The 47,290-nt window shown below is 66.4% G+C and carries 39 protein-coding genes and 2 pseudogenes; 21 read left to right on the top strand and 20 right to left on the bottom strand.

The features are described from left to right. Positions 1 to 284: 284 nt before the first annotated feature. Together DCO49_RS07175 and maiA are read left to right on the top strand one after the other, a co-directional pair. On the top strand, positions 285 to 1,274 hold the full coding sequence (locus DCO49_RS07175) for a fumarylacetoacetate hydrolase family protein (protein ID WP_116863439.1): 990 nt from the start codon (positions 285 to 287) through the stop codon (positions 1,272 to 1,274). A gap of 14 nt (positions 1,275 to 1,288) precedes the next feature. Continuing rightward, entirely contained in the window at positions 1,289 to 1,957 is a 669-nt protein-coding gene (maiA, locus tag DCO49_RS07170) for a maleylacetoacetate isomerase (protein ID WP_116863441.1), read from the top strand. 33 nt (positions 1,958 to 1,990) lie between these two features. Here the strand turns inward: maiA and DCO49_RS07165 are convergent, their stop codons facing one another. The 3 genes from DCO49_RS07165 to DCO49_RS07155 form a co-directional block, all read right to left on the bottom strand. After that, positions 1,991 to 3,487 (bottom strand): UdgX family uracil-DNA binding protein, encoded by a 1,497-nt coding sequence (locus DCO49_RS07165; protein WP_116863438.1) that lies wholly within the window; start codon positions 3,485 to 3,487, stop codon positions 1,991 to 1,993. Beyond that, positions 3,468 to 4,751: a putative DNA modification/repair radical SAM protein gene (locus DCO49_RS07160; protein WP_116863437.1), complete on the bottom strand. Its 1,284-nt coding sequence runs from the start codon at positions 4,749 to 4,751 to the stop codon at positions 3,468 to 3,470. Before DCO49_RS07160 ends, DCO49_RS07165 begins: the two co-directional genes overlap by 20 nt. A 112-nt stretch (positions 4,752 to 4,863) precedes the next feature. After that, the gene (locus DCO49_RS07155) at positions 4,864 to 5,994 is read right to left on the bottom strand and encodes a PilT/PilU family type 4a pilus ATPase (protein ID WP_116863436.1); all 1,131 of its coding nucleotides are present in this window, start codon (positions 5,992 to 5,994) and stop codon (positions 4,864 to 4,866) included. Positions 5,995 to 6,115: 121 nt separating this feature from the next. Here DCO49_RS07155 and DCO49_RS07150 point away from each other — a divergent pair, with 121 nt between their 5' ends. The 11 genes from DCO49_RS07150 (at position 6,116) to DCO49_RS07100 (ending at position 18,581) form a co-directional block, all read left to right on the top strand. Further along, positions 6,116 to 6,481: a DUF4398 domain-containing protein gene (locus DCO49_RS07150; RefSeq protein ID WP_116863435.1), complete on the top strand. Its 366-nt coding sequence runs from the start codon at positions 6,116 to 6,118 to the stop codon at positions 6,479 to 6,481. Beyond that, on the top strand, positions 6,478 to 7,362 hold the full coding sequence (locus DCO49_RS07145; protein ID WP_116863434.1) for an OmpA family protein: 885 nt from the start codon (positions 6,478 to 6,480) through the stop codon (positions 7,360 to 7,362). Before DCO49_RS07150 ends, DCO49_RS07145 begins: the two co-directional genes overlap by 4 nt. 324 nt (positions 7,363 to 7,686) lie before the next feature. Beyond that, entirely contained in the window at positions 7,687 to 7,923 is a 237-nt protein-coding gene (locus tag DCO49_RS07140) for a YdcH family protein (protein ID WP_079220527.1), read from the top strand. Between the two features lie 330 nt (positions 7,924 to 8,253). Beyond that, the gene (locus tag DCO49_RS07135) at positions 8,254 to 9,624 is read left to right on the top strand and encodes a pyridoxal-phosphate dependent enzyme (protein WP_116863433.1); all 1,371 of its coding nucleotides are present in this window, start codon (positions 8,254 to 8,256) and stop codon (positions 9,622 to 9,624) included. 122 nt (positions 9,625 to 9,746) lie between these two features. Continuing rightward, positions 9,747 to 10,931, top strand: coding sequence for a cystathionine gamma-synthase (locus DCO49_RS07130; RefSeq protein WP_116863432.1), 1,185 nt, complete (start codon positions 9,747 to 9,749; stop codon positions 10,929 to 10,931). Continuing rightward, a complete protein-coding gene (locus DCO49_RS07125) occupies positions 10,928 to 11,758 on the top strand; it encodes an ABC transporter permease (RefSeq protein WP_116863431.1) in 831 nt (276 codons plus the stop codon). Before DCO49_RS07130 ends, DCO49_RS07125 begins: the two co-directional genes overlap by 4 nt. Next, a complete protein-coding gene (locus DCO49_RS07120) occupies positions 11,748 to 13,106 on the top strand; it encodes an ABC transporter ATP-binding protein (protein WP_116863430.1) in 1,359 nt (452 codons plus the stop codon). Before DCO49_RS07125 ends, DCO49_RS07120 begins: the two co-directional genes overlap by 11 nt. Continuing rightward, positions 13,103 to 13,684 carry a CatB-related O-acetyltransferase gene (locus tag DCO49_RS20645; protein WP_116863429.1) on the top strand — a complete coding sequence of 194 codons (582 nt, stop codon included), beginning with the start codon at positions 13,103 to 13,105 and terminating at the stop codon, positions 13,682 to 13,684. Before DCO49_RS07120 ends, DCO49_RS20645 begins: the two co-directional genes overlap by 4 nt. Positions 13,685 to 13,695: 11 nt before the next feature. Then, a complete protein-coding gene (locus DCO49_RS07110; protein ID WP_116863428.1) occupies positions 13,696 to 14,754 on the top strand; it encodes a class I SAM-dependent methyltransferase in 1,059 nt (352 codons plus the stop codon). Between the two features lie 27 nt (positions 14,755 to 14,781). After that, a complete protein-coding gene (locus tag DCO49_RS07105; RefSeq protein WP_116863427.1) occupies positions 14,782 to 17,532 on the top strand; it encodes a glycosyltransferase in 2,751 nt (916 codons plus the stop codon). After that, a complete protein-coding gene (locus tag DCO49_RS07100) occupies positions 17,529 to 18,581 on the top strand; it encodes a hypothetical protein (protein WP_116863426.1) in 1,053 nt (350 codons plus the stop codon). Before DCO49_RS07105 ends, DCO49_RS07100 begins: the two co-directional genes overlap by 4 nt. Positions 18,582 to 18,622: 41 nt before the next feature. Here DCO49_RS07100 and DCO49_RS07095 read toward each other — a convergent pair whose 3' ends face one another. The 7 genes from DCO49_RS07095 to DCO49_RS07065 are packed head-to-tail and all read right to left on the bottom strand — an operon-like array spanning position 18,623 to position 25,696. Further along, a complete protein-coding gene (locus DCO49_RS07095) occupies positions 18,623 to 20,704 on the bottom strand; it encodes a hypothetical protein (RefSeq protein ID WP_116863425.1) in 2,082 nt (693 codons plus the stop codon). Beyond that, positions 20,701 to 21,834 (bottom strand): dTDP-4-amino-4,6-dideoxygalactose transaminase, encoded by a 1,134-nt coding sequence (gene rffA / locus DCO49_RS07090; protein WP_116863424.1) that lies wholly within the window; start codon positions 21,832 to 21,834, stop codon positions 20,701 to 20,703. The genes DCO49_RS07095 and rffA overlap by 4 nt, the downstream gene beginning before the upstream one ends. 32 nt (positions 21,835 to 21,866) lie before the next feature. Then, the gene (locus DCO49_RS07085) at positions 21,867 to 22,232 is read right to left on the bottom strand and encodes an EamA family transporter (RefSeq protein ID WP_116863423.1); all 366 of its coding nucleotides are present in this window, start codon (positions 22,230 to 22,232) and stop codon (positions 21,867 to 21,869) included. Beyond that, positions 22,229 to 22,996 carry a GNAT family N-acetyltransferase gene (locus DCO49_RS07080; RefSeq protein WP_116863422.1) on the bottom strand — a complete coding sequence of 256 codons (768 nt, stop codon included), beginning with the start codon at positions 22,994 to 22,996 and terminating at the stop codon, positions 22,229 to 22,231. Before DCO49_RS07080 ends, DCO49_RS07085 begins: the two co-directional genes overlap by 4 nt. Continuing rightward, entirely contained in the window at positions 22,980 to 23,990 is a 1,011-nt protein-coding gene (locus DCO49_RS07075; RefSeq protein WP_243402686.1) for a glycosyltransferase family 2 protein, read from the bottom strand. The genes DCO49_RS07080 and DCO49_RS07075 overlap by 17 nt, the downstream gene beginning before the upstream one ends. Positions 23,991 to 24,011: 21 nt before the next feature. Next, positions 24,012 to 24,950, bottom strand: a complete 939-nt coding sequence (locus DCO49_RS07070; RefSeq protein WP_116863420.1) for an electron transfer flavoprotein subunit alpha/FixB family protein — start codon at positions 24,948 to 24,950, stop codon at positions 24,012 to 24,014. Next, on the bottom strand, positions 24,950 to 25,696 hold the full coding sequence (locus DCO49_RS07065) for an electron transfer flavoprotein subunit beta/FixA family protein (protein ID WP_116863419.1): 747 nt from the start codon (positions 25,694 to 25,696) through the stop codon (positions 24,950 to 24,952). The genes DCO49_RS07070 and DCO49_RS07065 overlap by 1 nt, the downstream gene beginning before the upstream one ends. 289 nt (positions 25,697 to 25,985) lie before the next feature. On the opposite strand from DCO49_RS07065, the gene rfbB reads away from it, so the two are divergent. The 4 genes from rfbB to rfbD are packed head-to-tail and all read left to right on the top strand — an operon-like array spanning position 25,986 to position 29,387. After that, positions 25,986 to 27,041, top strand: a complete 1,056-nt coding sequence (rfbB, locus tag DCO49_RS07060; protein WP_116863418.1) for a dTDP-glucose 4,6-dehydratase — start codon at positions 25,986 to 25,988, stop codon at positions 27,039 to 27,041. A gap of 14 nt (positions 27,042 to 27,055) precedes the next feature. Then, on the top strand, positions 27,056 to 27,943 hold the full coding sequence (rfbA, locus tag DCO49_RS07055) for a glucose-1-phosphate thymidylyltransferase RfbA (protein WP_116863417.1): 888 nt from the start codon (positions 27,056 to 27,058) through the stop codon (positions 27,941 to 27,943). Next, complete coding sequence (gene rfbC, locus DCO49_RS07050) at positions 27,940 to 28,497, top strand: dTDP-4-dehydrorhamnose 3,5-epimerase (RefSeq protein WP_049434959.1); 558 nt, start codon at positions 27,940 to 27,942, stop codon at positions 28,495 to 28,497. The genes rfbA and rfbC overlap by 4 nt, the downstream gene beginning before the upstream one ends. After that, a complete protein-coding gene (rfbD, locus tag DCO49_RS07045; protein ID WP_116863416.1) occupies positions 28,494 to 29,387 on the top strand; it encodes a dTDP-4-dehydrorhamnose reductase in 894 nt (297 codons plus the stop codon). The genes rfbC and rfbD overlap by 4 nt, the downstream gene beginning before the upstream one ends. A gap of 95 nt (positions 29,388 to 29,482) precedes the next feature. On the opposite strand, the gene DCO49_RS07040 is transcribed toward rfbD, so the two are convergent. The 3 genes from DCO49_RS07040 to DCO49_RS07030 form a co-directional block, all read right to left on the bottom strand. Further along, a complete protein-coding gene (locus tag DCO49_RS07040; protein WP_116863415.1) occupies positions 29,483 to 30,886 on the bottom strand; it encodes a mannose-1-phosphate guanylyltransferase/mannose-6-phosphate isomerase in 1,404 nt (467 codons plus the stop codon). Positions 30,887 to 30,898: 12 nt separating this feature from the next. Next, on the bottom strand, positions 30,899 to 32,245 hold the full coding sequence (locus DCO49_RS07035; RefSeq protein ID WP_116863414.1) for a phosphomannomutase: 1,347 nt from the start codon (positions 32,243 to 32,245) through the stop codon (positions 30,899 to 30,901). 95 nt (positions 32,246 to 32,340) lie between these two features. Further along, a complete protein-coding gene (locus tag DCO49_RS07030; protein WP_116863413.1) occupies positions 32,341 to 35,658 on the bottom strand; it encodes a DEAD/DEAH box helicase in 3,318 nt (1,105 codons plus the stop codon). A 145-nt stretch (positions 35,659 to 35,803) separates the two neighbouring features. Here DCO49_RS07030 and DCO49_RS07025 point away from each other — a divergent pair, with 145 nt between their 5' ends. Next, positions 35,804 to 36,535 (top strand): CoA transferase subunit A, encoded by a 732-nt coding sequence (locus DCO49_RS07025; protein WP_116863412.1) that lies wholly within the window; start codon positions 35,804 to 35,806, stop codon positions 36,533 to 36,535. Between the two features lies 1 nt (position 36,536). Beyond that, positions 36,537 to 37,169 carry a CoA transferase subunit B gene (locus DCO49_RS07020; protein WP_116863411.1) on the top strand — a complete coding sequence of 211 codons (633 nt, stop codon included), beginning with the start codon at positions 36,537 to 36,539 and terminating at the stop codon, positions 37,167 to 37,169. A 38-nt stretch (positions 37,170 to 37,207) separates the two neighbouring features. Here the strand turns inward: DCO49_RS07020 and DCO49_RS07015 are convergent, their stop codons facing one another. Beyond that, positions 37,208 to 39,271, bottom strand: a complete 2,064-nt coding sequence (locus tag DCO49_RS07015) for a glycoside hydrolase family 99-like domain-containing protein (RefSeq protein WP_116863410.1) — start codon at positions 39,269 to 39,271, stop codon at positions 37,208 to 37,210. A gap of 130 nt (positions 39,272 to 39,401) precedes the next feature. On the opposite strand from DCO49_RS07015, the pseudogene DCO49_RS07010 reads away from it, so the two are divergent. Beyond that, a pseudogene (locus DCO49_RS07010) lies at positions 39,402 to 39,953 on the top strand (alpha-ketoglutarate-dependent dioxygenase AlkB); the annotation flags it as partial. Between the two features lie 12 nt (positions 39,954 to 39,965). Here DCO49_RS07010 and DCO49_RS07005 read toward each other — a convergent pair. Genes DCO49_RS07005 through DCO49_RS06990 form a run of 4 tightly spaced genes read right to left on the bottom strand, consistent with a single transcriptional unit; the run spans position 39,966 to position 43,484 of the window. Beyond that, positions 39,966 to 40,607, bottom strand: coding sequence for an ABC-type transport auxiliary lipoprotein family protein (locus DCO49_RS07005; protein ID WP_116863409.1), 642 nt, complete (start codon positions 40,605 to 40,607; stop codon positions 39,966 to 39,968). Continuing rightward, complete coding sequence (locus DCO49_RS07000) at positions 40,604 to 41,530, bottom strand: MlaD family protein (protein WP_116863408.1); 927 nt, start codon at positions 41,528 to 41,530, stop codon at positions 40,604 to 40,606. The genes DCO49_RS07005 and DCO49_RS07000 overlap by 4 nt, the downstream gene beginning before the upstream one ends. A 3-nt stretch (positions 41,531 to 41,533) precedes the next feature. Further along, a complete protein-coding gene (locus DCO49_RS06995) occupies positions 41,534 to 42,361 on the bottom strand; it encodes an ABC transporter ATP-binding protein (protein ID WP_207776471.1) in 828 nt (275 codons plus the stop codon). 1 nt (position 42,362) lies between these two features. Further along, positions 42,363 to 43,484, bottom strand: a complete 1,122-nt coding sequence (locus DCO49_RS06990; RefSeq protein ID WP_207776470.1) for an ABC transporter permease — start codon at positions 43,482 to 43,484, stop codon at positions 42,363 to 42,365. A 92-nt stretch (positions 43,485 to 43,576) separates the two neighbouring features. Here DCO49_RS06990 and DCO49_RS06985 point away from each other — a divergent pair, with 92 nt between their 5' ends. Continuing rightward, positions 43,577 to 44,836 (top strand): threonine/serine exporter family protein, encoded by a 1,260-nt coding sequence (locus DCO49_RS06985; protein ID WP_116863406.1) that lies wholly within the window; start codon positions 43,577 to 43,579, stop codon positions 44,834 to 44,836. A 64-nt stretch (positions 44,837 to 44,900) separates the two neighbouring features. Here DCO49_RS06985 and DCO49_RS06980 read toward each other — a convergent pair. Next, positions 44,901 to 45,281: pseudogene (locus DCO49_RS06980) on the bottom strand (H-NS histone family protein); the annotation flags it as partial. Positions 45,282 to 45,501: 220 nt separating this feature from the next. After that, on the bottom strand, positions 45,502 to 47,193 hold the full coding sequence (locus tag DCO49_RS06975) for a proline--tRNA ligase (protein ID WP_116863405.1): 1,692 nt from the start codon (positions 47,191 to 47,193) through the stop codon (positions 45,502 to 45,504). Between the last annotated feature and the right edge of the window lie 97 nt (positions 47,194 to 47,290).

The following is a 47,290-nucleotide window of genomic DNA, read 5'->3' as shown; positions in this document are numbered from 1 at the left end:
GCACTGCTTCGCAAACGCCCGAACGCACAGCCGCCAGCGGCTGGGCCGGACCCCGGAGGGGGGTTTACGGCGTGTCCTGCAAGCCCACACCGCCCCGCCCAACCAGCAAAAAACCAGAGCCGCTATGGCTTTTGACGTAGACGTGGCTTGAAGCAGGTGCAGGGCTGCAAGCCCTGCCGAACCCCCACTACGGTAGGGTGGGTCGATGCCGCGCTGCAGCTTGGCTACACCGCGCATTTGATTACACTTGAAACTTGTTTGCCCACGACTCCGGACACCCACCCATGAAGCTTGGTTCTTTGAAGGAAGGCGGCCGCGACGGCACCCTGATCGTCGTCTCGCGTGACCTGCGCCACGGCGTGCGCGCCACCGGCATTGCCGCCACCCTGCAGCAGGCCCTGGAGGACTGGAGCCACATCGCCCCGCGCCTGAACGCCCTGTACGAATCGCTGAACGCCGGCGACGCCGATGGCGTCTTCGACCTCGACCCGCAGGCGCTGGCCGCGCCGATGCCGCGTGCCTACGAATTCGTTGATGGCAGCGCCTACCTGCCGCACGTCGAGCGGGTGCGCCGCGCCCGTGGCGCCGAGGTGCCGGAAAGCTTCTACACCGATCCGCTGATGTACCAGGCCACCAGCGCCGGCTTCCATGGCCCGCGCGATGCGGTCAAGGTGGTCAGCGAGGAGTACGGCATCGACCTGGAAGCCGAGATCGTGGTCATCACCGACGACGTGCCGATGGCCGCCACCCCGGAACAGGCCGCTGGCCACATCCAGCTGGTCGGCCTGGTCAACGACGTCTCGCTGCGCAACCTGATCCCCGGCGAACTGGCCAAGGGCTTCGGTTTCCTGCAGTCCAAGCCGCGCTCGGCCTTGTCGCCGGTGTTCGTCACCCCCGATGAGCTGGGCACCGCCTGGGAGGACAGCAAGGTGCACCTGCCGCTGCTGACTCACATCAATGGCCAGTGGTTCGGTGCGCCGGAAGCCGGCGTGGACATGCAGTTCAACTTCGCCCAGCTGGTCGCGCATGCGGCCAAGACCCGTCCGCTGGGCGCCGGCACCATCGTCGGCTCGGGCACCATCGCCAACGAGGACACCAGCAAGGGCGCCTCCTGCTTCGCCGAGCAGCGCGTGGTGGAAACCCTGCGCGACGGCAAGCCGAGCACGCCGTTCATGTCCTTCGGTGACGTGGTGCGCATCGAGATGCTCGACGCCGCCGGCAACAGCATCTTCGGTGCGATCGAACAGCGCATCGAGCAGGCGGCCAGGCCCTGAGCATGGAGGCGGCGATGGACATCCTGGTTGACGACGGCCTCGTGCTGTACACCTACTGGCGATCCAGCGCCGCCTACCGCGTGCGCATCGGTCTGTTCCTGAAGGGCCTGGCCTGGGAGGGCCGGCCGGTGCACCTGGTGCGTGACGGTGGCGAGCAGCATGCCGACGCCTATGCCGCGCTCAACCCGCAGCAGCTGGTGCCGGCGCTGCTGCATGAGGGACACACGTTCACCCAGTCGCTGGCGATCCTCGAGTACCTCGACGAGCGCTTCCCGCAGGTGCCGCTGCTGCCGGCCGATGCGGTCGGCCGCGCGCGGGTGCGGGCACTGGCCCAGCTGGTGGCCTGCGACATCCATCCGATCAACAACCTGCGGGTGATGCAGTACCTCGAACGCAGCCTGCAAGCACCGGCCGACGCACGCACGCAGTGGACCCTGCACTGGATGGCCGATGGCTTTGCGGCGATGGAGTCGATGCTCGCGGGCAGTGCCGATACCGGCATCTTCTGCCACGGCGACCGCCCCGGCCTGGCCGACATCTGCCTGCTGCCGCAGCTGTACAACGCGCACCGCTTCGGTCTGGACCTGGCCCTGTACCCGACCCTGCGCCGCATCGAGGCCGCCTGCCTGGCACTGGACGCCTTCGACCGCGCCCGCCCGGAAAACCAGCCCGACGCAGGCTGACATGCCGCATCGCTCGCCGGGCGTGGCCCGGCGCTACCGGTCGGACGTCGGTGGCAGCGCCGGGCCATTCCCGGCGGATTCCGCGTCGTCCTCCCGCACACGGCGCAGGTCATCGCGGAACAGCCGGTAGGCCTCTTCGCGCCGTACGTCATCGCCCTGCCGCAGTACCCACGCCGGGTGCACGGTGGCGTAGCCGCGTGTGCCGTCTTCCAGCGTGTGCCAGCGCCCACGGTCGCGCGACAGCTGGAAACCCGCGCCGAACACCGACGCGGCGGCGGTGGCGCCCAGGCAGACGATGAGCTGCGGCCGCACCCGCGCGATCTCGCCCAGCAGCCACGGTTGGCAGGCGCGCACATGGCGGCTTTCCGGCCGCTTGTGCAGGCGGACCTTGCCGCGCCGTTCGTGGTGGAAATGCTTGACCGCATTGGTCAGGTACAGCGTGGCGCGGTCGATGCCGAGTTCGGCCAGGGCACGGTCCAGCAGCTGGCCGGCCGGCCCGGCAAAGGGCCGGCCACACAGGTCCTCGGTATCGCCGGGTTGCTCGCCGATCACCATCACCCGCGCATCGGCCGGGCCCTGGCCAAACACCACTTGGGTGGCCGGCTCCCACAGCGGGCACTGCCGGCAGCCAGCGGCCTGTGCGCGCAGCGCCTCCAGGCTGTCGGCGGCGGAGGCGGACGGTGCCAGCGACGGCCGCTGCGGAATCTTCCGCTGCGGTGCCTGCGCGGGCCGGTCGTGCATTTCCTGCACGCGATCGGCCGCATCGCGCACCAGCCCCGGCAGCAGCTGCGCTTCGGGCAGGTGGCGCCAGTACCGCGCCGGCATCTCCTGCAGCATCATCCGGGTGTTCAAGCGGGCGGGATTGAAGATGCTGGCGTAGTAGGTCTGCCACAGCGATTCGCGCGCATCCTCGGCCGGGGCATCTTCGCGATGGGCGCCGGGCCCGAAGGCCAGCGCCTCGCCATCCCAGTACGCGCTGCGGCCGGGGGTGAGGATGGCCCAGCGCATGCCGGCGAAGCGGCGCGCGAAGAACGGCGCGACGCGCTCGACGATGTGGTGGTCCGGCTCGAACCACGCAATGAAGGCATCGGTCTGCCCGGGCACTTCGCGGAAGCGCACGAAGGCCTTCATTTTGTGGGTGTCGCGGCGCACCGCCTGGGCCAGTGCCATTGCCCGCAGCACGTCCGCATCGGCCGGGTTGGACAGCACGCTGCGCTCGCCGTGGGCGATGCGCCACAGCAGCCGGTACAGCAGGGCCAGGCGCTGCGGCTCGCGATGGCACAGGCAGGTCGCGGCCAGCCCCATGAAATCGCGCGGCACGCTGGGCGCGCTGGCGTCGGCGGGCAGGGGAGCCCCCTGCACCGATGGCGCATCCAGCAGCGAGGCGTCGCTGCCTTCCAGCCAGTCAAGCTGCGCCGGTGCCACGCCACGCAGCAGCGCCTCGCGCGCGGCATCGCGCCAGGCCTCCAGCGACCACGGTGGGTCCACCCGCAGCGACCAGCGCTGCGCGTCAGGCGGCGGGCGGTGCATCAAACAGCGAGCCCTGTCGCGGCGGCGGCGCCAGCTGCGCGCGCAGCGCCGCCGGATCATCCAGCGCCTTGCGCGGATGGTGGTCGGCCAGCAGCACGAACGGCAGCAGCTTGCTCATCGGGGCCTTCAACCGGGCCACGTCGGCCACCCGCAGGCGGCCGTGCCGGCGCGCCATCATCACCCGCTTCACGTTACGCACGCCGAGCCCGGGCACACGCAGCAGCAGCTCCTTCGGCGCGCGGTTCAGATCCACCGGGAAGCGCTCGGGATGGCGGATCGCCCAGGCCATCTTCGGGTCGATGTCCAGGTCCAGCATGCCGTCCTGGGCGGTACCGGTGATCTCCTCCACACCGTAACCGTAGAAGCGCAGCAGCCAGTCGGCCTGGTACAGGCGATGCTCGCGCTGCAGCGGGGGCGGCTGCAGCGGCAGCTGGCGGCTGGCATCGGGAATGGGGCTGAAGGCCGAGTAATACACCCGGCGCATGCGGTAGTTGCCGTACAGCGCGTCGGCACTGGCCAGGATCTGCTGGTCATTGGCCCCGTCGGCGCCGACGATCATCTGCGTGCTCTGCCCGGCCGGGGCGAAGCGCGGCGGGCGAGGGCGCGCGCTACGGGTGGCCGTTGGCGCGACCGCGGCCGGCGCCTTGCGTGCTTCCTTGGCTTCCTCGATGCGCCAGCGCAGTTCGCCCATCGCGCCGCGGATCGAGTGCACGGTCTTTTCCGGCGCCAGCGCACTCAGCCCGGCCTCGGTCGGCAGTTCGACGTTGATCGACAGGCGGTCGGCGTAGCGACCGGCGCTGGCCAGCAGCTCGGGCGACGCCTCAGGAATGGTCTTGAGGTGGATGTAGCCGGCATAGCGGTGTTCCTCGCGCAGCTGCCGCGCCACTTCCACCATCTGTTCCATGGTGTAGTCGGCATTGCGGATGATGCCGCTGGAAAGGAACAGGCCCTCGATGTAGTTGCGCTTGTAGAAATCCAGGGTCAACGCAACCACTTCGTCCACGCTGAAACGCGCGCGCGGCACGTTGCTGGAGACGCGGTTCACGCAGTAGGCGCAGTCGTAGACGCAGAAGTTGGTCAGCAGGATCTTCAGCAGGGACACGCAGCGGCCATCCGGCGTGTAGCTGTGGCAGATGCCCATGCCTTCGGTACTGCCGATGCCGCCGCTGGCGCGCGAGTCGCGCTTGCCCGCGCCGCTGGAGGCGCAGGAGGCGTCGTACTTCGCGGCGTCGGCGAGGATGGCCAGCTTACGGATCGTTTCCATTGAGGAAACCTACGTACAGACGGTCTCATTGGATGAGACGGCCCCTGAATTCTTCAGGATTCCGCCGGGCATGGCCCGGCGCTACCGGTAGCTCCGTCCCTTTTTTTGCAGCTCAGAAGCCGTGGGTGATGCTGGCCTGGGTGGGCGAGGAGAAATCCGCGTACGGATCGTGCTCGCCGCTGCCACCTTCGGACAGGCGGAACTTCAGGGCCAGGCCGTCGCGCGAGTCGGCCGCGCGCAGCGCTTCCTCCTGCTCGATCACCCCGGCCTTGGCCAGGCGGAACAGGCACTGGTCGAAGCTTTCCATGCCTTCTTCCAGCGACGACTCCATCGCCGCCTTGATCTCGTGCACCTGGCCGCGGCGCAGCAGGTCGCGGATCATCGGCGTGTTGATCAGCACTTCGGTGGCCGGCAGGCGGCGGCCCTCCTTGTTCTTCACCAGGCGCTGGCTGATCACCGCACGCAGGTTCAGCGCCAGGTTCATCAGCACGTTCTTGTGCGCGCTTTCCGGAAAGAAGTTGAGGATGCGTTCGATGGTCTGGTCGGCGTTGTTGGAGTGCAGGGTGGCCAGGCACAGGTGGCCGGTCTCGGCGAAGGCAATGGCCGCCTCCATCGTCTCGGCATCCAGGATCTCGCCGATCAGGATCACGTCCGGTGCTTCACGCATCGCGTTCTTCAACGCGTTGTGGAAGGCATGGGTGTCCAGGCCGACCTCACGCTGGTTGACGATCGACATCTTGTGCTTGTGCAGGTACTCGATCGGGTCCTCGATGGTGAGGATGTGCCCGGTGGTCGTACTGTTGCGGTGGTCGATCATCGACGCCAGCGAGGTGGACTTGCCCGAGCCGGTGGACCCCACCACCAGCACCAGCCCACGCGGGGTCATGATGACGTCCTTCAGCACCTGCGGCAGGTTGAGCTCTTCGATGCTCGGAATCCGGCTGCGGATGGCGCGGATGACCATGCCGACCTCGCCCCGCTGCTTGAACACATTGACACGGAAGCGCCCGGCATCGGCCAGGGCGATGGCCATGTTGAGTTCCAGCTCGCGCTCGAACTGGGGCACCTGGCCCTCGTCCATCAGCGAATAGGCGATTTTCTTGACCATGCCCGGCGGCAGCCCGGTGTTGCCGAGCGGGTACAGCTTGCCCTCGATCTTGATGTAGACCGGCGCACCGGTGGTCAAGAACATGTCCGAAGCGTTCTTTTCGGTCATCAGCTTCAGGAAGTAGCCGATATCCATTGCGAATTTTCCCCAACGAAACTGCCGGCGCCCGTTGCAAGCACGGTGTCGGCTTGACGACAATGGCCGTGAACCGACAACCGGTACGGCCTCCCCAATGAAACGACTTAGCTTCGCACGAATGCGCCACAGCCTGTATGTGATGGCGTTTGCATTCGCACTCTCTGCTCCCGTCTGGGCGCAGGATGGCGCACAGGAACTGGCCCAAGCCCGGCAGGCGGTGGACAAGGCCACCCAGGCCGACGCCGACCAGTACGCCCCGGACCTGATCGGCCTGGCCCGCCAGGGCCTGGAGCAGGCCCAGCGCTCCGCCGGCGACCGCCGTGAGCGCAAGAATGCCCCGGCACTGGCCCTGCGCGCCGCTGCCGACGCTGACCTGGCCCGTGCCCGCAGCGAGGAAGCCACCGCCACGGCCCAGCTGCAGCTGCGCCGCAACGAGGTCAACCAGCTGCAGCGCCAGCTGTCGACCGGGGAGGACCGCCGATGAAGTCGATCTCCGCCCTGGCCCTGGCCTCCGCGCTGGCCCTGCCGGCCCTGGCTGTCGCCGCCGACAACCCGATGGTCGGCCAGCTGAGCCAGCGCCTGATGAACATCCAGGCCAATCCCGACACTGCTGAGCTGGCCGCCTTCGAGCGCATGCAGGCCCAGCAGGCCATCGCCACCCTGGACAAGGCCAAGCGCCGCGACCAGGAACTGGCCACCTACCTGGCCGAGCGCCGGGTCGAGATTGCCGAGACCAGCGTGCGCGCCGCCCTGGCCGCCCGCGAGGTCGACCGCCTGGACCGCACCCGCAGCGACCTGCTGATCGAAGCCAGCCGCCGCGACGCCGCCCGCGCGCGCCAGGAAGCCGAACAGCTGCGCATGCAGGCGCAGATGCAGGCCGAGGAGGCCGAACGCCTGCGCCAGGCCGCCGAAGCCGAGACCTTGGCCCGCCAGGACGCCGAGAACGCCCTGACCAGCGTGGCTGGCAAGCAGCAGCAGCGCCTCAGCTCGGCCCAGCAGAACGCCGCCAAGCTGGCGCGCGAGGAAGCCGAGCTGGTGTCCGGGCAGAAGCTGCCGGGCTCGAAGTTCGATGCTCGCGGCGAGGTGTTCACCCTCGGCGGCGACGCCTTCGGTGCCGGTGCGGCCAGCCTGTCCGGCGGTGCGAAGAACCAAGCCAAGGCCCTGGCCGAGTACCTGAACATCGGCAAGAAGGGCCGGGTCCGCATCGAGGCCTACGACAGCGCCAATGGCGTCGGCCAGAAGCGTGCCGAAGCCCTGCGTGATGCGCTGGTCTCAGCCGGTGTCGCCAGCAGCCGGATCCAGGTCAGCGGCAAGAAGGCAGCCTCTACCAAGGCGCGCTCGGCCGAGGTCATCGTCGCCCCGTAATTGCTTGAATTTGTTTGTTTTTCGTTGCATTGAGCATTCAGCCTGAACCCCGCCCCGGCGGGGTTCGGTCTTTTTGTCGCGGGGGTCTTGTACCCGGCCCGGAGCAGGCGTAGGGTCAATCGTCCGGGACGCAATGCCGCGGACCGGTTGATGGGAGGGCCGGGCCGATGAAAGCAGGGCGCGAACCGCAGCAGACCGACGTGCGCAGGCCAGTGCCGCAGGTCGTTGTGGGCACCCATGTGGCAATCGACCGGCGCTCCTCCATGAACAACGCCCCGTGCCTTGCGGCCGGGGCGTTCGTGTATCTGTCGAAGGAGGTCCATCATGTTTGAAGATCAGCCCCAGAGCGAGATCGACGCCCGTCGCGCGCGTGATCCGGAGTTCCGGGCACTCCATGACCAGCACCGCAAGCTGAACAAGAAGTGCATGGACGCGGAGTTGGGTGTGCTCCCGATCGATGATGTCACCCTGGGTCGCATGAAGCGCGAGAAGCTGCTGGCCAAGCAACGCCTTCTGCGTATGTACGAAACACCGCTCGCAACGACGTCCCCCACGCACTGACGCTCCGGTCGCGCCGGGAACGGCGTGACCCGGCCAACGATGGCCCCGCGGTTGCCGGCAACGGCGGCCGCGCCAAGGCACCACAGGCGGTGGTGCCTTGGCGCGCAGGCAACGGCCTGCACCCGTGCATACCCTCAGTCCACCGATGCGGGCGGTACTGGTCTCCTCGTCGATCCGGGGCCGTCCGCATCCCCTTGGGCAGCCCGCCGAGCGCTCATTGCCCCGGTAGGTGCCGACCATTGGTCGGCACGCTCACGGCTCCTGACATTCGCAGCCATCCGGCGGATAATCATCTGTCCGGCCCAGCGTGGCGCGAAGCGAAGTTTCCGAATGCCCATTCATTCCTCCGTCCTCGAACTCATCGGCCAGACCCCCATCGTCAAGGCCCAGCGCCTGGATACCGGTGTCTGCGAGCTCTACCTGAAGCTCGAGAACGCCAACCCGGGCGGATCGATCAAGGACCGCATCGGTCTGTCGATGATCGAAGCAGCGGAACAGCGCGGCGACCTCAAGCCCGGCGCGACCCTGGTCGAAGGCACCGCCGGCAACACTGGCCTGGGCCTGGCACTGGTGGCGCAGCAGAAGGGCTACAAGCTGATCCTGGTCGTGCCCGACAAGATGAGCCGCGAAAAGATCTTCAACCTGAAGGCGATGGGCGCCGAAGTGCGCCTGACCCGTTCGGATGTGGCCAAGGGCCATCCGGAGTACTACCAGGACCTGGCCAAGACCATCGCCGACCAGACCCCGGGCGCGTACTTCATCAACCAGTTCGGCAACCCGGACAACCCGGCGGCGCACGAATTCGGCACCGGCCCGGAAATCCTCGAGCAGATGGGCGGTGACCTCGACGCCATCGTGTTCGGCTGTGGCAGCTCGGGCACCATGACCGGCCTGTCGCGCGCCTTCGCCACGCTGTCGCCGAAGACCGAGCTGGTGCTGGCCGATCCGGTCGGCTCGATCCTGGCCGAGTACATCAACGACGGCAACCTGAACGACAAGTCGGGCAGCTGGCTGGTGGAAGGCATCGGCGAGGACTTCCTGCCGTCGATCTCCGACTTCAGCCGCGTCAAGAAGGCATATGCCATCACCGATGCCGAGAGCTTCCACACCGCCCGCGAGCTGCTGGCGAAGGAAGGCATACTTGGCGGTTCGTCCACCGGCACCCTGCTGGCAGCGGCCCTGAAGTACTGCAAGGAACAGATCACGCCGAAGAAGGTGCTGGTGCTGGTGTGCGACACCGGCAACAAGTACCTGTCGAAGATGTACAACGACTACTGGATGCTGGACAACGGCTTCCTGGAACGCCCGCAGCACGGCGACCTGCGCGACCTGATTCTGCGCCCCTACGGCCAGCGCGACACTGTCGTGATCGGCCCGAACGACCTGCTGACCACCGCCTACCAGCGCATGAAGCTGTATGACGTGTCGCAGCTGCCGGTGATGGACGGCGACCAGCTGGTCGGCATCGTCGATGAAAGCGACGTGCTGCTGCATGTCTATGGTGACGAGGCCCGCTTCCGCGATCCGGTCGCCACGGCCATGGTCAGCAAGCTGGACCGCTTGGACGTGAAGTCGCCGATCGAGGCCCTGCTGCCGGTGTTCGACCGCGGCCAAGTGGCCATCGTGATGGATGGCGGCACCTTCCTCGGCCTGATCACCCGCATCGATTTGCTTAACTATCTGCGCCGCCGCGTGCAGTAACGCGACGATCCGCGGAATTCGCGCATTCATATTGGTCTATCCGCGTCAAAATCCGTTAAGGCGGCGCTGATAGACTCCCGATCCTTTGACGGCGCCGTCACCGGCGCCCTGCAGGAAACGACATGTCCAACCCTTCTTCGCCCGACCGCGCGCTGGCCCTGGCCACGTTGGCCATCCATGGCGGCCAGTCGCCGGATCCGAGCACCGGCGCGGTGATGCCGCCGATCTACGCGACTTCGACCTATGCGCAGTCCAGTCCGGGCGAGCACCAGGGCTTCGAGTACTCGCGTACGCATAACCCGACCCGCTTCGCCTATGAGCGCTGCGTGGCCTCACTGGAAGGCGGTACCCGTGGCTTCGCCTTTGCTTCGGGCATGGCGGCGACCTCCACCGTGATCGAGCTGCTGGACGCCGGCAGCCACGTGGTGGCGATGGACGACATCTACGGTGGCAGCTTCCGCCTGTTCGAGCGCGTGCGCCGCCGCACCGCCGGCCTGGATTTCAGCTTTGTCGACTTGACCGACCTGTCGGCCTTCGAAGCGGCGATCACGCCAAACACGAAGATGGTCTGGATCGAGACCCCGACCAACCCGATGCTGAAGATCGTGGACATCGCCGCGGTGGCCGCCATCGCCAAGCGGCATGGCCTGATCGTGGTGGTCGACAACACCTTCGCCTCGCCGATGCTGCAGCGGCCGCTGGAGCTGGGCGCGGACCTGGTGCTGCACTCGGCCACCAAGTACCTCAATGGTCACTCGGACATGGTCGGCGGCATGGTCGTGGCCGGCGACAACGCCGAACTGGTCGAGCAGATGGCCTTCCTGCAGAACTCGGTGGGTGGCGTGCAGGGCCCGTTCGACAGCTTCCTCGCCCTGCGCGGTCTGAAGACCCTGCCGCTGCGCATGAAGGCGCACTGCGCCAACGCGCTGGCCCTGGCCCAGTGGCTGGACAAGCACCCGGCGGTGGAGAAGGTGATCTACCCGGGCCTGCCTTCGCACCCGCAGCATGAGCTGGCTACCCGCCAGATGAACGGCTACGGCGGCATCGTCTCGATCGTGCTCAAGGGCGGTTTTGAAGCGGCCAAGCGCTTCTGCGAGAAGACCGAACTGTTCACCCTGGCCGAATCGCTGGGCGGCGTGGAAAGCCTGGTCAACCATCCGGCGGTGATGACCCATGCCTCGATCCCGGTGGAGCGTCGAGAGCAGCTGGGCATCAGTGATGCGCTGGTGCGGCTGAGCGTGGGTGTGGAAGACTTGGGTGACCTGCAGCTCGATCTGGAAAAGGCGCTGGCGGGCGCTGCCGAATGAGCGGCATCCACGCCGAGTTCGGCAGTTCGCCGGGTGCGCTTGTCCGCAGCCTGGTCTCCAATCGCATGCTGATCTGGCAGCTGACCCAGCGTGAGGTCATCAGCCGGTATCGAGGGTCGGTCTTCGGGCTGGCGTGGTCCTTCTTCAATCCGCTGTTGATGCTGGCGGTCTACACCTTCGTTTTTTCGGTGGTGTTCAAGGCGCGCTGGGGCCTGGAAACCAGCAGCCATGGTGATTTCGCCGTCATCCTGTTCGTCGGCATCATCGTCCACGGCGTGTTCGCCGAGTGCATCAACCGTGCACCGGGCCTGATACTCAACAGTGCCAGCTACGTGAAGCGCGTCGTGTTCCCGCTGGAGACCCTGCCGTGGGTCGCGATGGGCGCCACCCTGTTCCATTCGATGGTTTCGGTGCTGGTACTGCTGATCGCCCAGCTGCTCCTGCGCGGCTCGATCCCGCTGACCGCAGTGTGGTTGCCGGTGGTGATCTTCCCTCTGGTGGTCGGCACCATGGGCGTGTCCTGGCTGCTGGCGGCACTGGGTGTCTACCTGCGTGACATCGGCCAAGTCACCGGCATCGTCACCACGGTGATGCTGTTCATGGCACCGGTACTGTATCCGGTGCAGGCCCTGCCGGAGAAGCTGCGGCCGTACATCTATCTCAACCCGCTCACGTTCATCATCGAACAGGCGCGTGAGGTCCTGCTGTGGGGTCATGCCCCGGACTTCATCGGGCTGGGCAAGTACGCAGTGGGGGCCGCGCTTGTCGCGTGGTTCGGTTTCGCGACGTTCCAGAAAATGCGCCGGGGGTTTGCCGATGTCCTCTGATCCCTCCAGCGATGTCGCCATCCGGGTCAGCGGCGTCACCAAGTGCTTCCAGATCTATGACCAGCCGCACCAGCGGCTGAAGCAGGCCGTGCTGCCGCGCCTGCGTCGTGCCGCGGGCCTGGCGCCGCGGCGCTACTACGACGAGTTCTGGGCGCTGAAGGGCGTCGACTTCGAAGTGAGGCGCGGCGACACGGTCGGCATCATCGGCCGCAACGGGTCGGGCAAGTCGACGCTGCTGCAGATCATCTGCGGCACCCTGCAGGCCACCTCCGGAACGGTCGAGGTCAAGGGGCGCGTGGCGGCCCTGCTGGAACTCGGCGCGGGGTTCAACCCGGAATTCAGCGGGCGCGAGAATGTCTACCTGAGCGCCTCGATCCTCGGCCTGACCCGCGAGCAGATCGACGCCCGTTTCGACGACATCATCGCCTTCGCCGACATCGGCAACTTCGTCGACCGGCCGGTGAAGACCTACTCCAGCGGCATGTACGTGCGACTGGCGTTCGCGGTCATCGCGCACGTCGATGCGGACATCCTGGTGATCGACGAAGCGTTGGCCGTGGGCGATGCGATCTTCGTGCAGAAGTGCATGCGCTTCCTGCGCAAGTTCCGCGAAACCGGCACGCTGCTGTTCGTCAGCCATGACACCTCCTCGGTGCTCAACTTCTGCCAGAGCGCGGTGTGGCTCAACCGTGGCGACATGGTCATGCACGGCACTGCCGAGGACACCTGCAACGCCTACATCGAGTACTGCTCGCAGGAGGTATACGGCGACACGGTGAAGCTGACCTCGCGCCAGGCATCGCGTGAGGCGGCGCCGGCCAAGCCGCGGTCCAAGGCCCAGGTGGAGCAGGACACGCGCCTGGAAATGTTCGACAACGTCGCCAATTCGGCTGGCTGGCAGTCCGGTGTCGCCAGCATCGATTCGGTGCTGCTCAGCGATCCGCAGGGCGAAACCCTCAGCTCGTTCGCCGGTGGCGAGGATGTGCTGCTGCGTGTGCGCGCCACTGCACACCAGGCGCTGTCCAGTCCGTTGATCGGTTTCTTCGTGAAGGACCGGCTGGGCCAGTCGCTGTTCGGCGAGCACACCTTCACCTACATCCAACCGCCGATGCAGGTCGAGGCCGGTACGACGCTTGAGGCCAGTTTCCGCTTCACGTTGCCGATGCTGCCCAACGGCGATTACTCGATGACCGTTTCCATTGCCGACGGTGATCCGTTCGCCAACACCCAGCATGCGTGGCTGCATGACGCGGTGCTGATCAAGGTCGCCTCGCCCAAGCTGCGTTATGGCCTGGTGGGCATCCCCTTCGATGAGGTCACCATGAAGCGGGTGGGAGGAGCGGAATGAACCATGGCTTCATTCCGCCGCTGACCACCGACGACCCGCGTGTCAGCATCGGTCGCTTCACCTACGGCGGTGCCACCTTCAAGCTGTGGAGCGCCGGCGAGCGCATCGAAGTGGGCGCGTTCTGTTCCTTCGCCGAAGACGTGCTGATCTTCGGTGGCGGCGAGCATCGCATGGATTGGGTCACCACCCATCCGTTGCGCATTGCGTTCAATTCGCCGGGTGCGGGCCAGGACGGGCATCCGCACAGCAAGGGCGTGACCCGCATCGGCAACGATGTGTGGATCGGCCATGGCGCGTTGGTTCTCTCCGGAGTGACCGTGGGCCACGGCGCCTGCATCGGCGCCGGTGCCGTGGTCAGCAGGGACGTCCCGCCCTACGCCATCGTCGCGGGCAACCCTGGCCGTGTCGTGCGCATGCGCTTCAGCGAAGCGCAGATCGAGCAGCTGCTGCACATCGCCTGGTGGAACTGGCCGGTGGAGCGGATAAAGCAGTTTGAATCGCTGCTGTGCAGCCCCAGCATCGATGCATTCATTACGGCCGCGCTGGCCGACCCGGACGCTGCGGCGTCGTTCACGTGATAGAGACTGAGATGATCGATTTCCCGTTGTCGCCGAACATGCTGATGATGCCCCGCAAGCTGCCGCACAGCGCTTGGCTTGGGCACATTCCGTTCGCCAGCTGGCTGGTGGAAGTGGTGCGGCCGAAGAGCATCGTGGAGCTGGGTACGCACAACGGTGCCTCGTTCCTGGCGTTCTGCCAGGCGGTGGAAGCCCAGCAGGTCAGTGCGCGCGTGTTCGCTGTGGATACCTGGGAAGGCGACGAGCATGCCGGTTTCTACAGCAATGAAATCTACGCCGAGCTTCGCGACTACCAGCAGCGCCATTACGCCGGCATTTCCGAAATGATGCGGATGCGCTTCGACCAGGCGCTGGAGTACTTCGCGGATGGATCGGTCGACATCCTGCACGTTGATGGCCTGCACACTTACGAAGCCGTCCGCGAAGACTTCGAGACGTGGCGCAGCAAGCTGTCGGCGCGCGCGGTCGTGTTGTTCCACGACAGCTGCGTGCGCGAGCGCGGGTTTGGCGTGTGGCAGTACTGGAGCGAGATTTCCTCGCAGTTCCCGTCCTTCGAATTCACCCACACCCATGGGCTGGGCGTGCTGCTGGTGGGCGAGGATCAGCCGCAGGCACTGCTGCAGTTTGCAGAGGCTGCGCGTGATGGCCAGTTCGCGACCATCAACCAGTTCTTCGATGCACTGGGTCGCAACATCAAGAACGTGGAAGAGATCGAGCGGGTGAACCAGGGGCTGACCGCCGCCCATGGCGAGATCGGGCGTCTCAACGGGGAGGTCGGGCGGCTCAACGCCGAGGAAGCGCGCCTGCGCGCACTGCTGGAGAAGAACAGTGACGTCACCGAGGAGCACTATGCGGTGGTCGAGTCGCAGCTGCCGAACCTGGCCCAAGGCCTGTCACTGCTGGAGCGTCGCGTCATCGAAGGGATGAGCGACACGCGCCAGGCACTGGATCATTCCCGTGAAGTCTCGGTGGCCAATGTGGTGGCGTCGGTGATCCCGCGCCTGGACGAGCAGGACCGGAAGCTGAATCTCCTCGTGCGCCCGTGGTGGCGCCGTGCCCTTGGCCGCTGAGCAAACAGGAACCCGCAAGGCACCTACATGTCCATCGACAAGACTCTACTCAAGCGTGGCCTCAAGCGGGTGGCGGCCAAGGTGCTGTCCATCAACTGGTTCGCACCGGTTCCCGATCGCCTGAAGCTGCTGGTTGCCCGCCGGGCGGGGGTCTGTGACTGGCACTGGTACGCGCGCTTCATCCTGCGTTCGCCCGGGGCGGCTGCCGAAGGCCCCAGCCACTTCCTGTCCTTTGGCAGTGCCGAAGGCAAGTCACCGAGCCCGCTGTTCGACCCGGCCTGGTACTGCGCGCGTTTCGGCCTCAAAGCGTCCCCGCTTGATGCCCTGATGCAGTACCTGTGCATCGGCGAGCGCCTCGGCCTGGCGCCCAGCCCGTGGTTCGATCCGCGCTACTGCCGGCGCACCGCACCGTCGTCCAGCGGCGTGCGGCCGGTGCTCGGCCAGTACCTGGTGGATTACCGCAACTCGGGAACGCCACACCCGTTGTTCGACCAGGAGTGGTACCTCAACCAGTATCCGGACGTGCGCGACAGCGGTGCCAATCCGCTGCTGCATTTCCTCTACGACGGCATTCCCGAAGGGCGCCTGCCCAATCCGTACTTCGCGCCGGCGTGGTATCTGGAAACCTATCCGGACGTGGCAGGCAACGACCCGTTCGCACATTTCTTCGCGCATGGCGCGGCGGAAGGACGCAGCCCGGGGCCCGAATTCAACGCGCGGCAGTATCTGGACCAGAATCCGGATGTTGCGCTGACCGGCATGAACGCGCTGGCGCACTACCTGGCGGTGGGCCGCCGTGGTGGTCGCGAGCTGGGCAAGCGCCCCTTCTCGCTTGCCGATCTTGCCGCGCCCGTGGCGCCTGCCGACGCGCCGCGCCAGGTCGGCGTGGTCGACATCGTCCTGCCGGTCTACCGCGGCCTGGAAGAGACGCGGAACTGCATCGATTCGGTGCTGCGCTCGCACAACCGCAGCCGTACCCGGCTGCACATCTACAACGACTGCTCGCCCGAGCCGGAAGTGACCGCCTACCTGCGTGAGCTGGCCAGCCGCGAGCCGTCGGTACGCCTGGCCGAGAACCCGCAGAACCTGGGCTTCGTGCTGACCGTCAATGCCGGCATGGCGCACGCCCTGCAGCAGGCTGACAGCATCGGTGCCCTGCTGCTCAACAGTGACACGATCGTGACCGGTGACTGGGTCGACCGCATGGTTGCCCACCTGGGGCCCAATGTCGGCTCGGTCACGGCGCTGTCCAACAACGCCACGATCTGCAGCTATCCCCAGCTGGGCGCGAACGCCCTGCCCGAGGGGATGGATGCGTCGGCACTGGACCACCTGACCCGCCGCATCAATGCCGGTGTGGCCGTGGACGTTCCCACCGGCGTCGGCTTCTGCATGCTGATCTCCCGCGCCGCGCTGGAAAAGGCCGGCCTGTTCGATGCCGAGGCCTTCGGCAAGGGCTACGGCGAGGAGAACGACTTCTGCATGCGCTCGGGGCGCCTCGGTTTCCGCCATCGCCTGGCCATGGACGTGTTCGTCGAACACGTGGGTGAAGTGAGCTTCGCCGACGACAGCAAGCCCGGCAAGATCATCGCGCAGAAGATCATCGACGAGCGCTACCCGGACTACGGTTCGCAGGTTGCCCGGTTCTGTTCGATGGATCCGGGCTTCTCGGCGCGCGTGCGGCTGACCCTGGAGGTCTGGAAGGCGAGGGCGCGTCCGGTCTCCGTGCTGTTGACCCACACCTGGGGCGGAGGCACCGAGCGTGCCGTGCAGGCCATGCGTGCCTCGCTGGCCGAGGCCGGCGAAGTGGTGATCGTACGGCCGATGGAGGACAACAACGGGGCGGGGCTGGTCAACGTCAGCCATGCATCGGACTTCGATGGCTTCGAGTTCCTGTTCCGCTACCGCACGCCCGATGAGCTGGCCGCGATGCTGCAGGCACTGGGCACCGGGACGCTGCAGATCCACCATCTGGTCGGGTTCGGCCCGTCGGTGCGTCGTGCGGTGGCGCTGACCGGGCTTCCCTACAGCTTCCACGTGCATGACAACTATGCGATCTGCCCGCAGATCACCCTGACCGACGCGACCGGCAACTACTGCGGCGAGCCCGGTGAGAGCGGCTGTGACAGCTGCATCGCCCAGCGCCCGTCCAACGGCGCGGCGGACATCCGCAACTGGCGCGCCAACAACCAGTGGCCGCTGCTGGGCGCGCAGGCCGTGTTCGCACCGAGCCAGGATGCGGCGCAGCGCATGCAGCGCTACACCGGCATTCCCGTGCAGACCGTCTACCACGAGTCCAGCATCGACACGAATCCGGGGCGGCTTGGGCGTGGCGCGCGACCCTACCGCGTGCTGCTGCTGGGGGTGATGGCCGCGCACAAGGGCCTGAACCACCTGCTGGCCATTGCCGAGGAAGCGCGACGTGTGCGTGCACCGCTGGCGTTCCACCTGATCGGCTATCCGCAGACGGACATGTCCAGGAACCCTGGATTCAGCTGGAGCGGTCCCTATGCGGAGCAGGACCTGGATGAGCTGATCGAGGCGCATGATCCCGATGCGTTCCTGTTTCTTTCCCAGGCCCCGGAAACCTATTCCTACACCCTGTCGCACGCCCTGCGCGATGGCCGGCCGATTGCCGCCAACCGCCTCGGTGCCTTCACCGAGCGGCTGGAAGGTGTTCCCAATGCATTGATGCTGGCCCATGACGCGACTGCGGCCGACGCGGTGCAGGCGCTGGTGACATGGCTGGAAGGTCTGTACGAAAAGGAAACCGCATGAAACAGCGATTCGGCACGGATCTGCGTCCTGCGCTGCGCTCGCAGTACGCCCAGCGGATTGCGGTGATCCCCGAGCGCTACGGCACGGTGATGTCGCCGTGCGCGAGCATCCGCCTGCACGCGTTCACCGAGCGCTTCGCTGCCGATGTCCGCTACCTGATGCCCGAGGAGATCGCTGCGTTCAAACCGCACGCCATCCTGTGGAACCGGGGCGCGATCCAGGACGCCGAACGGATCGAGCAGATGGCCGTACTGGCCAGAAGGATCGGCGCGCGGCTGATCTATGACATCGACGACAACCTGTTGGCGATGGATGAGCACCCGGAGCGCGATGCATACGCAAAGCTGATCAGCGCCGTGCGTGCGTCGATCGACGTGGCTGATGAGGTCTGGTGCTCGACGGAGATTCTGGCATCGGAAATCCGGTCTGCCGGGGGTAACGCCGTTTTCATGCCAAACATTCTGGACCCGGACCTGTGGGGTGCCCCGCGCACGCCACTACAACCAACCCCGAAGTTGAAACTGGTGTACATGGGTACGAGGACCCACGACGAGGACTACGCATTCCTGCAACGGGTGCTGGGTCGTCTGCAGGCATCGCGCCCTGGAAGTTTTTCGTTGACCCTGATCGGGGTGAATGCAGCGTCGGTAGCACTGCCTGACTGGGTCGATGTGCATTCGCCGCCAGCGCATGTAGGAGCATCCTATCCTGCGTTCGTGCGCTGGTTCGTCGGCCAGGGCCCCTTTGACCTTGGCCTGGCACCGCTGATGGCCACTACGTTCAACCGGGCAAAGAGCGGCATCAAGGTGCTTGATTACGCGGCGATCGGCGTGCCTACGCTTGCGTCAAACGTCCCTGCCTACAGTGCCGGGGCAGCCAATGACTGCTTGCTGGTCGAGAACGACGAAGCGGCATGGCTGGATGTCCTGCAGCAGGTGGTCGACAGCAGGGCCATCCTGGAGCCGATCCGGCAACGTATCCAGCATTGCGTTGGTGAAGGGCCTTTTGCCAAGGCCGTTGAACAGCGCTGGTTGCGCATCACTGCCTGACGTGACGCCACCTGCGGGATATCCGCAGGTAGCGCCTTGGATCAAGGCGTCAGGTTCGGCAATGCGATCCACAGGAACGAACAGGCGCCCAGTACCACGGCTGCAGCCACGGCATGATGTGCCAGCCGCTCGAGCTGCGAGCCTGGTCGCAGGTGTGAGAGTTGGGCGCCGAGCAGTACACAGATGCCGAGCACGTACCTGCCTTGGGCCTGGAAATCATAGGTCCAGCTGTGCAGCAGGGACGCGCCCAGCAGGCTGACCGCCGCGCCGACAGCCAGCACGAGCTGGCTGCGTCCCAGCTGCAGCGGCTGCGACGTTGCCGCAGTGCATAGCGCCAGAAGCACCAGCAGCGTAGTCAGACCCCAGATCGCCTGGTAATAGGCCAGTGGAGCGTAGTACTGCATGTAGCCGTAGACGCCGAACAGGCTCTTGGCCGTGCCCACCTGCCATAGCAGGGGGGGCCGGAGCATCTGCGGGAGCGAATAGCCCTGTTCATACAAGCGAAGGCCGGGGGACGGTGCCGCGTCGCCGGGTTTGAATCCGGGAGCTGCATGGACTTCACGTAGATGATCGACCAGCTCCGCCTTCTGCGAGCCACTTCCATTGCGCAGGACATCCACCGCGATCCATGGAGCTGCCAACGCCAGGGCCAGCGCAAACAGCGCGCCGAGGCGGCAGGCAGGCGCCAGCATCCGGCTGCGGACAAGTCTCCAGCCGTCGTAAGCCAGGATCATCATTGAAGCGGCGGACAGGAGGGCCAGGAGCCAGCCGAGTGCGTAAGCCTGATGAAGTGCGTGTCCTGCGGCCGCCCACAGGATTCCCGACGTGCAGACGATCGCGATGGCAAGCGACGAGCGGACCGGTAGGCGCAATCCAGCTGATGCCAGCGCGGTGGCGATGAAGACCGCGATTGGCCAATAGTTCCGCTTGGAGATGATAAGCAGGCCCAGGCACAGCGCGAACAGCAGGGCGTGCACGATCACCACCCGCTCGGCGTGGCGCTCACCCAGCAGGTAGCTGCGCAGCGGACTCTCGCGTGTCAACGCAATGCCTGCAGCAAGGCTTGCGGCGGCCAGAGGCAGCGCATCGCCGTTCATGTACGAAAAGACATACCACGCCTGCGGCGTGACCAGGACCGGTACAAGGGTGAACGGAGAGAGACGCAGCAGGAAAACGGCTGCGATCAGCAACAGCAATATCGATGCCTGGTAGAGCCTGAAGCCCTGACGTTCGGTCAGGCCAGCCTTCGCTGCGACGTTGCTCGCTTTGCCTGCGAACAAGTACGTTACGTTCCATTCGGCAAGATAGCTGACGCCGTAGGGACTCGCCTGGTACGAGGGCAGCATCTCCGGCGAATCAAGCGCCGGCGGCAGCCAATGAGTGCTGAAATATCGTGCCCCCGCCTCATGCAGGTCCTCGTCAGGGCTGACCGAGGGGGAGAGGGTGGCAAACCCTGCCAGCGCGAGCACCAGCGATGCGCAGATCAGTGACGGCCATGCATAGCCACCGGTATGAGCCATCTGCAGGCCCATCGCGATCGCAAGACAGAGGCCGAGGCCGACCCAGGCCAGCCGCGCAAGTCGATGCTGCAGGCGGGATGCATTCTCCGCAGGCGTGGGAAGTGCCACCACCAGTTGCGGGTCGCCAGCACCTGGCAGCAACTGGTAGCGCCCATCCTGGCCTGACGCTTCGATGGGAACGAGCTCGTTCAGATGGGTGGGGACAAGCGAAGTCGCAGCCGAGGGCATTGAGCCCTCGATCCGCACATCGCGTACAGCGACGGTCGACGCGCTGGTGGGGGGATCCAGGCGAAGCGTGAAGGTACGTCCCGGGGGGAGCTGCAGCTGCAGATGCGAGCTGCCTGCGGGCAGCTCCCGCGTCACTGACCCGGCCTCGGAGAAACCATTGCCCTGGTCGAAGAACACCTGCAATGACCCGGCAGCCGGCAATTCCACGTTCAGCGTGAGCTCGGCACTGCTGTACTGGCGGGAGCCCGCCAGCACGACCAGCAACGCGGCGACGACCAGAACGATCAGTTGGCCTCTACGGAACCGCGCCAACCCCTGCCACCAGCTGGAACACTGATGGAGCAATCCGGCGGCAGGCTGGGCGGCGCCCGTCATTCCGCCATGCCCAGGACCTCGTCGGCGGCCGCGAAGATCGCATCGAGATGATCCTCGACGCCGATCCACAACGGCATGCGGACCAGCCGCTCACTGAGCTCGTTGGTGTTGCGCAGATCGCCGTGTGTACGCCCTGCCTGCAGTCCAGCCGGGGCGGAATGCAGCGGGATGTAATGGAACACGGTCTGCACGCCGCGGGCCTTCATTTCGGTTATGAATCGCGTGCGGGCATCGAGGTCCGGGAGCAGCATGTAGAACATGTGCGCATTGTGCTGGCAGTCGTCCGGCACAATCGGCCGACGCAGGCGGCCGGCGGCCTCATGCGGTGCCGCCCACTGCTGATACCGCTCCCAGATTGCCAGTCGACGCGCGGTGATCTGGTCTGCTTCCTCTATCTGCGCGCAGAGGAACGCTGCGGTGATCTCACCGGGAAGGAACGATGAGCCAACATCGACCCAGGTGTACTTATCAACCTGCCCGCGGAAGAAGCGGCTGCGATTTGTACCCTTCTCGCGCAGGATCTCGGCGCGCTCGCCAAACTCGGCGTCACGGCAGAGAAGGGCGCCGCCTTCCCCCGAGATGATGTTCTTGGTCTCATGGAAGCTGAAGGCACCCAGCTCTCCGATGGTGCCCAGCGGGCGCCCCTTGTAGCTGGACATGATGGCCTGGGCAGCATCTTCGACAAGCGCCAGCCCATGACGTGCAGCGATGTCGACCAGGGTATCCATCTCACATGCGACGCCCGCGTAGTGGACTGCGCAGATGGCCCGGGTGCGTGGGGTGATCGCTGCTTCGACCAGGCGTTCATCCAGGTTCAACGTGTCTTTACGGATGTCGACGAACACCGGGACCGCGCCACGCAGAACAAACGCGTTGGCGGTGGAAACGAAGGTGTAGGACGGCATGATCACTTCGTCGCCGGGCTGCAGGTCGAGCAGCAATGCCGACATCTCCAGGGCTGCCGTGCAGCTGTGGGTTAGAAGGGCACGCTGGGCACCCGTGCGCCGCTCCAGCCAGACGTGGCTGCGTTTGGTGAATTGACCATCGCCGGACAGATGACCGTTGGCGTGTGCTTGCGCGATGTGCCAGAGCTCGCGCCCCGTCATGAAGGGCTTGTTAAAGGGAATCAAAAGAGTGCCTCGCAGCGGGCGTTGGAGTGGTTTCAGGCGACCGATCGTGACAGCACGACCACGCCCAGCATGATGATCAGCGTTCCGGCGATCTTGTATCCATCCAGCTGCTCCCGGAAGATCACGCTGGCAAACAGCGCGACCAGGAAGAAGTTGATCGCCATGTACGGGTAGGCCCGGCTGATCGGCATCTTGCTGATGGCGGCCATCCAGCACAGGGACGCGCCGAAGGCCGCCGCAAAAGCGGAAATGACCCAAGGCTTGAGCAGCAGCTGCACCAGGTTCAAGGGCTGCAGTGGTGCTGCGAGCAGATGGCCGTGGATGCCAACCTGCCATTTCAGGATCAGCTGGCCGTAGACGGTGAGTACGATCGTGAGGGCAATGAAGAGGTAGCTCATCGTGTGCCCTCACCGAGGGAATGCATCGGGTCGCGTTGCATGCGGCGATCTATGTGGTAGGTATCGAATGCGCAGTCGATCAACAGACCCGCGCGGGCCCATTGGCGCTGCACGGTGTAGTTCCATATCTGCGTGGAAATGACCAGGCGATGGTTGCCCAGGCCGGCATGATGACGCATGACGTGGCGGAGCAGGCGGCCGTAATGTCCACGGCGTTCAAACCGCGGATGAACCGAGTTGAGCAGGATATCGGCGACGCCGTCCTTGATGTCGCAGGTTGCGAATCCGGCAATGGCCTGTGCATCGGACACGACCCAAGTGGATTGGAGCTCATCCTGCGGTTGCAGACGGCTGTGGGCCCACTCGACGTAGCCTTCCAGGACCAGCGCGGGAGGTATCAGCGGGTTGGCGGAATAATGCGACCGGTAGCCCTGGAAGCCTGCCGTGGCGATGTCGATGATGGCCGGACGATCCGCCGGGGTCGCACGTCGCACCGAGGTAGACAACTCGCCCGATTCCGGGGTGAGGTCAATGCCGTGGTAAACCAGTGTATCGGCGGGAATGACCGTCTCGCCCGCCCGCTGCAGCGCCAGGGCGATATCGGTCCGCCCTGCAGGTACGCGGATGATCAGCAGATCGGCCGATGACGCGGCGATGCAGTCAACCACCTCGGCAAGAGGGGATTGCGCATTGAAACTGCCGCGCTCGACACGGATGCCGAAACGCGCACTGTCGGCCGGGGAAAAATCAATCTTCAGAGACATTCGAATGCGTGCCCTGCCACGTGTCTTGCCAGATGATGAACTGGGGACGCCGCTTCGATTCGCTGTGGATGCGGCCGATGTAGAGGCCGACCACGCCCAGGCTGCCCATGATGAAGCTGCCCACCAGCCAGATTGAAGCGAGGATGCTGGTGAAGCCCGCCACCCTGATGTCACCGGTCCAGTAACGGTAGACCGCGAGAAGCGCGATGCCCGCACCAATGGCGGCCAGTGCAAATGCCGCCGTCATCACCAGCCGCAGGGGCTTGTCCGAGAACGACAGCGCGATCCGGGTCGCCATCTGCAGGAGCTTGCGCAGCGTGTAGCCGCTCTTGCCCTCCGTACGACGACCATGCGATACCGGTACGCGCAGGGTTTTAAAACCGGTCCAGCGGGCCATCAGCGGGAGGAAGCGATCCGTCTCGGGCATCGCATTCATGGCATCGACAGCCTTGCGGCTGTAGGCACCGAAATTGGCCGTCGAAGGATCGTAGTCGGTGTCCGTCAGCCACCCCAGTGTCTTGTAGAAAGCACTGGAACCGCTTCGCTTCAGCCAGGTGTCCTGGCGTTCCACCCGCTGGCCCAGCACGATCTCGTTGTCACCTTCCAGGCCTGCCAGCAGCGAGGGAATTTCCTCGGGGACATCCTGCAGGTCGCAATCCATGACGATGACACGGCGGCCCTGAGCGTACTGCAGCCCCGCACTGATTGCCGCATGCTGTCCGAAGTTGCGGGACAGGCGCAGGCCGCGAACCCGGGAAGACAGCTTCCCGAGTTCGCAGATCCGCTGCCAGGACTGATCGGGACTCTGGTCGTCCACCAGGATGAGTTCGTGCGTCAGGCCCATGCCCGAGATCGCAGCGGCAACACGTTCGGAAAGCTGTTCAAGGCAACCTTCACAACCGTACACGGGCGCCACCACTGAAACGTCGGGGGTGGGGCCACTGTCCGGACGATTCTGATTGCCTGCCTCAGCGCGCATAGCGTACTCACCCATGATGGAAGCCGGAGTCCAGATTCAAAGTGCTGCTTCCAGTTCCGGCAGGATGGTGAACAGATCCCCGACCAGCCCAATATCCGCGATCTCGAAGATCGGCGAATCCGCATCCTTGTTGATGGCGACAATGGTGCCGGCATCCTTGATGCCGGTCAGGTGCTGGATGGCACCGCTGATGCCGACGGCCACGTACAGTTCCGGCGCGATGATCTTGCCGGTCTGGCCGACCTGCAGGTCGCTGGGCACGTAGCCGGCATCGACCGCGGCGCGCGAGGCACCGACGGCGGCACCGAGCTTGTCGGCCAGCTGGAAGATGACCTTGAAGTTCTCTTCCGAACCGACGCCACGGCCACCGGAGACCACGCGCTTGGCGCTCTGCAGGTCAGGGCGGTCGCTGGCACCGGCGGCCAGGCCGACGAAGCGGGTGTGCGTCGGCAGGGCCGCATCGACGCTGGCGGCTTCAACGGCGGCGCTGCCACCCTGGGCCGCTTCCGGCCACGATGCGGCGCGCACGGTGGCGACGACGATCTGGTCGGCCGGTGCTTCAACGGTGATGATGGCGTTGCCCGCGTAGATCGGGCGCTTGAAGGTGTGGCTGCCTTCCACGGCCATCAGGTCGGACACCTGGTTGACGCCCAGCAGGGCGGCCACGCAGGGCATCAGGTCCTTGCCGAAGGTGGTCGACGGGCCGAAGACGTGGGTGTAACCCTTGGCCAGCTGCGCGATCTGCGGGGCCAGCACCTGGGCGATGGCCTGCGCGTTGGCAGCGTTGGCCACGGTCAGGACCTTGGCGACGCCGGCGATCTTCGCGGCTTCAGCAGCCACGGCGGCCGGGTCGGCGGCCAGCACCAGCACGTCGATGCTGGCACCGCTGATGGCGGCGGCGGCGCTGACGGTCTTGGCGGTGGCGGCGTTGAGCTTGCCGTCCTGGTGCTCGGCGATGACGAGAATCTTGCTCATTACAGTAGCCCCTTCTGCTTGAGTGCGGCAACCAGTTCGGCCGCGTCCTTGACCATTACACCCTTGCTGCGCTTGGACGGCGCGGCGTACTGGGTGGTCTTGAAGGTATCGGCGGCTTCAACGCCGAGGTCGGCCAGCTGCAGGCTCTCCAGCGGCTTGGCCTTGGCCTTCATGATGTCCGGCAGCTTGATGAAGCGCGGTTCGTTCAGGCGCAGGTCGGTGGTGACAACGGCCGGCAGGTCCACTTCAAGCGTTTCCAGGCCGGCATCGACTTCGCGGGTCACCGTGGCCTTGCCGTCGGCAATCTCCAGCTTGCTGGCGAAGGTCGCCTGCGGGCGGCCCCACAGCGTGGCCAGCATCTGGCCGGTCTGGTTGGCATCGTCGTCGATGGCCTGCTTGCCGAGGATCACCAGGTCCGGCTGTTCCTTCTCGACCAGCTTGAGCAGGGTGCGGGCGGCGGTCAGCGGCTGGATGGCCTGATCGGTAACGACGTGAATGGCACGGTTTGCACCCATGGCCAGGCCATTGCGCAGGTGCGCCTGGGCGTCGGCCGGGGCGATGGTGGCGACCACGACTTCGGTGGCGATGCCCTTGTCGCGCAGGCGCAGGGCTTCTTCCAGGGCGATTTCATCGAAGGGGTTGGGCGACAGCTTGACGCCGTCGGTGACCACGCCGGAGCCGTCCGGCTTGACCTGAATGCGGACGTTGTAGTCCACCACGCGCTTGTACGCGACGAGGATTTTCATCTGGTACTCGATCCTTGTAGTGCCGACCACTGGCCGGCTCACAGTAACGGGAAACGTCCGGTCCTCGCACAGCAACCGGTTCGGGGGTGGGATCCTGATTCTAGCTGGCTTGAGGTGACCATGCGAATGCGTATGGTTTTGCTGCGATGCCGCAAAAAGGGGCGCTTCTGTCCCGTCATTCACGTTCTGCACGCAGTCGTGAAGTTCGGCGCCATGTATGCTGTGCCGCTGTATCGAAGCGTGCTGAGCGCTTCCTTTGGAAGAAATCAAAATAACAGGAGATCAGGTAGTGTCCACTTGGCTTGTCACCGGCGGCGCCGGTTTCATTGGCGGCAACTTCGTTCTCGAAGCAGTCGCCCGCGGCATCAAGGTCGTCAATCTCGACGCGCTGACCTACGCCGGCAACCTGAAGACCCTGTCCAGCCTGGACGGCAACCCGAACCATGTGTTCGTGCAGGGTGACATCGGCGACAGCGCCCTGGTGGCCCGCCTGCTGGCCGAACACCAGCCCGACGCGGTGCTGAACTTCGCTGCCGAAAGCCACGTTGACCGCTCCATTGACGGTCCGGGTGCCTTTATCCAGACCAACGTGGTCGGCACCCTGGGTCTGCTGGAGGCGGTGCGCGACCATTGGAAGGGCCTGCCGGCCGAGCAGGGCGCGGCCTTCCGCTTCCTGCACGTGTCCACCGACGAGGTGTACGGCACCCTGGGCGAGACCGGCAAGTTCAGCGAGACCACCCCGTACGCGCCCAATTCGCCGTACTCGGCGTCCAAGGCTGCTTCGGACCACCTGGTGCGCGCGTTCCATCACACCTACGGGCTGCCGGTGCTGACCACCAACTGTTCCAACAACTATGGCCCGTACCACTTCCCTGAAAAGCTCATCCCGCTGGTGATCGCCAAGGCACTGGCCGGCGAACCGCTGCCGGTGTACGGCGACGGCAAGCAGGTGCGTGACTGGCTGTTCGTCACCGACCACTGTGAAGCAATCCGTACCGTGCTGGCCAAGGGCCAGGTCGGCGAGACCTACAACGTCGGCGGCAATTCGGAAAAGCAGAACATCGAAGTCGTGCAGGCGATCTGCGCGCTGCTCGATGCCCGCCGCCCGCGTGAGGATGGCCAGCCGCGCAGCAGCCAGATCACCTACGTGGCCGATCGCCCCGGTCATGACCGCCGCTACGCGATCGATGCCTCGAAGCTGAAGAACGACCTGGGCTGGGAACCGGCCTACACCTTCGAGCAGGGCATTGCCTTCACCGTTGACTGGTATCTGGACAACCAGGAGTGGGTGAACGGCGTGCTGGATGGCAGCTACCGCCTGCAGCGCATCGGCACCAGCGCCTGATACCGGGAGAGAACATGACGCAGCGTAAAGGCATCATCCTGGCCGGCGGCTCCGGCACCCGGCTGTATCCGATCACCAAGGGCGTCAGCAAGCAGCTGCTGCCGGTGTACGACAAGCCGATGATCTATTACCCGCTCAGCGTGCTGATGCTGGCGGGCATCCGTGAAGTGCTGATCATCAACACCCCGCACGAACAGGCGTTGTTCCAGCAGCTGCTGGGCGACGGTTCGCAGTGGGGCATGGACATCCAGTACGCCGTGCAGCCCAGCCCCGACGGCCTGGCGCAGGCCTACCTGATCGGCCGCGACTTCGTGGCCGGCAAGCCGAGCTGCCTGGTACTGGGTGACAACATCTTCCACGGCCACGGCCTGCGCGAGGTGCTCAAGCGCGCTGACCAGCGCGTGGACGGCTCGACCGTGTTCGGCTACTGGGTGAACGACCCGGAGCGCTACGGCGTGGCCGAGTTCGACACGAGCGGCAAGGTGGTGGACCTGGTGGAAAAGCCGGAAAACCCGCGCTCGAACTATGCGGTCACCGGTCTGTACTTCTACGACGGCAACGCCAGCGCCCATGCCGCCGAACTGAAGCCGTCGCCGCGTGGCGAGCTGGAGATCACCGATCTCAACAAGCGCTACCTTACCGAGGGCAACCTGCATCTGGAAGCGCTGGGCCGCGGTTATGCCTGGCTTGATACCGGCACCCACCAGTCCCTGCTGGAAGCCTCCAACTTCATCGAGACCATCCAGACCCGGCAGGGCCTGCAGGTCTGCTGCCCGGAAGAAATCGCCTTCGGCCAGGGTTGGATTAATGCCGAGCAGCTGGAGGCGCTGGCCGCCCCGCTGATCAAGAATGGCTACGGCCAGTACCTGCACAAGCTCGCCCTGCGTGGAGTCGTTCCGTGAAAGTGATTGAAACCAAGCTGCCCGGCTGCGTGGTGATCGAGCCGGCGGTGTTCGGCGATGCCCGTGGGTACTTCTTCGAGACCTGGAACGCCGAGCGCTTCGCCGCGCTGGGCCTACCGGACCGGTTCGTCCAGAGCAACGTCTCGACCTCGGCGCAGGGCGTGCTGCGCGGCCTGCATTACCAGTGGCCGCGCCCGCAGGGCAAGCTGGTCAGCGTGCTGGAAGGCGAGGTCTATGACGTCGCCGTCGACATCCGTCGCGGCTCGCCGACCTTCGGCCAGTGGGAAGCGGTGGTGCTGAGCGCGGAGAACAAGAAGCAGTTCTGGATTCCGGAAGGCTTCGCCCACGGCTTCGCCGTGCTGTCCGAGCGTGCGGTGTTCAGCTACCTGTGCACCGAGGTCTATCTGAAGGACTTCGATGCCGGCGTGCGCTGGAACGATGCCGACATCGCGGTGGACTGGCCGGTGAGCGCACCGACCCTGTCGGCCAAGGATGAGAGCGCACCGTTCCTGAAGGACATCGCCGAAGACCGCCTGCCGGTCTACGTTCCATGACCGTGCTGGTATTTGGCGGCAACGGCCAGGTCGGGCAGGAACTGCTGCGCGCGCTGGTCCCGTTGGGGCCGGTGCTGGCGACCACGCGCAGTGGCCAGCTCCCCGACGGCAGTGCGTGCGAGGTGGCCGATTTCGGCCAGCCCGACAGCCTGCCGGCGCTGCTGGACCGCCTGCAGCCGTCGGTGGTGGTCAATGCTGCCGCGTACACGGCAGTCGATCGTGCCGAGCAGGACGTGGAGGCCGCGTTCGCGGCCAACGCACAGGCGCCGGGCGTGATTGCGCGCTGGTGTGCGGCCCATGGCGTGCCGTTCGTGCATTACTCCACGGACTACGTGTTCGATGGCCAGGGCAGCGCGCCCTACCGCGAAGACGAAGCGACCGCGCCGCTGGGCGTCTATGGCACCAGCAAGCGGGATGGCGAAGAGGCTGTTCGCGGCGCCGGTGGCCGCCACCTGATCTTCCGCACGGCGTGGGTGTACGCCTCGCACGGCGCCAATTTCCTGCGCACGATGCTGCGGGTGGGCGCCGAGCGCGACCAGCTGCGGGTGGTGGCCGACCAGATCGGTACGCCGACCCCGGCCGCGCTGATCGCCGATGTCACCGCACAGGCGCTGCAGCACCCCGGGCAGCTGTCGGGCACCTGGCACCTGACCGCCAGCGGCCAGACCAGCTGGCATGGATTCGCCGAGGCGATCTTTGCCGAAGCGTTGTCCAGCGGCGTGCTGGCCAAGGTGCCGGCCGTCGAAGCGATTCCCAGTTCCGAGTATCCGACCCCGGCCAAGCGTCCGGCGTGGTCGGTGCTGGACAACCGCCGGCTGCAGCAGGATTTCGACATCGTGCTGCCGTCCTGGCAGGACGGCCTGAAGCGCGTGATGGCGGAGATTGCCTGATAGCGGTAGCGCCGGGCCATGCCGGGCGGGTGATTGCAAGCCGCTGCACTCGCCGGCCATGGGCCGGCGCTACCGTCAAGCCCGCAGGCGCCTGATCAACTGCGCCCGTAGGTATCCTCGAAGCGCACGATGTCATCCTCGCCCAGGTAACTGCCAGACTGCACTTCGATCAGCTCGAGCGGCAGCTTGCCCGGATTGCGCAGGCGATGGGTCACGCCCAGCGGGATGTAGGTGCTCTGGTTCTCGCTCAGCAGGATCACTTCGTCGCCGCGGGTCACCTCGGCGGTGCCGCTGACCACGATCCAGTGTTCGGCGCGATGGTGGTGCATCTGCAGGCTCAGCGTGCCGCCCGGCTTGACCGTGATGCGCTTGACCTGGAAACGCTCGCCGTTGTCGATCGAATCGTAGGCGCCCCACGGGCGGTAGACCTTGCGGTGCCAGGTGGCTTCGTTGCGGCCGTCGGCCTTCAGCTGCGCCACCACCGTCTTGACCTCCTGCATGCGGTCAGCCTTGCCGACCAGCACCGCATCGTCGGTCTCCACCACGATCACGTCGTCCAGTCCGACCATCGCCACCAGGCGCTGGCCGTAGGCGTAGGTGTTGCGGCAGTCGATGGCGATCACATCGCCCTGGTGGGCATTGCCTTCGCCATCCTGCTGCGAGACATCGCGCAGCGCGGTCCACGAGCCGACATCGTTCCAGCCTGCGTCGAGCGGAATCACCACCGCATCGGCGGTCTTTTCCATCACCGCGTAATCGATGGAATCAGACGGCACAGCGGTGAACGCGTCCTTGTCCAAGCGGGTGAAGTCGGCATCGCGGCGCGACTGCTGCCACGCCGTGCGGCTGCCGGCCAGCATCGCCGGCTGGAAGCGTTCCAGCTCCTGCAGGTAGCGCGACGCCTTGAACAGGAACATGCCGCTGTTCCAGTAGTACTGGCCGCTGGCCACGTAGCCACTGGCGGTCTCCAGGTCGGGTTTCTCGACGAAACGCTCGACGGCGCGCAGTCCCTGGCCATCGGCCGCCTTGATGTAGCCATAGCCGGTTTCCGGGCCCGTGGGCACGATGCCGAAGGTCACCAACTTGCCGGCTTCGGCCGCGCTGGCAGCCGCCTGCACGGCGCTGCGGAATGCTGCCTCATCGGTGATTACGTGGTCCGAGGGCAGCACCAGCAGCAGCGCATCGGCACCGTCACGGGTGGCTTCCAGGGCAGCCACCGCGATCGCTGGCGCGGTGTTGCGGCCAACCGGCTCGAGGATGATCGCGGCAGGCTCCGCGCCGACCTGCTGCAGCTGTTCGGCGGCAACGAAGCGGTGTTCCTCGTTGGCGATCACCAGCGGCCCGCGGCTGGCGATGGGGGCTACCCGCTTCCATGTGGCCTGCAGCATGGTCAGCTGGCCGGCCAACGGCAGGAACTGCTTCGGGTAGGCTTCGCGCGACAGCGGCCACAGGCGGGTGCCGGAGCCACCGGACAGGATGACAGGCTGGATGTTGCTCATGATCTTCCTTGGTTACTGCTGGATAAGGCGGGAGAGCTCGTCGGTGCGTGCCTGCAACAGCGCGGCGTCACCGCGGGCTTCCACATTCAGTCGCAACAGCGGTTCAGTATTGGAGCTGCGCAGGTTGAAGCGCCAGTCGCCGAAATCGGCGCTGATGCCGTCGGTGTGGTCCAGCGCCGGCGCCTGTGCGGCGAAGTGCTCCATCACGCGCGCGACGGCCGCCTTGGCGTCAGCCACCTTGAAGTTGATCTCGCCGCTGCAGGGGAAGGCCGCCATGCGGTCTTCCACCCAGTCGGCCAGCGAGCGGCCGCTCTCGGACACCAGCTGCGCGATCAGCAGCCACGGGATCATGCCGGAGTCCGCATAGGCGAATTCGCGGAAGTAGTGGTGGGCGCTCATCTCACCGCCGTACACCGCGTCCTCGGCGCGCATTTTTTCCTTGATGAAGGCGTGGCCGCTCTTGCACAGCACCGGCACGCCGCCGGCCGCTTCGACCATTTCCACCGTGTTCCAGACCAGGCGCGGATCGTGCACGACCTTGCCGCCCGGCTGGCGGGCGAGGATGGCCTTGGCCAGCAGACCGACCAGGTAGTAGCCCTCGATGAAGCGGCCGGTGTGGTCGAAGAAGAAGCAGCGGTCGAAATCGCCGTCCCAGGCGATGCCGAAGTCGGCACCGTGTTCGCGCACGGCCTCGGCGGTGGCGGCGCGGTTTTCCGGCAGCAGCGGGTTGGGGATGCCATTGGGGAAGTTGCCATCGGGTTCATGGCAGATGCGGATGAATTCCAGCGGCAGGTGCGGCGCGAGCAGGTCGACGATGGCGCCGGCACCGCCGTTACCGGCGTTGACCACCAGCTTCAGCGGCTTGAGCTTGCTGGCGTCTACGTAGCTGAGCAGGTGGTCGATGTAGGCGCTCTTGTCGTGGCGCGCGGTCTGCGCTGCGCTCGCCGGCTGCGCGCTGCCGGTATCGGCGGCCACGGCGTCGGAGATCGCGAACAGGCCGGTGTCGGAGCTGATCGGCCGTGCGTTTTCCTTGACCAGCTTCATCCCGTTGTAGTCCATCGGGTTGTGGCTGGCGGTCACCATCACGCCACCGGCGGCGCCCAGGTGGTCGGTCTGGAAATAGACTTCCTCGGTGCCACACAGGCCGATGTCGATCACTTCGCGGCCGACACCACGCAGGCCGGCGGCGAGCGCGTCCTGCAGGGCCGGGCTGGTCAGGCGGACGTCATGTCCCAGGACCACCGGGCCCGGCGCGAGCTGAGCGGCCAGGGCCACGCCGATGCGACGGGCGAGGTCTTCGTTCAGTTCTTCCGGCACGCGGCCGCGGATGTCATAGGCCTTGAAGGCGGGCAGGGGCATCGGTCAATTCCATTGTGGGCACAGCCCGCGATTGTAGCGCCAGCCCTGTATGGGAATCGTTTTCATGCCGCAATGGGACCTGACCGGCCGACGCTTCAGGCCCGCGCCAGCCGCCCCCGCTTGCCCTTCGGCACCACCCCCGGCAGTGGCGCCAGCAGTGCTTCCAGATCCTCATCGTTGAAGCGCGGACCGCTGGCGTTACCACCTTCGAGAATGGAATCGGCCAGCGCCGCCTTGCGCTGCTGCAGCTCGGCAATGCGTTCTTCGATGCTGCCGGCGGCGATCAGCCGGTAGACGAACACCGGTTGCTCCTGGCCGATACGGTGGGCGCGATCGGTCGCCTGCCGTTCGGCAGCCGGGTTCCACCAAGGGTCAAAGTGGATGACCGTATCGGCAGCGGTCAGGTTCAGGCCGACACCACCGGCCTTCAGGCTGATGAGGAAAATCGGCACCTCACCCGCCATGAAGCGCTGCACCGGCGTGGCCCGGTCCTGGGTATCGCCGGTCAGCTGCACATGAGCCAGGCCCATCTCATCCAGTGCCTGTGCGATCAGCGCCAGCATGCTGGTGAACTGCGAGAACAGCAGGATGCGCCGGCCTTCTTCCACCATCTCCGGCAGCATCTCGCGCAGCAGGTCCAGCTTGGCCGACGGCGCACTGCGCTTGCCGGTCTCACCGGGCAGCAGCCGCGGGTCGCAGCAGACCTGGCGCAGCTTCAGCAGGGCGTCCAGCACCAGGATATGACTGCGTCCCAGGCCCTGCGCGGCCACGGCTTCACGAACCTTGGCTTCCATTGATGCGCGCACGGTTTCGTACAGATCGCGCTGTGCGCCTTCCAGCGCCACCGTGCGGGTGATCTCGGTCTTCGGTGGCAGCTCGGCAGCGACCTCGTCCTTGCGCCGGCGCAGCATGAACGGGCGCAGGCGCTGGGCGAGCAGGTGCGCGCGCTGCGGGTCGTGGCCGCGCTCGATGGGATGGCGCCAATGCTGGTTGAACTGCTTCTCGTTGCCCAGCAGGCCGGGCAGCAGGAAATCGAACTGCGCCCACAGCTCGCCCAGGTGGTTTTCCAGCGGCGTACCGGTCAGGCATAGGCGATGGCGCGCGTGCAGCGTGCGCATGGCGATGGCCGCCTTCGATTTTGCGTTCTTGACCTGCTGTGCCTCGTCGAGGATCAGCAGGTGATAGTCGTGGGCCAGCAGGGCCTCTTCATCGCGCCACACCAGCGGGTAGGTGGTCAGTACCAGATCGTGTTCGCCGATGCGATCGAAGTGGGCGGCCCGGTCGGCGCCATGCAGCGCCAGCACACGCAGGTCGGGGGCGAAGCGGGCCGCTTCACTGGTCCAGTTATGCAGCAGCGAGGTGGGCACCACCACCAGCGCCGGCTGCTGCAGCCGGCCCTGTTCCTTTTCCAGCAGGATATGGGCCAGGGTCTGCAGTGTCTTGCCCAGGCCCATGTCGTCGGCCAGCACGCCGCCGAGGTCCTGCTGCCGCAGGTACTGCAGCCAGGCCAGGCCCTGCAGCTGGTAAGGACGCAGGGAGGCGGCCAGCCCGGCCGGGGGAGTGACCTCGGTTGGCGCCGGAGTCTGGATCAGCCGCTGCACCAGCGCACGGGTGTCCTGGTGGCCCTTGAACTGCAGGCGCGCATCGTCCTGCAGGGCGCGCAGGCGGCCACGGTCACGCGCCGATACCCGCAAGGGGGCATCGCGCTGGGTGAACAGATCGGCGAGCAAGGCAATGACCGGCTTCAGGCGCGCGGCGCGAATCGCCAGATGAGTGTTGTCGTCGGCCGACAGCATCACGTGCTCGTCGTCATCGATGGCATCGATCTGCCCGCGCAGCCAGCGCGGATCGGTCTGCAGCACCGTGTGCAGCAGCGGAGCCAGCGGCACGGTGCGGCCATCGACCTGGATGTCCAGGCCGAGATCGAACCAGCCGTCTTCCGTCTGGCTGGGCTGGATGTCCAGATCGATATCGTCGATCAGGGTGATGCGGTGGCGGAAATCGTCATCCACCTCCACTTTCCAGCCGAGCGCTTCCAGCTGCGGCACGTCCTGCAGCATGAGCCGGGTCCAGTCCTGGCTGCGCAGGACGAACTGCGGTCCTGCGCCCTCCAGCGAGGCGCGGGGCGCCGTATCGCGGTGCAGGTGGAAGCCGCGCAGTTCGCGCTCGCGGCGCGCCTCTTCGGCAGGGTCGCGCGGCAGCAGGGCCAGCTCGCCGTTGGCGTCGTGAACGAACACGTTGGGGTCATCCAGGAAGCGCACGTGTTCGTCGTATTCGAAGGCAACGGTCGCAAAGTCCGCCCACCGCGAGGGCCCGCGACGGCTCATCCATGCCGGGCGGTACTCGAAACTGTGCAGGCGCAGTACGGGCGTCATCGCGCTGATCTGCAGCGTACGCATCGCATCAACCGAACCGGGGCGCGGCAGTGCCGGGTCCATCTGCTTCAGCACCTGCGCCACCACCGGCGCTTCGGTGGGCAGCAGGGGCGGCAGGGAGAGAAAGAAATCCGCATCCTGGATGCTCACATCGAGCAGCAGCGGCCCCACCTCGCCGGTAACGGGGTCGAGGTAGCCGGCGGCATTGCCCAGTACCAGGCCCTCGGCATCGCCGTCCAGGTGCAAGGAAGGAAACGACAGAAGCTCGCCATCCACCTCGTCCACCTCCCAGTGCAGCATGCCCTGGCGCGGCGCGCCGGCGCGTGCGGGCACGCGATCCCGCCCGCAGAAGACCCAGCCGTGGCCGCTGGCAACGATCAGTGCCAGCGTGGCGCCGATGTCGATGCGCGGCTCAGGCGTAGTGGCACGGCGCTCAGCCCAGAGCTGGGCGATGACCGATATGTCCGCCGGAGTCAGGTAATTGGGCGGGGTGAGCAGCATCTCGGCGGTGATTTCGGTCCACTTGCCGAACTCGATGCCGCCGTCGCCACGGTACTTCACCTTGCGCATCAGCACCGACGGGCGATGATTGACCGTGGACAGCTCAAAGACCACGCCATTGCGGACCGGCTTGGCCGGCTGGCTGCGCATGGCCTGCCAGCGCGACAGTTCCGCAAGCAGCTGCGGGCGCACGGGCTGCTCCAGTCCGCCGTCGGTCCCGACACCTACCGGGAACCATTCATCATCTTCGATGGCCCCATCCAGCAGGTAGACCATCAGCGTGGCGGCCATGTGTTTGCAGTTCTGGCCGACCGGGCAGGAGCAGTCTCCCTGCAGGCGGCTGCGGGGCGTGCGCATGCTTGCCGCCAAGTCGATCTTTACGCGGTAAGGCCGCGCGGCGGTGCCCTGCACCTCGGCGATGAGCACATCGCCGTGGCGTTCCAGCTGGCTTACTCCGCCCATGCACCGCTCGCCGCGGGTCAGCGTGGCGTCATCGAACCAGCGGGCCAGATCCTCATCGGTGTAGTGCAGAGACATCGTTTCCAGTGCCGGCGGCAAGCTCCCGTCGATTCGCCATTCTAGCGGGAGCCCGGCAGCAGGCCCATAAATGCTGCGGCGCATCCCAGCCATAGGGCGGGCCCCGGCTAGAATGCGCTGATTCTTCCCCCGTAGGGCTGTAGAAATGGAACACGCAACTTCCAGCGGCAAGCGCAGCAAGCGCTTCGCCTCGGCGGCGGAGGCCCTGCAGGGCGTCATCGCCGATGGCCAGACCCTGGCCGTGGGCGGCTTCGGCCTGTGCGGCATTCCCGAGGCGCTGATCGCCGCGCTGCGCGACAGCGGTGCCAAGGGCCTGACCGTGATCTCCAACAATGCCGGCGTCGATGGCTTCGGCCTCGGCCAGCTGCTGGAAACGCGGCAGATCAAGAAGATGATTTCGTCCTACGTGGGCGAGAACAAGGAATTCGAACGGCAGTTCCTGGCCGGTGAGCTGGAGCTGGAGTTCAACCCGCAGGGCACGCTGGCCGAGCGCCTGCGCGCCGGCGGCGCGGGCATCCCGGCGTTCTTCACCGCCACCGGATACGGCACCGTGGTGGCCGAAGGCAAGGAAACCCGCGAGTTCGACGGCAAGCACTACGTGATGGAAACCGCGCTGCGCGCCGACATCGCCCTGGTCAAGGCCTGGAAGGCCGACGAGGCGGGCAACCTGGTGTTCCGCAAGACCGCGCGCAACTTCAACCCGGCCTGCGCGATGGCCGGCAAGGTCTGCATCGTGGAAGTGGAAGAGGTGGTGCCGGTGGGTGCCATCGACCCGGACCAGGTTCACGTGCCGGGCATCTACGTGCATCGCATCGTGCACAACGCGCATCCTGAAAAACGCATCGAACAGCGCACCATCCGCGCGGAGGGCAACTGACATGGCGTGGACCCGTGACGAGATGGCGGCACGTGCCGCCCGCGAACTGACCGATGGCGCCTACGTGAACCTCGGCATCGGCCTGCCGACCCTGGTCGCCAACCACATCCCCGAAGGCGTGGACGTGTGGCTGCAGTCGGAGAACGGCCTGCTCGGCATCGGCCCGTTCCCGGCCGATGCCGAAGTGGACGCCGACCTGATCAATGCCGGCAAGCAGACCGTCACCGCGCGTGCCGGTGCCAGCTATTTCGGCAGCCATGACAGCTTCGCGATGATCCGCGGCGGCCACGTCAACCTGGCCATCCTCGGCGCCATGCAGGTGACCGACAAGGGCGACCTGGCCAACTGGATGGTGCCCGGCAAGATGGTCAAGGGCATGGGCGGCGCGATGGACCTGGTGGCCGGCGTGCAGCGCGTGGTGGTGCTCATGGAGCACACCGCGAAGAACGGCGAGCACAAGATCCTGGCCGAATGCTCGCTGCCGCTGACCGGCGTCGGCGTGGTCGACCGCATCATCACCGACCTGGCGGTGTTCGACGTGACCGACGACGGTCTGGTGCTGGTGGATGCGGCGCCGGGCGTGGCCGATGACGAACTGAAGGAAAAGACCGGCGTGCCGTTCCGGCAGGCCTGATAGAGGTGGACCGCAGGAGGCCGGCTGGCCTCCTGCACTCAGCCGCGCCGGGCGTAGGCGTAAGGGGTGTCCTGCGGCGGTGGAAGCCCGAGCAGGGCGGCAGCATCCTGCTGGTGGAAACCGGCATGGCGCGCGACCAGCGTGAACGTGCGCTCGATGGCATGCGCCAGCGTGCCATCCACCTGCCCAGCTTCGGTATCGAACAGCGACGGTTGCAGGTGGGTGTCCAGCATCGGCCGCAGCGCACCCAAGCGGACCCAGAACATGCTGCCGGCGATGAAGGTATCGGTGCCGGTGTCCGCCTGCGGTACACCGAAGCGGCTCAGGAGCCCCTGTACATTGCGCTCGTTGGCACCCCAGAAGTAGTCCAGGCGCTGCACGTGGCCCTCGGGAGGCACCAGGCCCAGGCCCGGCTGTTCGCGGAAGGCCTGGACGATGCGGGCGGCGCGCTCGGGCGCCACCAGGCGGTCGATCAGTTCATTGCGCCATTGCTCGCCATCATTGCGGTGGGTGGAGCGCTTGGTGTGCAGCTTCAGCACGATGTCTTCGCCTTCCTCCAGCAGCCTCTCGGCCATATGCAGGAAGGGCAGGATGTCGCGGCCATGGTTGGCAAACGCGTGGATCTCGCCGGCCAGGTCGCTGGCGGCGAGGATCTGACCCATCTCCTCCTCGCGCGCCGTGGTGGTGGTAACGACGATTCGCCAGTCGATACCGGTTGCCCGTACGGTCTCCAGCAGCTCCGCGAACACGTCCGGGTACCAGGCATGGATGACGACGCAGGGGCGGCGCACGGGAACGGCCGGTGGTGCCGGCGACAGCGCTTCGCGCGTGGCCTGCAGCCACGCATGGCCCAGTCGTGCATCCGGTTCCAGCACGGCGCCTTCGGCCCACTCGTTCCATGCATTGATGAAGACCAGCCGCTGGTCCTGCGGCGCCGCCGCCAGGCGCTCGTGCACCGTCCGGCGCAGCCAGTCGCGATAACCGCGCGGTGAGGCGTGCAGGTACACCCGGCCACGGCCGGAGCGCCGTGCCTCGTTGTCCCAGCCGGGATTCACGCCGGGGTAGAGCGGGTAGTCCGGCAGCGGCCGCGCGCCGATCTCGGCAGCCAGTTCGCGCCAGTCACGCACGTCGCCGTTGAACTCAGGATTGAGCAGCCACTGCTGCGCGGACAGCGAGGCAGGGTTGCTCATGTTAGGCGGGAATTCGACGGCGGCATCGAAGCCGATGTCGCGCGGATCGGGCCGCTCGAAGCCCTGCACATAGGCCAGGTGGATCTCGCCGACACCGTGGTCGCGGCACCAACTTCGCCAGCGCTCCGCGGTCGCCCGTGCATCGGGCATCAGGTGCGGGCGGTAGACCAGCAGTATCGGCCTGCCATCGACCTTCAGTGCGCGCCGGTCACGCAGGTACGGTGCTACGTGGGCGATGAAGGCCAGGTCATCCTCGGCGCTGTGCTGCTGGCCGATCAGGATGTCCTCGTCGCGGCCATCCCAGCGCCGCGCCCAGTTCTCGTTGGCCCAGCACAAGCAGAACGGCAGATCGATGCTGTCATCGGCCAGCCACTGCTGCAGCGGGTCCTCCATCAGGGTGCGGCCACTGAACCAGTAGTAGTAGAAGCAGAACGCGCCGATGCCATGTTCGGCGGCGAGCTTCGCCTGGTCGCGCATCACCTGCGGGTTGCGCAGGTCGTAGAAGCCGAGATCGGCAGGCAGGCGCGGTTGGATGTGGCCTTCAAACTGCGGCAACGCGCGGGTGACGTTGCGCCACTCGGTGAAGCCCTTGCCCCACCACGCGTCGTTCTCGGCGAAGGTGTGGAACTGCGGCAGGTAGAAAGCGACAAGGGTGGCCGGCAGCGGGGTAGGCAGGGCGTCCTGCCGATAGCTGCGGTGGCCGATCGCGGCCTCGTCGGCACGCCAGCGCAGCTGCGCGCCCGAACGGGGGCCGTCGGTGTCCTGCTGACCCTTGGGCGGCGGCGGCACCCAGTCACCATGGCGGGCCAGCAGGCGGGTCCGCAGCCGGTCGCGCTGCCCCTCGGACAGGGGCAGCAGCCGGAAGGCCGCACGCAGCAGCGGGAACAGGGCCTGGCGCAGGCTGCCGCTCATTGCGGCACGCGCCGGGAAGGGCGGGCGAGGGCGGGCATGGAGGTCGTGGAAAGGGTCATGGACGCATTTTCGACGCTGGCGGCCATCACGGCAAACCGGATCGCGGCGGCTGCCGTGCTAGCGTGGCGAGATGCTGTTTCCCCCCGACCTGCCCGATGCCGACGTCCAGCACCTGCCGGGCTGGCTGCCCGCCGACGCTGCCGATGCGCTGCTGCCGGCGCTGCAGGCGGAACTGCCGTGGGAGGTGCACCGCATCCGCATGTTCGGCAACTGGGTGGATTCGCCGCGGCTGAGCTGCTGGATCGGTGATCCGCAGGCGCGCTATCGCTATTCCGGCGCTGAATTCGTGCCGCACCCCTGGCCGCCGCGGCTGCAGGCCTTGCGCGAGCGCCTGCAGGCGCAGGGCATCGGCGCGTTCAACAGCGTGCTGGTCAACCGCTACCGCAACGGCGGCGATTACATGGGCTGGCACAGCGATGACGAGCCGGAGCTGGGGGCGTCGCCGCTCATCGCCTCGCTCAGCCTGGGCTCGGCGCGCCGGTTCCTGCTGCGGCGGCGCGACGATCCCGCGCGCAAGGCCGAATTCCTGCTCGGTCACGGCGACCTGCTGCTGATGGGCGGCAGCACCCAGCGCTTCTACCAGCACGCGCTGCCTAAGATGGCGCGGGTGCAGGGCGAGCGCAGCGGATACGGTTCAGCGCTTCTGCGCGGCCGTGTCGTTCTGCCCGTTCACCAGCGTCCAGCCCACCACGTCCTGCGCCAGCTGCTGCAGGCCACGCTCGAAGGCGGCGGCCACGGCCGCTACGTCGGTGCTGCCTACCGGCTGCGCCTGGCGGAACGTGCGGTCGGCCACCACGCGCTGGTCGGTGGTGTGGATCAGCTTGGCGTTCACTTCGATCACCACGGTCGGCGTAGCCTGGCCCTGGTAGTCCGATTCGAAGCGGCGGATATCAGTGGCCAGCTTGTAATCGGCGCGGATGCCGGCGGCGGTGCGGGCCACGCCGCGCAGGCGGCCGGAATCCTCGAAGCCGCGCAGCAGGGTGTCTTCGATGATGTCGGTGGCAGGCTGTGCCCAGCTGGCACCCTTGTAGATCTCCAGCTCGGACGGCGTCGGCCGCACGTTGATGCGCGGGCTGTCGACCATGCGCGCGGCGCTGGGCTTGGACACCACCAGCTGCCAGTCGGCCTGCGGCCAGGCCGGGTCGACCTTCACCTGCACGGCGGGCGAATACAGGGTGACCGGGATCTTGTCGCCGCTGCCGAGGATCGAGCAGCCACCCAGCAGGGCGACGGCCGAGGCGGCCAGCAGCAGGCGCGGAAGGGTCATCGGGCTCATTTGGGTTCGAACTCCTTCGGTGCGTCGCGGCCCAGCAGGTAGCGCGCGGGGTTGTTCTCGAGGCGGTCGCTGACCCGGCGCAGGTCGCGGATCAGGCCACGCAGTTCGTTCAGCGTCGGGCCCAGCTGGCCCAGGCCATCGTTGGCGAAGCTGTTGATGGCCGCACGGTTCTCGCCGAGGATCGAATCGGCATTGCCGGCCGCCGAATCAAGCTTGCCGAGGGTGGCGTCGAGCTTGTCGATGATGCCCGGCAACTGCTGCACCAGGTTCTTGTCCAGGCGCTCGATGGTGCCGTTGGTGGTCTTCAGCGTGGTATCCAGGCTGCGTGCGGCATCGCGTGCGCTGAGCAGCAGCGCCTGGGTGCCCTGGTCACGGTCGGCCAGGCCGCCGCTGATCGTCTCCAGGTTGGCCAGGGTGGCGTTGATCGAGGCCACGTTGCGATCACTGAGGACCTGGTCCATGCGTTCGACGATGCGGTTGGCCACGTCGGTGATGTTCTGCAGCGCCGACGGCGTGGTCGGGATGATCGGCGCCGGATCCTTGTTGACCGTGGTCAGCGTCGGCGCCTGCGGCGTACCACCGCTGAGCTGGATGATCGACGGGCCGGTCAGGCTGGTGATCGCCAGCTTGGCGCGGGTATCGGTCTTGACCGGGGTGTTGGAGTTCAGGCGGATGCGCGCCACGACCTGGCGCGGGTCGTCCGGCACCAGGTTCAGTTCGGTGATCGAGCCCACCGCGATGCCGTTGTACTGCACCGGGCTGCCCACCGACAGGCCGGTCACCGCCTCGCGGAACACCACGCGATACTCCTGCCAGGTGCGGTCGGAAGAATACTTGGCTGCCCACAGGCCGAAGGCCAGCAGGGCCAGGCCGGTGATCAGGGTGAACGCACCGATCAGCACGTAGTTGGCTTTGGTTTCCATGGCTCAGGCACTCTTGATCTGTTCGCCGCGTGCGGCACGCGCGCGGGGTCCGTGGAAATATTCCTGGATCCACGGATGGTCCAGTTGCTCAAGTTCGGACAGCGGCGCGTTGGCCACCACCCTGCGGTCAGCGATCACCGCCACCCGGTCGCAGATCGCATACAGCGTGTCCAGGTCGTGGGTGATCAGGAACACGGTCAGGCCCAGCGCTTCCTGCAGGGTCTTGATCAGGCGGTCGAAGGCGGCCGCGCCGATCGGGTCCAGGCCGGCGGTGGGTTCGTCCAGGAACAGCAGTGGCGGGTCCAGCGCCAGCGCCCGCGCCAGGCCGGCGCGCTTGCGCATGCCGCCGGACAGCTGCGAAGGCAGTTTGTTGATTGCATCGGCGGGCAGGCCGGCCAGCTTCACCTTCAGCAGGGCCAGTTCGTAGTGCCAGCGCTCGGGCAGCTCGCGGTGGTGTTCCTTCAGCGGCACCTGCACGTTCTCGCCCACGGTCAGCGAGGAGAACAGGGCGCCATCCTGGAACAGCACGCCGGTGTTGCGCTCGATGTGAAGGCGGCTTTCGGCATCGTCGGCGCGCGCGTCGCGGCCGAGCACCTCGATCTGCCCCTCGTCTGGCACGCGCAGGCCGAGGATCGAGCGCATCAGCACCGATTTGCCGGTGCCCGAACCGCCGACCACGCCGAGGATCTCGCCGCGGCGCACGTCCAGGTCCAGGCCTTCGTGCACGGTCTGGCTGCCGAAGCGGTTGACCAGCCCGCGCACGCGGATGGCCAGGTCGTGGCCCTGGTCGTCCTGCATGGCGGTGTCGGTGGGGGTGTCGTGTGCGTTCATGTCACCAGTCCATGTGCATGAACCACAACGCCGCGAAGGCGTCGATGATGATGACCAGCGAGATGGTCTGCACCACGCTGGAGGTGGTGCGTTCGCCCACCGACTGCGCCGTGCCTTCCACCTTCAGTCCTTCGAGGCAACCTATCAGGCCGATCACCAAGGCAAAAACCGGCGCCTTCGACAGGCCAACCAGCAGGTGCCGCACTTCCATGGTTTCGTGCATGCGCGCGATATACATCTGCGGTGGAATATCCAGATCGAACGCGCCGACGGTGATGCCGCCAGCCAGGCCGGCGATCATCGCGATGAAGGTCAGCAACGGCAGGGTCACCAGCAGGGCGAGCAGGCGCGGCAGCACCAGCAGGTCGACCGGGTCCAGGCCCAGCGTGCGCATCGCATCGATTTCCTCGCGCGCCTTCATCGCACCGATCTGCGCGGTGAACGCACTGGCGGTGCGGCCAGCCAGCACGATGGCGGTGAGCAGTACGGCGAACTCGCGCAGGAAGGCGATGTTGACCAGTTCGACCACGTAGATCTCCGCGCCGAAGTCGCGCAGGATGGTCGAGCCGAGGAAGGCGATGACCGCACCAACCAGATAGGACAGCAGCGCCACCAGCGGCACCGCATCCAGGCCCACCTGCTCCATCTGGTGCACGGTGGCGGTCAGGCGGAAGCGCCGTGGTTCCTTCACCAGCCGCGCGGCCTTCACCAGGTTCTCGCCGAGGAAGCTGCACAGCGCCTTGATGTTGTGGGCAGTGGCATGGACGCTGACGCCGAGGCGTTCAAGCGCGGCCAGTACGCCGAAATCGCGCTTGGGCTTGGGGCGGTCGTCGGCCACTTCCTCGATGGTGCACACCAGCGCCTGGTGGTCAGCGCGGAACTGCAGGGCGTGCTCGCCGAGATCGGCACGATGGGCCACGCGCAGCAGCTGCAGTACGCCGGCCGAGTCCAGCTGTTCGATGCCGGTGGCATCGATGCCGGTCAACGTGTCGGGAATGTCACGCAGCACCTCGGCCGCGTCCAGCGCGGTCTTCAGGGTCCAATGCCCGGACAGGCGGATCAGCCCGGGATCGTGGGCGTCCTGTTCAAGCCGGGGGGCGTGGTTCGGGGTCATGGGGGCCATTCGGCTCGCAGCATAACCGTTTCGCCCTGCGCGTCGCGTCGAACCGGGATGAATTTATCCGGCCGGGCTCTGCGTGGGTGATACTACGGCGCATGTCCGCCGATGCTCACGCCATTCCCACGCCCCAGGCCACCTATGCACAGCGCGTGGCCTTCGTTTCCGAGATCGCCGGACGCCTGCACAGCTATGGCACCACGGCCCAGCGGCTGGAGGCGGCCGTGGTCGCGCTGGCACTGCAGCTGGACCTGGACTGCGAGCCGTGGTCCAACCCCACCGGCATCATCCTCAGCTTCAGCGACCCGGCACGCGCCATCGGTTCCAGCGACATCACCCGGGTGATCCGCCTGGCGCCGGGCGAGAACGACCTGCACAAGCTGAGCGTGGCCGACCGCATCGCCGAAGAAGTGGCCAATGGGCGCATGAGCCTCGCACAGGGCCATACCGCGCTGCGGCAGCTGGACAAGGATCCCGGCCGCCGCGGCAAGCTGCGCACCATCCTGTCCTTCAGCCTGGGCGCGGCCGGCGTGGCCGGCATGTGGAAGCTGCCGTGGCTGGACATCGCCACCGCCGGCGTCATCGGCCTGATGATCGGCCTGCTGGGCATGATCACCGATCGTCGACCGGCCACCCGCGAAGCGGGCGAAGCGCTGGCCGCGCTGCTGGCCGGCATGGTCGCCACGCTGGTGGCCGCCTTCATCGGTGCGCTCAATCTCAATACCGTCATCATCGCTTCGCTGGTGGTGCTGCTGCCCGGCATGTCGCTGACCAATGCGGTCAATGAACTGGCCAGCCAGCACTGGGTATCGGGTACCGCGCGTTTCGCCGGTGCGCTGACCACCATCATGAAACTCAGCGTCGGCGCGATGATCGCGGTGACCCTGGCCGATGTGCTGGGCCTGGAGCCGGTGATCCGTGCCGCGCGGCCGCAGGGACCATGGGTGGAATGGGGCTCGTTGCTGACCGCGGCATTCGCCTTTGCGATGCTGTTCAAGGCCAACCGTCGCGATTATCCGTGGGTGATGGCGGCTTCGGTGGCCGGTTATGCCATTTCCAAATTCGGTGGCCACGCCTGGGGCGCACCGGCCGGTATTTTCCTGTCCGCGATGCTGCTGACCGCCGGCGGTAATCTGTTCGGCCGCCTGGTCGGGCGCCCGGGCGCGATCATCCGTCTGCCGGGCATCATCATGATGGTGCCGGGCAGCACCAGCCTGCGCGGCGTGCTGACCCTGGTGCAGCAGCAGGACGTGGGCGCCGGGCAGAGCGTGTTCCTCACCGTGCTCAACGTGGTGATGGCGCTGGTGGCCGGCCTGCTGTTCGGCAACCTGCTGATGCCGGCCCGCAAAACCCTGTGACGGTGCAAAAAAACGCCGGCTTTCGCCGGCGTCTTTCATTCCAACCTGATATTCGGCCTTACGCCTTCTTGATCAGGAAATCTTCCGGCTTCTTGCCGCCCTTGGCGGTCAGTTCGGCCATCCAGCGCGGCTGCTTGCCACGGCCGGTCCAGGTTTCCTTCGGGTTGGCCGGATTACGGTACTTCGGGGCAACCTTGCCCAGCTTGCGGCCGGCGGTCTTCGCCGGTGCCTTGGTGGCCTTCGTCGCCTTGCGGGCGCGCGGGGCGGCCGGGGCATCACCGAACAGTTCCTCGATGGTGTAACCCTCGGCCTTGGCCAGCTTGCTCAGCTGGGCACGCACCTTGGTGATCGGGCGACGCTTGGCCACGATGGTCTGCTGCTTCTTGGCGGTACGGATCAGGGCCCCCAGCTCGCGTGCCGACAGGCCGCTCAGGTCGATGCTCATTAACGATTACTCCGGAAACTGAATTAGGGACAGGGACGAGCCGGTCCGTGGCGTCGCGGGACAGAATAATGACGAATTAATCCCAGCACAAACATCGGCAGTCGCGACATGGCGGCCGGATGGCCCCAATGCGTCTATTTTGACCGGATTATGTCCGGCGCAGCTGCTGGTGCGCACAAAACAGGCAAAAAAAGACCGGGGCAGGCCCCGGTCTCTCTGGTCAGCCCTGCAGTCGCTGCAGCAGGGTGGTCTTGTCCAGGCTTTCCGCCTCGCTGGCACGGCGCGAACGGTATTCGAAGGTGCCGGCGGCCAGGCCGCGTTCGCTGACCACGACCCGGTGCGGGACGCCGATCAGTTCCATGTCGGCGAACATGGCGCCCGGGCGCAGGCCACGGTCATCCAGTGCCGCATCCAGGCCCGAATCGCGCAGCTCCTGCAGCAGGCCAGCGGCAGCATCAGCCACGCCGGCGTCGCCCTTCGGGTTGATCACGCACACCACCACCTGCCACGGCGCCATCGCCTCGGGCCAGATGATGCCGGCGTCATCGTGGTTCTGTTCGATCGCCGCAGCGACCACGCGGGAGATGCCGATGCCGTAGCAGCCCATCGCCATCACGGCGGCCTTGCCGTTCTCGTCCAGCACGGTGGCGTCGAGCGCGGCGGCGTACTTGCGGCCCAGCTGGAAGACGTGGCCGACCTCGATGCCGCGGGCGATCTTCAGCTCGCCGCCATCGACGGCGCGGTCACCAGCCTGCACGTTGCGGATGTCGGCCACTTCCGGCTCGGCCAGGTCGCGGCCCCAGTTGACGCCGGCCAGGTGGAAACCGGCCTCGTTGGCGCCGACGACGAAGTCAGCCATGGCCGCCACTTCACGGTCGGCGATCACGCGGATGGCTTTGGCCGGGGCGACCGGGCCGAGGAAGCCCGGCACGCTGCCCAGGTACTCGGCGATTTCCGCCTCGCTGGCGAAGCGCTGGTCTTCCAGGCCGGCAACCTTGCCAAGCTTGATCTCGTTGACGTCGTGGTCACCGCGGACCAGGGCCAGCACGAAGCCGGCTTCGGTCATCAGCGCCACCGACTTCACGGTGCGGGTCAGGTCGAGGCCGAGCAGGGCAGCGACGTCCTCGCAGGTCTTCTGCGTGGGCGTTTCCACCTTGCGCATGGCTTCGGTGGCAGCCGCGCGCGGTGCCGGATCGGCGGCCACGGCCGCTTCCATGTTGGCGGCATAATCCGAGCCGGTGGAGAACACCAGCGCGTCTTCGCCCGAATCGGCGATGACGTGGAATTCCTGCGAGGCATCGCCACCGATGGCGCCGGAATCGGCCTGCACCATGCGGAAATCGAGGCCCAGGCGGGTGAAGATGCGGCTGTAGGCCGCCTTCATGTTTTCGTATTCGCGCACCAGGCAGTCATCGTGCAGATGGAACGAATACGCATCCTTCATCAGGAATTCGCGCGCGCGCATCACGCCGAAACGCGGGCGGATCTCGTCGCGGAACTTGGTCTGGATCTGGTAGAAGTTGACCGGCAGCTGCTTGTAGCTGGACAGCTCGCTGCGCGCGAAATCGCAGGCCGCTTCTTCGGCGGTGGGGCTGTAGCAGAAGGTCTGTTCCTTGCGGTCCTTGATCTTCAGCAGCTGCGGGCCGAACTTTTCCCAGCGGCCGGTCTGCTCCCACAGTTCCTTCGGCTGGATGGTCGGAATCTGGAATTCGACGGCACCGGCGCGGTCCATTTCCTCGCGCACGATGCGCTCGACCTTGCGCAGCACGCGCAGGCCCAGCGGCGACCAGGTGTACAGGCCCGATGCCAGCTTGCGGATCATGCCCGCCCGCAGCATCAACCGGTGGCTGGTCAGCTCGGCGTCGCTGGGGGTTTCCTTGGTGGTGTGCAGGTGGAACTGGGAGAGGCGCATCGGCGGCTTCGGATAACGGCAGAGACGCCTATTCTGCCAGCCCGGCCGGGGGTTTGTACCGGCAGGGCTTGCAGCCCTGCACCCGCAGAGGCCACAG

Origin of the sequence: Stenotrophomonas sp. SPM (assembly GCF_003105135.1) — a bacterium.
GTDB lineage: Bacteria > Pseudomonadota > Gammaproteobacteria > Xanthomonadales > Xanthomonadaceae > Stenotrophomonas.
This window is presented reverse-complemented; position numbering and strand designations above follow the sequence as displayed.

What these genes read in the sequence shown, in the direction of transcription:
- DCO49_RS07175 (WP_116863439.1), top strand. Translation starts at nt 285, where the DNA reads ATGAAGCTTGGTTCTTTGAAGGAAGGCGGCCGCGACGGCACCCTGATC.
- maiA (WP_116863441.1), top strand. Translation starts at nt 1,289, where the DNA reads ATGGACATCCTGGTTGACGACGGCCTCGTGCTGTACACCTACTGGCGA.
- DCO49_RS07165 (WP_116863438.1), bottom strand. Translation starts at nt 3,487, where the DNA reads ATGCACCGCCCGCCGCCTGACGCGCAGCGCTGGTCGCTGCGGGTGGAC.
- DCO49_RS07160 (WP_116863437.1), bottom strand. Translation starts at nt 4,751, where the DNA reads ATGGAAACGATCCGTAAGCTGGCCATCCTCGCCGACGCCGCGAAGTAC.
- DCO49_RS07155 (WP_116863436.1), bottom strand. Translation starts at nt 5,994, where the DNA reads ATGGATATCGGCTACTTCCTGAAGCTGATGACCGAAAAGAACGCTTCG.
- DCO49_RS07150 (WP_116863435.1), top strand. Translation starts at nt 6,116, where the DNA reads ATGCGCCACAGCCTGTATGTGATGGCGTTTGCATTCGCACTCTCTGCT.
- DCO49_RS07145 (WP_116863434.1), top strand. Translation starts at nt 6,478, where the DNA reads ATGAAGTCGATCTCCGCCCTGGCCCTGGCCTCCGCGCTGGCCCTGCCG.
- DCO49_RS07140 (WP_079220527.1), top strand. Translation starts at nt 7,687, where the DNA reads ATGTTTGAAGATCAGCCCCAGAGCGAGATCGACGCCCGTCGCGCGCGT.
- DCO49_RS07135 (WP_116863433.1), top strand. Translation starts at nt 8,254, where the DNA reads ATGCCCATTCATTCCTCCGTCCTCGAACTCATCGGCCAGACCCCCATC.
- DCO49_RS07130 (WP_116863432.1), top strand. Translation starts at nt 9,747, where the DNA reads ATGTCCAACCCTTCTTCGCCCGACCGCGCGCTGGCCCTGGCCACGTTG.
- DCO49_RS07125 (WP_116863431.1), top strand. Translation starts at nt 10,928, where the DNA reads ATGAGCGGCATCCACGCCGAGTTCGGCAGTTCGCCGGGTGCGCTTGTC.
- DCO49_RS07120 (WP_116863430.1), top strand. Translation starts at nt 11,748, where the DNA reads ATGTCCTCTGATCCCTCCAGCGATGTCGCCATCCGGGTCAGCGGCGTC.
- DCO49_RS20645 (WP_116863429.1), top strand. Translation starts at nt 13,103, where the DNA reads ATGAACCATGGCTTCATTCCGCCGCTGACCACCGACGACCCGCGTGTC.
- DCO49_RS07110 (WP_116863428.1), top strand. Translation starts at nt 13,696, where the DNA reads ATGATCGATTTCCCGTTGTCGCCGAACATGCTGATGATGCCCCGCAAG.
- DCO49_RS07105 (WP_116863427.1), top strand. Translation starts at nt 14,782, where the DNA reads ATGTCCATCGACAAGACTCTACTCAAGCGTGGCCTCAAGCGGGTGGCG.
- DCO49_RS07100 (WP_116863426.1), top strand. Translation starts at nt 17,529, where the DNA reads ATGAAACAGCGATTCGGCACGGATCTGCGTCCTGCGCTGCGCTCGCAG.
- DCO49_RS07095 (WP_116863425.1), bottom strand. Translation starts at nt 20,704, where the DNA reads ATGACGGGCGCCGCCCAGCCTGCCGCCGGATTGCTCCATCAGTGTTCC.
- DCO49_RS07085 (WP_116863423.1), bottom strand. Translation starts at nt 22,232, where the DNA reads ATGAGCTACCTCTTCATTGCCCTCACGATCGTACTCACCGTCTACGGC.
- DCO49_RS07080 (WP_116863422.1), bottom strand. Translation starts at nt 22,996, where the DNA reads ATGTCTCTGAAGATTGATTTTTCCCCGGCCGACAGTGCGCGTTTCGGC.
- DCO49_RS07075 (WP_243402686.1), bottom strand. Translation starts at nt 23,990, where the DNA reads ATGGGTGAGTACGCTATGCGCGCTGAGGCAGGCAATCAGAATCGTCCG.
- DCO49_RS07070 (WP_116863420.1), bottom strand. Translation starts at nt 24,950, where the DNA reads ATGAGCAAGATTCTCGTCATCGCCGAGCACCAGGACGGCAAGCTCAAC.
- DCO49_RS07065 (WP_116863419.1), bottom strand. Translation starts at nt 25,696, where the DNA reads ATGAAAATCCTCGTCGCGTACAAGCGCGTGGTGGACTACAACGTCCGC.
- rfbA (WP_116863417.1), top strand. Translation starts at nt 27,056, where the DNA reads ATGACGCAGCGTAAAGGCATCATCCTGGCCGGCGGCTCCGGCACCCGG.
- rfbD (WP_116863416.1), top strand. Translation starts at nt 28,494, where the DNA reads ATGACCGTGCTGGTATTTGGCGGCAACGGCCAGGTCGGGCAGGAACTG.
- DCO49_RS07040 (WP_116863415.1), bottom strand. Translation starts at nt 30,886, where the DNA reads ATGAGCAACATCCAGCCTGTCATCCTGTCCGGTGGCTCCGGCACCCGC.
- DCO49_RS07035 (WP_116863414.1), bottom strand. Translation starts at nt 32,245, where the DNA reads ATGCCCCTGCCCGCCTTCAAGGCCTATGACATCCGCGGCCGCGTGCCG.
- DCO49_RS07030 (WP_116863413.1), bottom strand. Translation starts at nt 35,658, where the DNA reads ATGTCTCTGCACTACACCGATGAGGATCTGGCCCGCTGGTTCGATGAC.
- DCO49_RS07025 (WP_116863412.1), top strand. Translation starts at nt 35,804, where the DNA reads ATGGAACACGCAACTTCCAGCGGCAAGCGCAGCAAGCGCTTCGCCTCG.
- DCO49_RS07020 (WP_116863411.1), top strand. Translation starts at nt 36,537, where the DNA reads ATGGCGTGGACCCGTGACGAGATGGCGGCACGTGCCGCCCGCGAACTG.
- DCO49_RS07015 (WP_116863410.1), bottom strand. Translation starts at nt 39,271, where the DNA reads ATGAGCGGCAGCCTGCGCCAGGCCCTGTTCCCGCTGCTGCGTGCGGCC.
- DCO49_RS07005 (WP_116863409.1), bottom strand. Translation starts at nt 40,607, where the DNA reads ATGAGCCCGATGACCCTTCCGCGCCTGCTGCTGGCCGCCTCGGCCGTC.
- DCO49_RS07000 (WP_116863408.1), bottom strand. Translation starts at nt 41,530, where the DNA reads ATGGAAACCAAAGCCAACTACGTGCTGATCGGTGCGTTCACCCTGATC.
- DCO49_RS06995 (WP_207776471.1), bottom strand. Translation starts at nt 42,361, where the DNA reads ATGAACGCACACGACACCCCCACCGACACCGCCATGCAGGACGACCAG.
- DCO49_RS06990 (WP_207776470.1), bottom strand. Translation starts at nt 43,484, where the DNA reads ATGGCCCCCATGACCCCGAACCACGCCCCCCGGCTTGAACAGGACGCC.
- DCO49_RS06985 (WP_116863406.1), top strand. Translation starts at nt 43,577, where the DNA reads ATGTCCGCCGATGCTCACGCCATTCCCACGCCCCAGGCCACCTATGCA.
- DCO49_RS06975 (WP_116863405.1), bottom strand. Translation starts at nt 47,193, where the DNA reads ATGCGCCTCTCCCAGTTCCACCTGCACACCACCAAGGAAACCCCCAGC.